42 protein-coding genes, 1 tRNA gene and 1 pseudogene are annotated in these 47296 nt (G+C 57.2%); 28 read left to right on the top strand and 16 right to left on the bottom strand.

The features are described 5' to 3' along the window. From Q0650_RS03360 to fabZ, 5 genes are all read left to right on the top strand, one after another. On the top strand, positions 1–1079 hold a 1079-nt coding region (locus tag Q0650_RS03360; protein WP_298815916.1), incomplete at its 5' end, for a M20/M25/M40 family metallo-hydrolase. A gap of 96 nt (positions 1080–1175) precedes the next feature. Continuing rightward, positions 1176–2228, top strand: a complete 1053-nt coding sequence (locus Q0650_RS03355; RefSeq protein WP_298815914.1) for a sortase — start codon at positions 1176–1178, stop codon at positions 2226–2228. A gap of 13 nt (positions 2229–2241) precedes the next feature. Next, a complete protein-coding gene (locus tag Q0650_RS03350; RefSeq protein WP_298815912.1) occupies positions 2242–2736 on the top strand; it encodes a hypothetical protein in 495 nt (164 codons plus the stop codon). A gap of 107 nt (positions 2737–2843) precedes the next feature. Then, the gene (locus Q0650_RS03345; RefSeq protein ID WP_298815910.1) at positions 2844–3605 is read left to right on the top strand and encodes a class I SAM-dependent methyltransferase; all 762 of its coding nucleotides are present in this window, start codon (positions 2844–2846) and stop codon (positions 3603–3605) included. A gap of 30 nt (positions 3606–3635) precedes the next feature. Continuing rightward, positions 3636–4067, top strand: coding sequence for a 3-hydroxyacyl-ACP dehydratase FabZ (gene fabZ, locus Q0650_RS03340; protein WP_298815907.1), 432 nt, complete (start codon positions 3636–3638; stop codon positions 4065–4067). A gap of 505 nt (positions 4068–4572) precedes the next feature. Here fabZ and rnhA read toward each other — a convergent pair. Beyond that, the gene (gene rnhA, locus Q0650_RS03335) at positions 4573–5304 is read right to left on the bottom strand and encodes a ribonuclease HI (RefSeq protein WP_298815905.1); all 732 of its coding nucleotides are present in this window, start codon (positions 5302–5304) and stop codon (positions 4573–4575) included. A 456-nt stretch (positions 5305–5760) separates the two neighbouring features. On the opposite strand from rnhA, the gene Q0650_RS03330 reads away from it, so the two are divergent. The 5 genes from Q0650_RS03330 to Q0650_RS03310 all read left to right on the top strand — a co-directional run bounded on the left by Q0650_RS03330 (position 5761) and on the right by Q0650_RS03310 (position 12879). After that, positions 5761–6474, top strand: coding sequence for a metal-dependent transcriptional regulator (locus Q0650_RS03330; RefSeq protein ID WP_298815903.1), 714 nt, complete (start codon positions 5761–5763; stop codon positions 6472–6474). Positions 6475–6509: 35 nt separating this feature from the next. Then, positions 6510–8066, top strand: a complete 1557-nt coding sequence (locus Q0650_RS03325) for an adenylate/guanylate cyclase domain-containing protein (RefSeq protein WP_298815902.1) — start codon at positions 6510–6512, stop codon at positions 8064–8066. 39 nt (positions 8067–8105) lie between these two features. Continuing rightward, on the top strand, positions 8106–9332 hold the full coding sequence (locus Q0650_RS03320) for a stage 0 sporulation family protein (protein ID WP_298815900.1): 1227 nt from the start codon (positions 8106–8108) through the stop codon (positions 9330–9332). Positions 9333–9433: 101 nt separating this feature from the next. Continuing rightward, positions 9434–10342: an MBL fold metallo-hydrolase gene (locus Q0650_RS03315; protein WP_298815898.1), complete on the top strand. Its 909-nt coding sequence runs from the start codon at positions 9434–9436 to the stop codon at positions 10340–10342. Between the two features lie 293 nt (positions 10343–10635). Continuing rightward, positions 10636–12879, top strand: a complete 2244-nt coding sequence (locus Q0650_RS03310; protein WP_298815896.1) for an ATP-dependent helicase — start codon at positions 10636–10638, stop codon at positions 12877–12879. Here Q0650_RS03310 and Q0650_RS03305 read toward each other — a convergent pair. Beyond that, positions 12857–13762, bottom strand: coding sequence for a LysR family transcriptional regulator (locus tag Q0650_RS03305; RefSeq protein ID WP_298815894.1), 906 nt, complete (start codon positions 13760–13762; stop codon positions 12857–12859). The two genes, Q0650_RS03310 and Q0650_RS03305, sit on opposite strands and share 23 nt — an antisense overlap. Positions 13763–13913: 151 nt before the next feature. Between Q0650_RS03305 and Q0650_RS03300 the strand changes: the two genes are divergently transcribed. From Q0650_RS03300 to Q0650_RS03285, 4 genes are all read left to right on the top strand, one after another. After that, entirely contained in the window at positions 13914–14975 is a 1062-nt protein-coding gene (locus Q0650_RS03300) for a sensor histidine kinase (protein WP_298815892.1), read from the top strand. A gap of 723 nt (positions 14976–15698) precedes the next feature. Then, positions 15699–15863, top strand: a complete 165-nt coding sequence (locus Q0650_RS03295) for a Flp family type IVb pilin (protein ID WP_298815890.1) — start codon at positions 15699–15701, stop codon at positions 15861–15863. 148 nt (positions 15864–16011) lie between these two features. Beyond that, positions 16012–17454, top strand: a complete 1443-nt coding sequence (locus tag Q0650_RS03290; RefSeq protein WP_298815888.1) for an MFS transporter — start codon at positions 16012–16014, stop codon at positions 17452–17454. Positions 17455–17565: 111 nt separating this feature from the next. Next, positions 17566–18804: a hypothetical protein gene (locus tag Q0650_RS03285; protein WP_298815886.1), complete on the top strand. Its 1239-nt coding sequence runs from the start codon at positions 17566–17568 to the stop codon at positions 18802–18804. A gap of 97 nt (positions 18805–18901) precedes the next feature. Here Q0650_RS03285 and Q0650_RS03280 read toward each other — a convergent pair whose 3' ends face one another. Then, positions 18902–19201, bottom strand: a complete 300-nt coding sequence (locus tag Q0650_RS03280) for an FHA domain-containing protein (protein ID WP_298815884.1) — start codon at positions 19199–19201, stop codon at positions 18902–18904. Positions 19202–19506: 305 nt separating this feature from the next. On the opposite strand from Q0650_RS03280, the gene Q0650_RS03275 reads away from it, so the two are divergent. Together Q0650_RS03275 and Q0650_RS03270 are read left to right on the top strand one after the other, a co-directional pair. Then, positions 19507–20739, top strand: a complete 1233-nt coding sequence (locus Q0650_RS03275; RefSeq protein ID WP_298815882.1) for a DUF190 domain-containing protein — start codon at positions 19507–19509, stop codon at positions 20737–20739. Between the two features lie 15 nt (positions 20740–20754). After that, positions 20755–21795, top strand: coding sequence for an NAD(P)-dependent oxidoreductase (locus Q0650_RS03270; protein WP_298815880.1), 1041 nt, complete (start codon positions 20755–20757; stop codon positions 21793–21795). Between the two features lie 115 nt (positions 21796–21910). Here Q0650_RS03270 and Q0650_RS03265 read toward each other — a convergent pair whose 3' ends face one another. The 4 genes from Q0650_RS03265 to rsfS form a co-directional block, all read right to left on the bottom strand. Then, on the bottom strand, positions 21911–22780 hold the full coding sequence (locus Q0650_RS03265) for a PAS domain-containing protein (RefSeq protein WP_298815878.1): 870 nt from the start codon (positions 22778–22780) through the stop codon (positions 21911–21913). 122 nt (positions 22781–22902) lie between these two features. Then, on the bottom strand, positions 22903–23604 hold the full coding sequence (locus Q0650_RS03260; RefSeq protein ID WP_298815876.1) for an SDR family NAD(P)-dependent oxidoreductase: 702 nt from the start codon (positions 23602–23604) through the stop codon (positions 22903–22905). Positions 23605–23727: 123 nt separating this feature from the next. Then, a complete protein-coding gene (locus Q0650_RS03255) occupies positions 23728–23943 on the bottom strand; it encodes a hypothetical protein (protein ID WP_298815874.1) in 216 nt (71 codons plus the stop codon). 8 nt (positions 23944–23951) lie between these two features. Next, on the bottom strand, positions 23952–24302 hold the full coding sequence (rsfS, locus tag Q0650_RS03250; protein WP_298815872.1) for a ribosome silencing factor: 351 nt from the start codon (positions 24300–24302) through the stop codon (positions 23952–23954). A gap of 138 nt (positions 24303–24440) precedes the next feature. Here rsfS and Q0650_RS03245 point away from each other — a divergent pair, with 138 nt between their 5' ends. Further along, positions 24441–24983: a macro domain-containing protein gene (locus Q0650_RS03245; RefSeq protein ID WP_298815870.1), complete on the top strand. Its 543-nt coding sequence runs from the start codon at positions 24441–24443 to the stop codon at positions 24981–24983. Between the two features lie 113 nt (positions 24984–25096). Further along, positions 25097–25621 carry a PspC domain-containing protein gene (locus Q0650_RS03240; protein WP_298815868.1) on the top strand — a complete coding sequence of 175 codons (525 nt, stop codon included), beginning with the start codon at positions 25097–25099 and terminating at the stop codon, positions 25619–25621. Positions 25622–25680: 59 nt separating this feature from the next. Here the strand turns inward: Q0650_RS03240 and Q0650_RS03235 are convergent, their stop codons facing one another. The 3 genes from Q0650_RS03235 to Q0650_RS03225 all read right to left on the bottom strand — a co-directional run bounded on the left by Q0650_RS03235 (position 25681) and on the right by Q0650_RS03225 (position 28957). Further along, a complete protein-coding gene (locus Q0650_RS03235) occupies positions 25681–26511 on the bottom strand; it encodes a DUF92 domain-containing protein (protein WP_298815866.1) in 831 nt (276 codons plus the stop codon). Positions 26512–26608: 97 nt separating this feature from the next. Beyond that, the gene (locus Q0650_RS03230; RefSeq protein ID WP_298815864.1) at positions 26609–27082 is read right to left on the bottom strand and encodes an SRPBCC family protein; all 474 of its coding nucleotides are present in this window, start codon (positions 27080–27082) and stop codon (positions 26609–26611) included. Positions 27083–27718: 636 nt separating this feature from the next. Further along, positions 27719–28957, bottom strand: coding sequence for a multidrug effflux MFS transporter (locus tag Q0650_RS03225; RefSeq protein ID WP_298815862.1), 1239 nt, complete (start codon positions 28955–28957; stop codon positions 27719–27721). A gap of 158 nt (positions 28958–29115) precedes the next feature. On the opposite strand from Q0650_RS03225, the gene Q0650_RS03220 reads away from it, so the two are divergent. After that, positions 29116–29595 carry a GNAT family N-acetyltransferase gene (locus Q0650_RS03220; protein WP_298815860.1) on the top strand — a complete coding sequence of 160 codons (480 nt, stop codon included), beginning with the start codon at positions 29116–29118 and terminating at the stop codon, positions 29593–29595. A gap of 39 nt (positions 29596–29634) precedes the next feature. Here the strand turns inward: Q0650_RS03220 and Q0650_RS03215 are convergent, their stop codons facing one another. From Q0650_RS03215 to Q0650_RS03205, 3 genes are all read right to left on the bottom strand, one after another. Continuing rightward, positions 29635–30288 carry a TIGR04282 family arsenosugar biosynthesis glycosyltransferase gene (locus Q0650_RS03215; protein ID WP_298815858.1) on the bottom strand — a complete coding sequence of 218 codons (654 nt, stop codon included), beginning with the start codon at positions 30286–30288 and terminating at the stop codon, positions 29635–29637. A gap of 20 nt (positions 30289–30308) precedes the next feature. Next, positions 30309–31331 carry an arsenosugar biosynthesis radical SAM (seleno)protein ArsS gene (arsS, locus tag Q0650_RS03210; protein ID WP_298815856.1) on the bottom strand — a complete coding sequence of 341 codons (1023 nt, stop codon included), beginning with the start codon at positions 31329–31331 and terminating at the stop codon, positions 30309–30311. Between the two features lie 190 nt (positions 31332–31521). Further along, positions 31522–33429: a VanW family protein gene (locus tag Q0650_RS03205; protein ID WP_298815854.1), complete on the bottom strand. Its 1908-nt coding sequence runs from the start codon at positions 33427–33429 to the stop codon at positions 31522–31524. Positions 33430–33658: 229 nt separating this feature from the next. On the opposite strand from Q0650_RS03205, the gene Q0650_RS03200 reads away from it, so the two are divergent. Next, positions 33659–33734: transfer RNA gene (locus Q0650_RS03200), tRNA-Lys, on the top strand. Positions 33735–33768: 34 nt separating this feature from the next. Here Q0650_RS03200 and Q0650_RS03195 read toward each other — a convergent pair. Further along, positions 33769–35322, bottom strand: coding sequence for a DUF333 domain-containing protein (locus Q0650_RS03195; protein ID WP_298815852.1), 1554 nt, complete (start codon positions 35320–35322; stop codon positions 33769–33771). 138 nt (positions 35323–35460) lie between these two features. Here Q0650_RS03195 and rlmD point away from each other — a divergent pair, with 138 nt between their 5' ends. From rlmD to dapB, 7 genes are all read left to right on the top strand, one after another. Continuing rightward, complete coding sequence (gene rlmD / locus Q0650_RS03190; RefSeq protein WP_298815850.1) at positions 35461–36711, top strand: 23S rRNA (uracil(1939)-C(5))-methyltransferase RlmD; 1251 nt, start codon at positions 35461–35463, stop codon at positions 36709–36711. Between the two features lie 259 nt (positions 36712–36970). Further along, positions 36971–37489: a Rab family GTPase gene (locus Q0650_RS03185; protein WP_298815848.1), complete on the top strand. Its 519-nt coding sequence runs from the start codon at positions 36971–36973 to the stop codon at positions 37487–37489. Then, complete coding sequence (locus tag Q0650_RS03180) at positions 37486–38190, top strand: hypothetical protein (protein WP_298815846.1); 705 nt, start codon at positions 37486–37488, stop codon at positions 38188–38190. The genes Q0650_RS03185 and Q0650_RS03180 overlap by 4 nt, the downstream gene beginning before the upstream one ends. Positions 38191–38199: 9 nt before the next feature. Next, positions 38200–39585: an SH3 domain-containing protein gene (locus Q0650_RS03175; protein WP_298815845.1), complete on the top strand. Its 1386-nt coding sequence runs from the start codon at positions 38200–38202 to the stop codon at positions 39583–39585. A 16-nt stretch (positions 39586–39601) separates the two neighbouring features. After that, complete coding sequence (locus tag Q0650_RS03170; protein ID WP_298815843.1) at positions 39602–41224, top strand: ATP-binding protein; 1623 nt, start codon at positions 39602–39604, stop codon at positions 41222–41224. Positions 41225–41330: 106 nt separating this feature from the next. Beyond that, complete coding sequence (locus Q0650_RS03165; protein ID WP_298815841.1) at positions 41331–42020, top strand: Crp/Fnr family transcriptional regulator; 690 nt, start codon at positions 41331–41333, stop codon at positions 42018–42020. A 228-nt stretch (positions 42021–42248) separates the two neighbouring features. Next, complete coding sequence (gene dapB, locus Q0650_RS03160; protein ID WP_298815839.1) at positions 42249–43052, top strand: 4-hydroxy-tetrahydrodipicolinate reductase; 804 nt, start codon at positions 42249–42251, stop codon at positions 43050–43052. 121 nt (positions 43053–43173) lie between these two features. Here dapB and kynU read toward each other — a convergent pair whose 3' ends face one another. Continuing rightward, on the bottom strand, positions 43174–44442 hold the full coding sequence (gene kynU / locus Q0650_RS03155; RefSeq protein ID WP_298815837.1) for a kynureninase: 1269 nt from the start codon (positions 44440–44442) through the stop codon (positions 43174–43176). Between the two features lie 178 nt (positions 44443–44620). Next, the gene (locus tag Q0650_RS03150; RefSeq protein WP_298815835.1) at positions 44621–45910 is read right to left on the bottom strand and encodes a polysaccharide deacetylase; all 1290 of its coding nucleotides are present in this window, start codon (positions 45908–45910) and stop codon (positions 44621–44623) included. Positions 45911–47027: 1117 nt separating this feature from the next. Here Q0650_RS03150 and Q0650_RS03145 point away from each other — a divergent pair. After that, positions 47028–47296, top strand: a pseudogene (locus Q0650_RS03145) (hypothetical protein); the annotation flags it as partial.

Raw genomic sequence — 47296 nt, 5'->3', positions numbered from 1 at the left:
CGATTGAAATTCAGCAAGTGCCGGCGCCGACCTTTGCTGAACGACCGCGTTCTTTGCTTGTCAGTCAACGAATGCGCGCGCTCGGTCTACGAAATGTTGAAATTGATGAGCTGGGCAATGTTTACGGTTATCGTCCTGGTCACAGCGATCGACCTGCGCTGCTGGTATCGGCCCATCTCGATACCGTCTTCCCCGCCGACACCGATCTCTCTGTTCGCTACGAAGGCGATCGAGTATACGGCCCCGGCATCGGTGACAATAGCGCCGGGGTAGCCGGCCTGTTACGACTGGCCGAAATCTTCCAACAGTTCAATCTCACGACTGACAGTGACATCTGGTTCGTAGCCAATGTCGGCGAAGAGGGGTTAGGCGATCTGCGCGGCATGCGAGCAGTGGTTGAACGGCTCCGTCCACGTCTTGGCGCGGTGGTGGTGATTGAAGGTTGTGATTTTGGCTCGCTCCACCATCAGGCCATCGGGGTGCAACGGTTTCGGATCGAAGCCATCGGCCCAGGCGGTCATTCATGGGGTAATTTTGGCACGCCTAGCGCGATCCACGTCCTGGTGCGACTGGCAGCCCGCCTGACCGAGCTAAACGTGCCATTCTCGCCGCGCACGACATTCAATATCGGCACGATCAGCGGCGGCACTTCGGTTAATACCATTGCCCAACACGCCAGTATGCTGCTCGATTTACGGTCGGTATCGTCAGCCGCGCTTACCGATCTGGTCAACGATGTGTACCGACTGGTCGAGGAAGTTGCGCTCGAGCAGCCTGAGGTGCGGTTACAACTGAGCAAGGTTGGTGATCGACCGTCGGGCGCCATTCCGCGCGAGCACCCACTGGTACAGGCTGCCGTGGCTGCATACCAAGCCGTCGGCGCGCCAATCTCGTTTCAACAGAGCAGCACCGACGCAAATATTCCGCTCAGCCTGGGGATACCGGCAGTATGTGTCGGCCTGACCGATGGCGGGAATGCCCATCGCACTGACGAATACATTTTGCCTGCCAACCTTAGTCGCGGGATGCAGGCACTGCTCCTGCTGACGCTGGCAGCCGGCGCGCTTGAAGACTCATAATGCATAATGCATATCGATGATAAAACACTCGCATCCACGAGTCCAGGACTGTTTGCGCCTGCCGCCTGCGACATTATGAAACAACATCACACACCTATGCATCTAATCCTGTTCCTGCTGCTAATCGTTCTGATCGCCGTTCCGTTGCCGGTTGCCGCCAATACTGCTGCCGGCAAGCCAATACTCTTTCGCGAAACCGGTCACACGCTGGCCTACGCCTTTCGCGAATTCTACGACCGTCAGGGTGGATTACCGATCTTCGGTTATCCGTTGACCGAAGTATTCATCGAAGATGGGCGTCCGGTGCAGTACTTCGAACGTGCCCGTTTCGAATGGCATGCCGAACTAGCGCTGGTGCAGGTTGGACATCTTGGGCGCTGGGCTGCCGCAGCGCATGCCGAACATGCCGCTTTCACACCACTGGCTGCTGCCCCGGCCAATGCCGATTTCTTCCCCGAAACCGGCCACAGCCTGAGCGGCGCCTTCCGTTCGTTCTGGTGGCGCAATGGCGGCCTCCCCACCTTTGGCTTTCCACTCTCCGAACCATTTGAAATGATCGATGAAAACGGCCAGCCCCGCCTGGTGCAATACTTCGAGCGTGCCCGTTTCGAGTGGCACCCACAAAACCCACCACGCTATCAGGTATTGCTTGGTCATCTCGGTCGAGACTGGCTGGCAGCGCATCCGGCCCCACAATGGGCAACACAACCGGTAACCAGCGCGGATGTAGCCTGGGCCGCGCTGCGACCAACGCGCGTGCGCGTGCCCCGCATCGGCGTTGATACTGAAGTAGTCAGCGCCGGGTTTTCATTCGGCGCCTGGGATGTGCCCCGCTACACCGCTGTCCACTACTGGCCGATCAGCGGCTATCCCGGTGTCAACGGGAATATTGTCATTGCCGGCCATGTGGGGTATCGTGGTATCATCTTTAACCAATTACCGGCAATTTCCATCGGTGATGAGGTACTGGTTACCGTCAACGGTAGCGACCGTCGCTACGTGGTACGGGAAGTTTTGACTGTGTTGCCCGATGAGACGTGGGTACTGGCGCCGACCAGTAGCGAAACCCTCACCCTGATCACCTGCGTGCCGATTGGGGTCTACTCGCACCGTCTCATCGTCCGCGCCGCGCCGGTCGCCGATTCATAAGAAAGGGGGAATTATGGAACAACGCCGCCGTGGATCGGGCTGGATCGGCTGGCTGATCTTTTTATTGTTCATCCTGGGGCCATCAATTCTACCGCCGCTGGCGCGCTGGTTAAGCCAGCAAACCGGTTTGCAAATCGGCACTACCGAACTCTTTATCACTCTGATCGTTTTGATGGTCGTCATTTCGATTGGGAGCAGCATCTTCGGCGCGCTTCGGCGCGCCGGTGAGGGGACAGGTATGCCTCGTATGCCAGAGGCGAATGATCCGTTCAGCTCATCATCGCAGCAAGGCGATGTTTTTCGCTTGCCATCATCAACGCCGGAAGAGGTCTTTCGCATTCCACCGCCACCACCGGAACCCCCGCGTCTGCCCACATCGTCAACGCAATTGCCCGGCGCGCCACGTTTTGATCCAATTATCGACCCTCGGATTTTGGCCTTTGGCCTGATTGGTTTGATGTTTATCGGTCTGGTATTTGGGGTATTGTTCTTGCTGATCAATCCGTAACGGCAGCTCATCTGAACTGCTGACCAATATAGGGATATACCGCCTGTCGCAGCGACTCTGAGTGCTTGCGCCCATTGTTTGCCCGTGGGAATGTCAGAAGTACGCCCATGAATCTCTACGATCCTTTTGCTCGTTACTACGATGCTGATTTTCGCCATTTTCACGACGATGTTCCCTTTTACCGTGAATGGGCGCGTCGTACCGGCGATCCCATTCTTGAAGTGATGTGTGGCACCGGACGGGTGTTGTTGCCGCTGGCCAGCGCCGGCTATCGAATCACCGGCGTTGATATATCACCGGCGATGCTGGCCCTGGCCCGTGAACGGCTGAATGCTGAGGGGCTGAGTGATCGGGTCACGCTGATCGAAGCCGATGTACGTGGGATGGTGTTACCCGAGAATCACTTTCCGCTGGCATTTGTGGCAGTCAATTCTTTCATGCATTTAACCACCATCGAGGATCAACTTGCGGCATTAGCGGCCATTCGCCGCACACTGACGCGCAAAGGGACATTGATCATCGACCTCTTCAACCCCGACCCGCTCACCATCAGCCGCGAAGATGGACGGATGCAACTCGAACGCAGCTATGAGCTGGATGGCCGTTACGTGCAAAAATTTGTCGTGATCGAGAGCGACGCCGCCGAGCAGATCAGTCACGTCACGTTCATCTATGACGAAACGGCTGCTGATGGGAGTTTAACCCGGCGCGCGATGCAGTTTACGATGCGCTGGCTCTACCGTTTCGAGCTTGAGCATCTGCTGGCGCGAGCCGGTTTTACCCTGCGCGCCATCTACGGCGATTACGATTTGGAACCATACACTTCGTCCAGTCCACGCCTGATTGCAGTCGCTTCGCCGCGTCGTTAAGCGGTTTCACCGGCAAAGGAGCTTTCAAACATGCTGTCAATTCAAGAGATTATGGCGCTGATCCCGCATCGCTATCCTTTCTTGCTCGTTGATCGAATCGTCGAGTTAGAACCAGGCGTCCGCGCAGTCGGCGAGAAGCTGGTATCGGCGAATGAACCTTACTTTCAAGGTCATTTTCCGGGTAACCCGATCATGCCCGGTGTCTTGATACTCGAAGCGTTAGCCCAAACCGGCGCCGTCGCCGCGCTGAGTCAACCGGAACATGCCGGCAAACTGGCGCTCTTTGCCGGAGTCGATAGCGCGCGCTTCAAGCGAGTCGTGCGTCCCGGTGATACACTTCGACTTGAAGTTCAGCTTGAACGAATGCGACGCGGGATCGGAAAGGGGATGGCGCGCGCCACGGTTGCCGATCAGGTAGCGTGTGAAGCTGAACTGTTGTTTGCGCTGACCGATCCAAAGTAAACGTTGGGGAACCTGCGGCACATTGCTGCCCTGGAGAGGAAGCGGGCAGGCGGGTTTCGCATTGACGTTCGCCAGCATATTGAACATTGACGGTAGGCTGCGCGGATCGTACCAACACTGTCATCAACACCTCCATAGCGCAGTGATGCACTTTCAGCGCGGCGAACAGCGGGGGGTTACCGCATTCTGCATCTCTCGTCTGGACGCTCGCGCAGCGCAAGGCGGCGCTAGACGCTGCTATCGGGGTAAACTGACAGACTGATTGCGCAGCAGTGCGCCGGGAGCGCGAGCTGAAGAGGCGCATCGTTCAAGACGAGATAGTGGCGAATCGCCGGACTGATTGCGCGTGTGGTCTCTCGCTCGACCGAGACCACACCACCGCGATCACCATCTCGAACCGATTTGGACAGATCCGTTGAGAGTCAGGCTCGCAGGTAGGCGGATCTGTCCGAGAAACTGCGCGGCGTTAGCCGCTGCGGAGTGCCACAACTAACACCATCAAAAATCACTGCGAAGGATCGATAAACCCTTCATCAGGCGGCAGATCAGGTTGTTGCGCAGCCGCAACGGCCAGTTCGTGACACCGTTCGTTGTCAGGAATACCGCTATGGCCGGGCACCTTCACAAACTCAACCTGATGGAGGTCGCACAACTGCAACAACTCAGCCCACAGATCGGCGTTCCTGGCGGACTCTGTTGCGGTGCGCATCCAATTTCTGGCCTGCCAGCGCTGCGCCCATCCTTCACGCATTCCGTTGACGACATACGCCGAATCGCTGTGGACGATCACCTTTGACGGATGCTTCAGCGCGCGCAGACCGACAATGCAAGCCATCAGCTCCATCCGATTGTTGGTAGTGAGACAAAACCCGCCGGAAAGCTCTTTGTAGTGGTTCTTGTAGCGCAACACGACACCGTACCCTCCTGGCCCTGGATTACCAAGCGCGCTACCATCGACATACATCACGACCGTCGGAGCCGACGAATCTGCCTGATCATTCTGATCATTCGCCGGCTCGGTTGCCTCCGGCGGCAGCAACGTCACGGCCTGCGCGCGATCAGCCGGCGGCAGCGTTTCCGCCCAGGCACGCGCAGCTTCGACTGACGGAAAAGCTTTGTAAAGCGCATTGGGAAACCCTTTCACCTGCGCTTCAGCGCCATCTTGACCGTACCATTGTCGGTACCATCCCGGCTGACGACCCCGCACAACGAGGTAATACTTCTGTTTTCGGTTCATACCCGGTCTTAATCTAAACAGTGACAGATCGCGCGGCATACTATACCACCTTTAGGAAACGGCAGGGCAAGAAAAGAGCAAGATCTGACCGTAAAACCCTTGACTTTGCCGACAACCTTAGGTATAGTACCAATGTCGATATTAACAACATAGCTTGCCGATCAGGCACGAAGGAGGTGATGCCCATGAGTAGTAAGCGTATGGGTGTCACCGCTGGTAAAGTAGCTTAAGCTTTACCGAACCGGTGACCCCTTCTCCGAAACGTATTCCCCGCCTTCCCGGCGGGGAATATTATTTTGTCGGCGATAACGCTCCTAATGACGCCGGGCATTCGCGTCTGTTATAATGAATAACAACGTAACAATACATCACTCATCAGGTGAGTGAAGCCCCACCAAACGGCACACTCGCGCCTCAACGCATGGTAGTTACCATGCCAGCGCAGAGGAGACAGCCATGAGCCACTCGCAACCGGTCACAGCCCTACGACGCCGGCAGATCAGCGCCGCTGGCGAGCCAACCGCGAAAGAACGCGAATATCTTGAAGTCATCTACTATCTGGCAGCGCGCAACGAGCCGGTCATTGCGGCCCGGCTGGCTCGCTGGATGAAAGTACAACCGCCAACCGTGACCCATGTCGTTTCGCGCCTGCTTGAGAAGGGATTCATCGAGCGTAACGCCCATGGCGAAATCACATTGACACAAACCGGCCTCCAACTGGCCGAGGCAATGGTACGTCGGCACCGAATTCTCGAACGATTTCTCGTTGATGTTATGGGATTGCCGTGGCATCTGATTCACGAAGAGGCAGTGCGCCTGGAACACGCCCTCTCTCCGGTTATGGAAGAGCGGATTATGGCGCTGGTCGGGCAGGCCACAACATGCCCCCACGGTAATCCAATCCCTGGTCAAAATGAGGTCTACGCCGGCAATACCCGGCTCGATACAGCGCAACCCGGTCAGGTCTTCACGATCCGTCGCATTGCCGAAGAGGCCGAAGAAGAGACACCAATTGTCGCATTTTTAGAAGCTAACGGACTGGTGCCAGACGCCGAATTTACGATTACCGATAACATCGCGTCCATTGGCGTCACCTTGCAGCGTCCCGGGTTGTCAATTACCGTGCCGACCCATATTGCCGAATTGATCTGGGGCGACATTGCCAGCTAATCCGGCAGCAGTGTCAATCCTCCCGGAGCACACCTATGGCGCGAATTACAGTCACTATTCACGGCGAACAGCGGACTTTCCCGATCACCGAGCGCGGGATCACCATTGGTCGCCAGCTCGACAACGAGATCGTGTTAAATCATGCCATCGTTTCGCGCAAGCATGCGCGGGTAGAGCTACGCGATCGCCGGGCCTGGGTGATTGACCTCAACAGCCGCAACGGGGTGACGGTCAATCGCCTGCGGGTGAAAGAAGAACAGCTCAATGATGGCGATGTGATCGGGATCGGCCCCTTCGAGCTAATCTACGAAGATCGCGCCGCCCAAAGCGTTGTGCTCGACGATAACCGCTACTTCCCGGTCGCCTCAGAGGCACAGGCAGTCGCCGCGCACGAATTGCAGTTACAGCCGGCAGATTTGCAGGCCTTTTATCAGATTAGCATGCGGGTAAACCAGGCGCTTGATTACCGCGAACTGCTCGATCTGGTGATGGAAGAAGTTATCCGGCTAGTGCCGGCGCAGCGTGGCTTCCTGCTCTTGCGCAAAGGTGATGAACTGGTGCCGCGCGTGATCTTCCCTCCCGGCACCGGCGACGTGGCCATTGCCGGTAGTATTGTCCGCAAAGCAATTGAGCGCGGCGAAGCGATACTGACCCATGATGCCCGCATGGAATTTGCCGGTTCCAAAAGCATTATCGCCGCTAACATTCGCTCGGCCATCTGCGTGCCACTACTGACTCAGGGCGGCGCGATTGGCGTGATTCTGCTCGACTCACCCGGTCGCGAACAGTTTAGTCAGCGTGATCGCGACATCGTGGTCGCAATTGCCAATCTGGCCGCCGTGGCAATTGAACGCGCGCGCCTGACCGAAGAGTTGCGGGTGCAAGGGCAGGTTCGACAAAATCTCGAACGTTTTCTCTCGCCCAATGTGGCGCACGCGCTGGCGCGTTACGTGGCGCAACACGGCAAACTGTGGGAAGCGCAAGAGCAGATCGTCACCGTGCTGTTCGCCGATGTCAAGGGGTTCACCGCCCTTTCGGAACGGCTATCGCCGCGAGAAGTGCAGGATCTCCTCAACGAGTACCTGCACGAAATGACCGAAGTCATTTTCCGTTACAATGGTACAGTTGATAAATATATCGGCGATGGCATCATGGCAGTCTTTGGCGCGCCGCGCCTGCCCGAGGATCCACTCGATGAGCAACACGCTCTGCGCGCCGTGGCAACCGCAGTTGAAATGCAACAAGCCCAGCAGCGGCTGGTCAGCCGACTCGATCCCGATAAAGCGTTTACCATCCGTATCGGCGTCAATACTGGCCCGGCGTATACCGGTTTCTTCGGTACCCGTCATCGGCTGGAATACACCGCTATCGGCGATACGGTCAATACTGCTTCCCGGTTGGAATCGGCTGCCGAACCTGGCACGGTCTTCATCGGTGAAGATACCGCTCGCCTGGTAAGCGAAGATTTTGAACTGCAAGAGATGGGTGAGTTGCAGCTCAAGGGGAAACAGCAACGGGTACGCGCTTATAAGGTGCTCGGCCCACGCATCAAACCCGGTGGCGCGGCAACGATTGTCTACACCGAACCGTGATTGCCCATCGCTCATCACTGAACGGCAGAAAGAAACGCTATGCCTACCGTCGTTGGCATTCGCTTTAAAGATAGTGGCAAAATCTACTACTTCGATCCAGGTGATCTTGAACTTCATACCGGCGATCCGGTCATTGTCGAAACAGTGCGCGGGCTGGAACTGGCCAGGGTAGCCTTTGAACGCCGCGAGGTCAGCGATGATGCTATCGTCGGTGAATTAAAGCCGGTAGTGCGGCGAGCAGAAGCAGACGATCTCGCTCGCATGGCCGAATTGCAACAGTACCACGCCGAGGCGCTTGCTCGATGCGCCGAGAAGGTGCAAGAACACGGCCTGCCGATGAAGCTGGTCAAGGCCGAATATTCCTTTGATGGTTCGCGACTCACCTTCTTTTTCACCGCCGATCAGCGGGTTGATTTTCGTCAACTTGTGCGCGATCTCGCCCGCATGTTCAAAACTCGCATTGAGTTGCGCCAGATCGGGCCGCGCGACGAAGCGAAGATGCTGGGCGGAATTGGGCCATGCGGTCGTATCCTTTGCTGCGCTTCTTTCCTGCCCGATTACGCGCGCGTCTCGATCAAGATGGCGAAAGACCAGGATTTGCCGCTTAACCCGAGCAAAATCAGCGGTGTCTGCGGACGCCTGTTGTGCTGCCTCGCTTACGAACACGAACAGTATCTCGAGATGCGCAGCCTGCTTCCCAAGCGCGGCACCTGGGTGATGACACCGGATGGGCCAGGGGAAGTAGTCGGCCAGCACGTGCTCAAGCAACAAGTGCTGGTGCAACTGGCTAGCAGCGGCATGATCGAAACGTATGATCTGCCCCAAATTACCCTGGCAACCGAGCAGGTAGCCGCAATCGCCCGCGCCCGCGCCGCAGAAGGTATTACGCCGATGCGAGCGAATAAGTCTGACCGCGGTGAACGTCGCATGTTGCGCGATGAGATAGAGGCTTTTGAGTGGAGCGACGATCTGAGTTTGCTGGAAGATGAAGATCAGCCCCCTCCACCACCACCGATGCCGATGTTACCGCCGCCGGTAGAATCAAACCGGGATGCAGAGCAGAGCAGATCGCGCTCGCGCCATCGGGGCGGAAATACCAACAAGAGTCAGCCGGCGCCGGCTACATCGCCACCAAAGCAACAGCGCAAGGCTTCAGCCACTGCTAAACCAGCATCACCGCCGAAACCAGCATCGCCAACAGCAACCAACACCACTGGCGGTAGTAGCGGAAAGCAGCGTCGAAGACGGAAGAACACCGGCAAATAGGCCTGCGCACTTGGTCTGCCTGCGTCGCCACATACCCCACAGCCGCTTTGCAACGGGCGGGCGGCTTTTTGCACATTCAATCCACAACAACGAGGGAAGGGATGGAGATCTTTCAGGTTGACGATCACATCTGGGCAATCGATCACGAGCTACTTGGCTTGCCCGGCGTCGGGGTGACGTATGTCGCGCGGGGTGAAGAGGTTGCATTGATTGAAACTGGCACGGCGCTAACTGCTCCACAGACACTGGCCGGTCTGGAGGCGCTGAACATTCCCCGCGACGCTGTGCGGCACATCCTCTGCACGCATATCCACATGGATCACTGCGGCGGCGCCGGCCATCTTGCGGCGGCACTACCCAGCGCTACGGTGTACATCAACAGCAGCGTCGCCGAACATCTGGCTAACCCAACCAAATTGATGGCCAGCGTGCGCCGGGCAGTGGGCGAAGAGGCCTGGCCGCTGCACGGTGAATTACTGCCCATCCCCGCTGAGCGGATTCGGCCTGCCGAGACTCTGCAGCTCGATCTCGGGCGCGATGTTGTGTTGACGGCCATTGCCACGCCAGGCCACTCGCCTGATCATCTCTCCTACCGCGATCACAAGAGTGGCGGTCTGTTTATCGGCGATGCCGCCGGTCTGGTGATGGAACGGTGGGGATTGATCTTTCCGGTCACGCCGGTGCCAACTTACAATCTGGTCGCGCATCAACAGACCATTGCTATGCTACGTGAGCTAAACCTGCCCCGGATCTTCGTCACTCACTATGGCCCGCATGATGATGTGGATCATCAGCTTGGCTTTGCCGCCGAACGACTGGACGAACTCGTTGACCTGGTTCATCGAGCGCTGGCCGATGGCGATCCCGATGTCGATGCGCTGGCGGCGCGCTGGGTGCCATACCCCGACGATGGCCCAGCAGGAGTCGTGGCGCGGAGCTGGTCGCGGATGAGCGTGGCGGGGATGATCCGGTATGAACTCAAGCGGCGGCAGGCCGCCGAAAATGGCTAAGAATGCGATCAAACGCCTTCTACCATCACGCTACCGGCAGTGTCACATAGAGCCAGCCATCTTCTACACCGCTACCGACTCAGCGGTCAGGCGCCACGACCTTCAGAACTGAAAGCGTCCGGGGGCGAGCCGACAACTCGCCCCCACATTGTTCCCGTCATCACCGGCGCCTGTTTCAACCGAGTAATACCTGCCCACTCGTTCCGATGCCCGATTGGCAGCTCATCATCGGCGCTGAACGATCGCGATGTGCTATACTACCACCAATGCCAATCAGCGCATCGGGATCTGCTATGACCACCGATCTCCTCGCCAATCTCAACCCACAACAGCAGCGCGCCGTAACCACCGTGACCGGGCCGGTACTGGTGCTGGCCGGGCCGGGTAGCGGGAAAACGCGCGTGCTCACGCACCGGATCGCCTATCTCGTCACGAACGCCAACGTCGATCCGCTTCAGATCCTGGCCGTTACCTTCACCAACAAAGCGGCGCGCGAAATGCGCGAACGACTGGTTGGACTCTTGGGCGAATCGGTTGTAGCCGATCTGACCGTTGGCACCTTCCATTCCATCTGTGCCCGCTGGCTACGACGCGAGATCGTGCATCTCGGTCGCGAACGTGATTTCGTCATCTACGATCCCGATGACCAGGAGCGCTTGATGAAGCGGATCCTGCGCGAACTTAACCTCAACGAGAAGCAACATCCACCGCGCGCAATCTTGAGCGCCATCTCGAGCGCGAAAAACGAACTGATCACTCCTCAAGAGTATGCGCAATCTACCCGCAGTTACTTTGATGAAATTGTAGCGCGCTGCTATGCGCGGTATCAGGCCCTTTTGCGCGAGAGCAATGCTCTCGACTTTGACGATCTACTCGGCGAGACGGCGCGACTGTTCCGTGAACACCCTGCTGTCCTTGCCCGTTATCACGAACGTTACCGCTTTCTGCTCATCGATGAGTACCAGGACACCAATCGCGTTCAGTATCTGCTGGTGCGCGCGTTGGCCGAGCGCGAGCGCAATCTATTCGTTGTCGGCGACGAAGCGCAGAGCATTTATGGGTGGCGCGGCGCTGATATTCGCAATATTTTGCAATTCGAGCAGGATTATCCTGATGCCACTGTGATCATGCTCGAACAGAATTACCGCAGCACGCAGGCCATTCTTGACGTAGCCCAGGCGCTGATCAACGCCAGTCTCCAGCGCAAATATGCCAAACGGCTGTGGACAACCAACGGCAAGGGCGAGCAGGTGGTGCTGTACGAAGCAACCAGCGATGAGGAAGAGGCGCAATTTGTCGTTGGCGAGATTGTGCGCCTGATCGCCGAAGGGGTTGCCCGTCCCGGTGACTGCGCCATTATGTATCGCACCAATGCGCAATCGCGTCTGATCGAAGAGGCGCTGGTACAGGCCCACCTTCCCTATCACGTGGTCGGCGGTGTGCGTTTCTACGAACGCAAAGAGATCAAAGACACGCTGGCCTACCTGCGGCTGGCCGCCAACCCGTATGATAGCGTGAGCTTGCAGCGCGTTATCAACTGGCCGGGTCGCGGCATCGGCGAGCGCACCGTCGGCGAGCTGATTGCGTGGGCGCAACAGATGGGCGTGCCCCTCTACCAGGCGTTGAGTGAACTGGCCAGCGCTAGCGTCGATCATCCATTCACAGGCCGCGCCCGCGCTGCGCTGCTCGAGTTTTATGAGTTAATTGCCGATCTGAACCGCTTCCACGAAATAATGGCGCTTGGCGATCTGATCGACTATCTGCTGAACCGGGTTGAGGTACAGGCGACACTCAAACGCGAATATGAAGCCGAAGAGGCTGAGGATCGCTGGCGCAACGTGCAAGAGTTACGCAACGCAGCCCTGGCCTACGCCAATTTACCGGTCGAGAACCAATTGGCCGCGTTTCTGGAAGATATTGCGTTGATCGCCGATGTTGACTCGCTCGACCGCAACCACGATGTAGTAACCTGCATCACACTACATCAGGCGAAAGGGCTGGAATTCCCGCATGTCTTTGTCATCGGTATCGAAGAGGGTCTACTCCCACATAGTCGATCAACCGATAACCGCGATGCGATTGAAGAAGAGCGTCGCCTCCTTTATGTTGGCATGACGCGCGCCCAACGGCGGTTATACCTCTGCCACGCCGCGCAGCGCGCCATGTTTGGTCGGATCGCAACCAGCGCCCGCTCGCGTTTCCTGGCCGACATTCCCCCCACCCTGTTCAAATCACTGCGTCGGCGCGGCTACCGAATCGTATCGGCGCCACAAGCAACCATGTTCAATAATCGCTCCCTCCGACAGTCGGAACTGCGCGTTACCGGCGGACGCCCCGCGCCGCTACCAACCCCGACCAGAGCAAACTTCTTTCCCGGGCAGCGAGTGCGCCACGCCACATTCGGCGAAGGGATTGTCGTGAGCAGCCGCCTGATTGAAGGGGATGAAGAAGTAACGGTGCGCTTTACCGATCGTGAACGACGGTTACTGGCCAGCTTTGCCCGGCTTGAGCCACTCACGGACGGATCAGCTCAGTGATCGGGCGTTGTTGCAATTCGCTCACCAGAAAATCACGCAAGGCGCGCGCCGCCGGGGAAGCAGTGCGATCGCTCCGCCACACCAGACCGAGCGAGCGCGTCAGGCTCTGATCGCGAATGGTCAAAGACGCCACACCGGGAAAATTAGCCACGGCCAGCGCCGGCGCCAGCGCAATCCCCAAACCCGCCGCCACAAAACGCACCAGCGTTTCGGTCTCGCCGCCCTCCAGCGCCGTCTGCGGAGTAAAACCGGCTTCTCGACAGGCTTTGAGCGTGGCTTCGCGCAGCTCATAACTGGCTGGCGACAAAATCCACCGTTCGTTGCGCAGCTCGGTCATCGCCACTTCGCCGCGCCCCGCCAGCGGGTGTGATGGACTGACAATCAACACCAGTGGCTCATTCAACAGTGGCGTTACAGCCAGCGACTCATCGTTCACCGGCAACGCCACCACTGCCAGATCGGTTAATCCAGACTCAAGCAGATCGAGCAGCGAATGGAGACCGGCCTCATGTAAACGGAGGGTAATTCCGGGGTAGCGTTGATGAAAAGCGGCCAACAGTGGCGGCAACAGATGAGCGCCAACCGTCGGCGGCGCGCCAATCGCCACCCGTCCGGCCTTCAACCCGATCCGTTCGGCCATTGCCGAGCGTGCCTCTTCGACCTGGGCCAGAATTGCCCGCGCATACGGCAGCAAGGCCTCACCGGCTTCGGTCAGCCGCAAACTGCGACCGACCCGATCAAACAGCGTAATGCCCAACTCGCGCTCAAGCTGACTGATCTGCTTACTGAGTGCCGGTTGTGCGATGTGCAATTCCGCCGCTGCCCGCGTCACATGGGAATGACGGGCAACCGCCTCAAAGTAACGCAAATGGCGAAGTTCCATAATCTATGCCCTTCTGCTCAGCGCCGAACTCTGCATGGTATGATACCAGACACCAGTATCAAGAGCACACGTTGCATCACGCTGCCGAAGGGTCTATAATCTTAGGCAGCATATGCGCGCGCGACGCGCCAGACACCCAGGAGAATCGATTGTGGCAGGCGAAGAACTTCGACAACGTATCAGCGCAGCTATCCAGGCCTACCGGGAAGAGATCCAGCGCATCCAACGCGAGCTTGGCGAGATTGAGTCGATGTTGCGGCAGAATATGGCCGAAGTTGATCGACTCTCGATGCGTGAAACCGCAATTGCCAACCGCGCCCGCGATCTCGATGTCAATCTTGAGCGATACGAAAAGGCAGATATTCGAACCCTCTACACCACCATGATCGAAGTGCAGATGCGCCTGCAAACGATGCGAGAGCAGGTCAAGCAACTGCAAATGCGGCGGGATGCGTTGCGCGAGCGCCAGACTCTACTAAGCGAATTTGTCGAATTACTCGAGCCGGCAACCCACGAACTCGAGCGCAGCAGTAAAGTGGCCGATCTGCCCTTCGACCCGCAAACAATGATTGCCAACATCATTCAATCGCAAGAGAGCGAGCGGCTGCGCATTTCATTGCAGATGCACGATGGCCCGGCGCAAGCGATGAGCAACCTGGTACTGCGGGCTGAAATTTGCCAGCGCTTGATCGATCGCGATCTTGATCAGGCGCGCGCCGAACTGGTCGCGCTGAAAAATGCGGTCAACAACACGTTGCAAGAGACCCGCAAATTTATCTTCGACCTGCGCCCCATGACCCTCGACGATCTCGGCCTGGTGCCGACACTGCGTCGCTACGTGGCTCAGGTATCTGAGAAACACAAGATAGATGTGAGCCTGATGGTGCAAAACCTTGATCAGCGGCTGCCCAATCACTATGAGGTCACCATCTTCCGCTTCATTCAAGAGGCAATCAACAACGTCGTTCGCCACTCGGGAGCTACGCAAGCCCGCGTAATGCTCGACAACAGCGATAACGCGCTCCAGATTTTGATCGAAGACAACGGCAGTGGCTTCGCCGTGCAAGAGGCTATTGCGAGCGCCGGCGCGCGCAAAAATATGGGAATAGCCAACATGCGCCAGCAGATCGAGGTCTTGCTCCAGGGCGAATTTGGCATTGAGAGCGCAATTGGGCGTGGCACTCGCGTGGCAGCCACCATACCCTTGCCGTAGACTCTCTTTTCATCACAACAGCTATTCCGAAACGAGCAGGGATGGCGGGTAAAACAGCAACTCTTTACCCGCATGGAAACCTTGCTCGTTAACTACTGTCGTTGCAGCGCAGAACGGCCTGCTCGCCGACGCCAATCTACGTAACCCCCTGGAACTCGTTAGATGGCAGCAAGTACAGCGCTCGGCTCAAACACAGAACGTTACGCGATCCCAAAAGCCGATCTGTGCGGTTACGCAAGCTGAAGCGGAGCTGATCGGATGTTGTTCGCCAAACTACGATTTACCGCCAAAACCTGGCAATCATGCCAGCATAGGAAAAAAATCACGGATAACGCGCAGCGCCACTATTCGGGTTGAAACGCTCATTCATCCCTGATCAGAAAAGGAGACAAAAAGGGCGCATGCGACAATATTTCACCGCTGTTTCTGTCATAGAAGCTCTCTGTTTTGCTCATTTGTCTTTGAGTCGAAGTTGTGGTATCATAAAGAGCATTAATACTACTTAATATAGTAGATTTAATAATTGTAACCTTTAATCTGACAATTCATTCATCATTGCGTAGGAAAGTAGTCCCGTTGAAGCGTAGTACTAAACCCGCTCAGTACTGCCACAAAATGGTACTCTCTAGCTATTGGAAATTCATCGATCCAGGTTTATACTGAGAACCGTGGAGAGTTGCTCCACGATATAGTTAAACCGCACTAGTCTTCAGGAGGAACACAATGCTTCGCAGCTTCTTTGCCAAGGAAGAGGGCCAGGGTCTGGTCGAGTACGCGCTCATTCTCGTTTTGATCGCTGTCGTCGTTATCGGCGCTTTGACCCTGCTCGGTGGAAACATCAGAAATCTGTTCAATAACCTCGCCAACACGATCACGATTAGGCCGTAATACTGATCAAGACCGGTTGAGCTAAGTTAATCATCTCATCGCGCCCGGCCAATTGGTCGGGCGCGGTGTTTTTGTGTTTGCTGCGGCTGAGCTGCCGGAGTGCGGTAGAATGCTTTAGTGTGTAGCGCATTGACCGGCGAGGTGCACGGTGGACGAACGACGCAAATGGTGGGCGCTGGCAGCGGTTGGCAGTGGCGTCCTGGTGTCAACTATCGATGGCTCGATTGTGAATATTGCGCTCAATACGCTGACTCAGGCCTTTCAAAGCAACTTGAACGTGGTCGAGTGGGTCGTATTGGGGTATTTGTTGACGCTGGCCTGTACGTTGTTGATCATGGGACGGCTGGGGGATATGTACGGCAAACGCCGCATCTACCTGGCCGGCTTTGCGCTCTTCACCCTTGCGTCCCTGCTCTGCGCTATGGCGCCCTCTATCGCGGCATTGATCGGCTTTCGGGTATTGCAGGGGGTGGGCGCCGCGATGATTCAGGCGGTTGGGCCGGCGCTGCTGGTAACGGCATTTCCCGCTCGCGAACGGGGGATGGCATTAGGCGCGATCGGTTCGTTTGTCGCCGCCGGTATCTTGATCGGGCCGGCGCTCGGCGGAATCTTGTTGCGCTATGTGGGCTGGGAAGCGATCTTTCTGGTTAATCTGCCTATCGGCGCGCTGGGCTGGTGGCTGACTATCCGCTCGCTGGCGCCGGATCACACGCTTCGCCCCGGTCAACGCTTCGATCTGGTCGGAGCCTTGTTGATGGCGACGGCGCTGTTCTGTCTTTTGCTGGGACTGACCGAAGGGCCGTTGTGGGGATGGAATGATCCACGAATACTGGGTCTCTTCGCCGCGGCACTGATCGGTGGCGGCCTGTTTCTGGCCTGGGAGTGGCATACACCGCAGCCGATGCTCAATCTGCGCATGTTTCGGCGCCTGGCCTTCTCACTCAACTTGCTGGCAGCGCTCGTGCTTTTCCTCGGCATCTCGTTTAATCTTCTGCTTACGCCCCTTTTCTTTCAACTGGTCTACCAGTTCGATCTGCAACGCACCGGCTTTATGTTGATGGCCCTGCCGGTGGCACTCTCGCTGACATCACCGGTGAGCGGGCGACTTTCTGACCGTTTCGGCCCGAGGGTTTTGACAATCAGCGGCTTGATAATCACTGCGGGAGCATTGTTTGGGCTGAGTGTCACTACGCCGCTGACACCACCACTACAAATGTTGGGATTTCTTGTATCATTGGGAGTTGGCGTTGGTCTCTTCCAAAGCCCAAACAACAGTACCATCCTGGGCAATGCTCCACCGGAAGCCCTGGGAGTGGCGAGCGGATTGCTGGCAGTTGTGCGTACCATTGGTCAGACCGGCGGCATTGCCCTGGCCGGCGCGATCTGGGCCTCACAGATTTTCGCCCTGAACGGTGGCCCGATTGCGCCGATTACTGCCGCGTCGCCACCCATCCTGGCCGGTGGCTATGAAGTGGCAATGCGGGTGGCGGCGCTCCTGGCAGTGGTTGCCATCTTGCCCTCGCTGGCAGGTGGGCGAGCGTTGCGCCGCCAGCCTGTCGCTGCCGGTCAGGCGGCGCCAGATCAGGCGTAACGCTCTAAAACCGGGCATCGTTGAAGCAACGAATCAGATTGCGCGCGTTAGATCGCCTGCTGGCGCGCTGCGTTTGGAGCAACAAGACAGCATGATACGTGGAGGTTTTCGATGAAACTTCTTGCGTGGCGCTATGCGCGCCCGCTGACGTTGATGATAGCAATTGGCGTCCTGTGGCTCAGTGTGCTCGGCCTGCACGGATGCGCAGCCGCGCCGCTGCTGGGCGCAGTGACGGCCAGCGCCGAACGGTACGATCCGGGCAGTGGCACGCCCCTGGCAATCAGTTACGAGATCGGGCGACCGGCGCTGGTCGATATCTACATTCTCGATGCCGGCGGTCAGCGCTACGACCTGCGTCTGGCGCAACCGCGGGCAGCCGCTTCCGATCCGTATATATTGCGTTTCGACGGTAGCGTGCCAACTGATGATCCGGAAGTTTTGCGTCGATTACTCCCGCCCGGTCAGTATACGCTGGTGGTCGCCGCGCGGGCTATCGAAGGCAACGAGAGCGCTGAACGGCGTCTGCCGCTAACCATTGGCGGGGCCGTAATTGAACCACCGCAAATCGAGAATCTGATAGTCTGGCCGCCGGTCATTTCACCCAATGCCGATGCCATTGACGATGTAGCCGAATTCACCTACCGCCTGCCGGTCAGCGCAACGGTGAATATTGACGTGATTGCGCCAAATGGCGAGGTCATTCCGGTTGTCACCCGCGAAGAAGAAGGCCCCTATGAGCAGCGCCACGTCTGGAACGGGAAGCGACCGAACGGTTCGCTGCTCGATGCCGGAGTGTACACCTATACGGTGCGCGCCGAAGACACGTTCGGCAATGTTGTGCAGCGTCAGGGTCAGATCACGCTGGTCGATACCGGCCAGCCCGAAGCGCGGATCGTCTACTCGATGATCGCGCCACAGCGGGTCATGCTGGGTGAAGTGATTACGGTGACGATTCGGGTGCGCAATACCGGCACTGTGCCGATTCGCACCTATGGCCCGCCGAGCGGGTATGAATACACTACTGATGAAGTCTTTTCATCGGTAGAAAATGGTATCTACGCCGCGCAGGCTGGCGGTTTCTGGCGGGTTGGGATGGATTGGGATGCCAACAGCGGCGGCGGGCCGAAACGTTACCCCTATCGCTGGGCCATTTCACCCCGACCACCGGAAGAGTGGGCGCAACCCTTCGTTGAGGATTTTCTCTATCCTGGTGAAGAGGCCGAAATTATCGGGCGTTTGCGCATTTTGCAGCGCGAAACGCGCATGGGATTCTATGTGGGATTGATCCAGGACGGTGTGGGGTTCTTCCAGGATCGCACCGGACGAACGATCATCGATGTCGGGTTTTGAGGTAGGCGATACAGGCGTGGAACGTATCATCAGCAGGGCAACAAACAACCTCCCCCTTGATGGGGGAGGTTGCAGGGGAACTGAAGCGGATGAAGTTTTACTCTGCCGCCACCTTAAACGCTGCGCTGCCGATTGAGAGCAGATCGCCGCGCTGCAAACGCTGGCGTCCGCTGATGCGCTGTCCATTCAACGCCACCAGAGCGCCGGTATCAAGCGGCGTCACAAACCAGCGTTCAAGTGCCTGGGCAATTTCGGCGTGACGCTCAAGCACTTGCCGATCGTGCAATACGATGTCGCAGTGACGAGCGCTACCGATCACCGCATTGCGCCGATTGACAACGATCTGTTGCCCGGTTCGTGAACCGGACACACCGATCAGCGTTAATTCTCGGCCCATAGGCGCCTCCAATGAACATAACTAGTGCGATGATAATAATGATGATTTTATGATTCTCATCAACATCTCATTTTGTCAAGAGTGACTTTTGGGCTATTGCATTCCGATCGGTATGCAGAGTACGCTGCTTTCGTTAAAGTTATCATGGCAGCGTAGACGTTGTCTGACTCACCAGATGCAGGATTGTGCCGGGTTTCATCGTTGACTCACAGGCGACCTGCCGCCGGCAAAATTCAACAACAGCCTGTTGTCTGGATACCAGAGCATAGTTCTGTGCAAGGTCATGGCGGCGAGGAGCATTAACAATGGCAGAACCGGTAATACAACGAGTGCGCATCTATCTCAATGGCGAGGATTGGGCCGGTAACCAGCCGCTCTACAAGGCAATTCTGGCCGAACTCCGCCAGAGTGGCGCGACTGGCGCAACTGCTCTGCCGGCATTAGCCGGATTTGGCCCACGCCGACAGATGCTGCCCAACGCCGAACGACAGCCTGTGGTGATCGAGTGGATCGATCACGTTGCGCGCATCAAACGGCTCTTACCGATCATCAGCGCAATGGCCGACAGCGCGCTGATCACGGTCGAAGCAGTTGAAGTGGCGCAGGGATTGTTGCGTCCCGGTGGGCCATTTGGCGCTGAGCAACTGGTCTCAGACATTATGCAATCTGAGGCGCCGGCGATCGCTGCCGATGCGCCGCTAGCCGATGCGCTGACGCACCTTGTTGCGCCAAACGTTGACCTGCTGCCGGTGCTGGTTGATGAGACTGTGATCGGGATCATTTCGGCTCGTGAGCTGGCCTGGCGCGCAGGATTGCGCCTGCCGCCAGAGGTGATCGGCGTGCTGACACCTGCAGAACTGGCGGCGGTGAGCAATTTGCTGCGGGGACGGAGCGCAGGTGACATTGCCAACCGCGAGGTGCGCGGCGTAGCGCCGACGACCCCGATCCCACAGGCGCTGACGATGATGATTGAGTGGGGCTATGGGAGCGTGCCGGTGATTGATGGACAGGGACGATTAACCGGCATTCTCGGCCAGCAAGAAGTTCTGCAAGCCGTAGCTCGCCAACCAGAACCGGACAATATAACCGATACCGGCGTGCAGGTGCGAATGATCATGCAGGCAGCCGTCTCACGGATTGCGCTTGATCAGTCACTGGCATCGGCACTGGCGCTTTTGATTACTGCGCCCGGCCATCTACTCTTTGTGGTTGATGGCGAAGAGAAGCTGGTTGGAATGCTGCGGCTGGCAACCATCGTATCGCAACTGCAGGGCAATGAACGTAACGTCCTCCTGGCGGCGCTCCAACGCGCGCAGCCAACACCAGCCACAGCGTTGCCCGGAGCGCGCCGCTCGATCGATACGCTCCTTGAGCCGCCACCGCCACCCGTTTCACTTGACGCATCGCTCATTATGGCAACACGCCAATTGCTGAACCTCAATGCCGAACGACTGCCAGTGGTTGACTCGGATGGCCGATTGTCAGGTATAATCGCGCGTAGCGCCCTCATCCGGGCACTACTACAACAAAGCTCATAACAGGATTGGTGGATTATGGCTGATCGTGTCTTGATAACTGGCGGCGCTGGATTTCTCGGCATCAATCTGGCGCGTTATCTGTTAGCGCGCGGCTACATCGTGCGCTCGCTTGATATTGCCCCCTTCGATTATCCCGAACGGAGTCAGATCGAAGAGCATACCGGTGATATTCGTGATCGAGCGGCGGTTGATCAGGCCATGAAAGACGTGAAATTCGTGGTGCATACCGCCGCAGCACTCCCCCTCTATTCGCCGGCTGACATCTTCTCGACCGACATTGACGGAACGCGCAACGTTCTCGAATCGGCGCGCGATCATGGCGTCGAGCGAGTGGTGCATATCTCTTCGACGGCGGTGTATGGCATTCCCGATCATCACCCTTTGCTCGAAACCGACCCGCTGAGCGGTGTCGGCCCCTACGGCGAAGCGAAGGTCAAAGCAGAAGAGATTTGCCTCGAATTCCGCAAGGCCGGCATGTGTGTGCCGATCTTGCGGCCTAAGTCGTTTGTCGGCCCTGAACGACTGGGTATCTTTGCCATGCTGTATGACTGGGCAATGGAGGGGCACAACTTCCCGCTGCCTGGCAACGGCAAAAACCGCTACCAGTTGCTTGATGTCGAAGACCTTTGCGAGGCAATTGTCCGCTGTCTGACCCTCGACCGCGATCGAGTTAACGACACCTTTAACATCGGCGCCAAAGAGTTCACAACCATCAAAGAAGACTTTCAGGCGGTGCTTGACGCAGCCGGGCACGGCAAGAAGATCATTACCTTCCCGGCAGCGCCGATGGTGTGGGCACTGGCTATCCTGGAAAAGCTGAAGTTATCGCCGGTCTACAAGTGGGCATACGGCACGGTCACAGAAGACTCATTTGTATCGGTAGAAAAGGCGGAGCGCGTATTGGGCTTCACGCCAAAATACTCCAACAAGGCAGCGCTGGTGCGCAACTATCAGTGGTATGTTGCCAACGCCAAAAAGTTTGGCGAGCAGACCGGCGTTTCGCATCGAGTGCCGTGGAGTCAGGGTATCTTGCGACTGGCGAAGCTGTTCTTTTAAGCGAGAGTGTTGCTCTCGTCAATGCATCAGACAGACGCTACAGGTTCTGTTCAAGCGTATCATCAGGCGGGCAGGTCATAAACCTGCCCGCCCGTGTTATCTGGCCAGGTCGCCATCAATATCTGGTCGGTAGCGTCTTCCCCTGCTGGTGATTGGTCACGCCACTGCCATTCATAGCCAGCGCAATACCGTCTTGCAAGGTAGCGCGGGTTTCAAAGATGCTCAAATTGGCGCCAAGCGCCACCAGCGTTTGCGCCACTTCCGGGCTAATGCCGGTCAATACAACCCGGGCGCCGAGCAGGCGCACTGCTCGCGCCGCGCGGATCAACGCATCGGCGACAAAGGTATCGACTGTCGCCACACCGGTGATGTCGATAATCACCATCTCAGCGCCACGACCGGCAACCCCTTCGAGCAAGGTTTCAATAATCAAACCGGCTCGTCGCTGATCGATGGTGCCAATCAGGGGCAACGCAACAGCCTGATCGGTGATCGGCACCAGCGGCGTGCTCAACTCGCGCAAAGCACGCTCTTGGGCAGCAATGATCTCTTCTTGCATCTGCAACCGATCAAATTCGAGCGCCTTGATCTCGCTGACATTCTGCATCATGCCGATCATGCGCGCCGCTTTCCCATCAGGGCCGACCAGAAAATAGCCTCGATCAAGAATCCAGATATACGAGCCGTTCTTATGCAAGAAGCGGTATTCGATGTCATACTCGCTCAGTTGCGCTTCGGCCTGACCGAGCGCGGCTAACGCTCGCTCGCGATCATCGGGATGGATCAACGACTCCCACTGCGCAATCCCGCCCTCAAGCTCGCGCAGCGCGCGACCACACACCGATTCGGTTTCGCCGCTCCACGTGATCGCGCCAGTCGCGACATCATAGTCATAGATCATCAAGCGTAAAGCGCGCACGAGCATCGCGTAACGCTGGCGCAGATCGTTGAGTTCCTGGAGCAGTTCTTTAGGATTAGAAGACATGTATGCCTCACTGGTGCTTCAGCCCATCTGACGGCATGGTCACGAAAGCGACATGGCACATATTATTGTAGTAAGGCCAGGGCAGCTCGTCAAACCTTCCAGCCGTTCCCTTAACGATGAAACTACGCTTTCCCATACACCGGGATCGCAGCGCCGCTGATGATCCGCGCATGCGGGCCAACAAGAAAGTGGATCACAGCAGCGATTTCACCCGGCTTAACCCAGCGCTCATAGTCGGCGTTCGGCATTGCCGCCCGATTCGCCGGCGTATCGATCACGCTGGGCAGCACTGCGTTGACGGTAATATCACGCGGACGCAATTCGGCTGCCAGCGCCTCGGTAAGCTGGAGCACAGCGCGCTTGGCCACAGCGTAGGCAGCCAGGTTTGCGCCGGATTGGGTAGCAGTGCGACTGCTGACATTGACAATCGCGCCGCCACCGCGGGCAATCATATGGGGAATGGCGGCAGCGCACGAGATAACTGCCGTTTTGAGATTAATGTCGAGTTGATCCTGCCAGAGTGGCCACGATGTTTGATGTACCGGTTCGCCGCCGGCAAACCCCCCAGCCGCGTTGATCAGAATATCGATACCACCCTGATCGGTGGCAATAGAGTCATAAGCTGTTCTGGTCGCCGTCTCATCGGTCAAATCAACGCGTACACCGACAACATTGGGGTAGCTGGCGCGCAGAGCATCAAATGCCGCTGCCGAGATATATGGCGTCACGACGGTAGCGCCGGCGGCGAGCAACCGTTCAACAACAGCGGCCCCTAACCCACCGGTACCGCCGGTAATGATGGCAACTTTGCCGACCAGATCCATGCAACCTCCTCGCGCTGATACAAACGACTCTGGCGCGCGGTGACGCCAGAGTCGCCTTTATGCTCAGACAAACGGAGAGATTCCCCTTGCAGGCAACCCCATCGTTACCCGATTCGGTGCAACCTACTGCATAAGCAGGTCAAAGTGCGGTCGCCCATCATCGCCGCCAAGCCGGCGGATACCGCGCTGAATGGCGCGCACCGCGCCCTCACCGAGCCAAAAGGTCAGCACTGAGCCGACGATCAGGCCCAACGCGCTACCCAATGCCGCGCCACTGGCGAACAGGACAAACCGCTTGCGCCGCGACGCCGCTTTGCGTCGCGAAATCTCCTTGCCCATAATACTCCTCACTGTACGACTACCACCGGCATTGCCTTGCTCCAGAGACGTTCAAGCCGGTAATATTCACGCTGGCTCTGGCTGAAGATATGGACGACAATATCGCGATAGTCGAGCACAACCCAGCCGGTGTCGGCGCTGCCTTCGATCCGTGGGTTTAATCCGTGTTCAGTTGTCATCTTCTCGTCGATATGATCGATGATCGCGCGCATTTGCCGATCATTGTCAGCGGTGCAGATGATAAAGTAGTCGGCAATAGTGGTCTGCGGGCGAATATCAAGCAGGATAATATCATGAGCCTGCTTGTCTTCGACCAGCTCGACGATGCGACGGGCAATCATTCCGGTCTCGATAGCCATCTCCTCCTGTCTGATAGTATGATCTTTACTACTTTGATCCTATCATATTTGACGCACATTGTAAAACATCATGAGCGTCTTTGATCGAGAAATTTTAGTCAGGTGAGGCAAGAGCGTGACAAACAGAGGAGGAATGGCATGGAGTCGGTTCTCGAGATTGGCCAGGTCCGGATCGAATTGATCGAAGGCGATATTGTTACGCAAGCGGTAGACGCAATTGTCAATGCGGCTAACGAGGAATTGCGGCAGGGTGGCGGCGTTTGCGGCGCTATCTTCCGCGCCGCCGGCGCTGCCGAGTTACAACGCGCGTGTGATGCGGTCGCGCCGTGCCCTACCGGCGAGGCGCGGATTACCCCGGGGTTTGCGCTGCCAGCCCGGTATGTGATCCATGCGGTTGGGCCGATCTTCGATCGCTATCCACCAGAAGAGGCCGACCGACTTCTGGCGAGCGCATACCGTTCCAGCCTGAACCTGGCCCGGCAATTCGGTCTGCAAAGCATCGCCTTTCCTAGCATTGCTACCGGCATCTACGGGTTCCCGGTTGAGCGAGCAGCGCCATTGGTGTTGCAGACCCTGATCGACGATTTGCGCCAGCATCAGTCGCCGACATTGGCGCGCATAGTGCTGTGGCGCGACACCTTTCCGGTCTATCAAAGGGCGCTTGAGCGTATGCGCGCATAACTGTCGGTTCCTTATGCAAGCTCCAGATTGACTGCAACAATCCAGGGTGGCTTTCGTCATATCGCCAGAGCATGCAGGCGCGGCTGACGCGCCCCGGATGGAAGGAGCTTACGATGCAGACTCGATTAACACGCAGCAGCACCGACAAGATGATCGGCGGCGTCTGCGGTGGATTGGCACGATACTTTGCCGTTGATCCGGTGATCGTTCGCCTGATCTTTGTGCTGATCTTTTTCATCAATGGCATCAGCCTGCCGATCTATCTGGTTCTCTGGCTGATTATGCCGAAAGACACCCCGACAACACCATTCACTTCTGCGGCACCCGGCGCAACGCCGGTGAACCAGGAAGTCTTCGTTGGCCAACAGCAGAGCAGCGGACAGGCCCGGGTAGGTTATGCGCCCGATCCATCATTCCGTTTCGATCCCCTGACCGGACAGCCGATCGGCGGGCCAGCCGTTGGCGAGACAGTTCAACTTACTCCTGCGCCACGCCGTCGCAATTGGAGTCTTCTGGGACTGATCCTGATCGGGGTCGGAGGTCTCATTCTCCTTGAGCAGTTGGGGGTCAACCTCTCTTTGCTCTTCCCGATTGTGATGATTGTAGTGGGATTGCTGCTCTTGCGACGCGCGCGGTAGCGAACGGGTCAGAAGCGACGTTGCGTGACAACGTCGCTTCTCAACTTTGCGCGCAACTGTCACATTCCACCGGCCAGTGCCGCAATCACAATCGCAATGATGGCGCCGCCGACCGAGCTGATCAGATTGACCAGATCGTTATCCATCCAGCGCCAGCCGCGTAGAAAGCGATTTGGCGTGCCATCGCGAGCCACGCGACGCTCAGTCTCGCGCCCGTCGGGGTAGACATAGATTGCCTGCACAGTTGCGCCGAGGAGACTGTCAAACAGCGCACCGCCGAGACCCCCAAGAAGGCCGGCTGGAATCATCCACCAGGGCCAGATAGTTCCTGGCGCGGCGAGCGTGGTGAACAGAAACATCGCAATCCCGATCAGCAGACCGCCAGCCGCTGCCGCTGAAGTGCCGAGCGCAGTTACACCACCAGAGGTGCCCGGCGGGACAGGCCGGCGCGTTGTGATCAGCCGTGGCTGATGCGGACTCAATACTCCCAATTCTGTTGCCCAGGTATCGGCATTTACGGTTGCCATCAAGCCGACAAAGGCCGCAAGCAGCCACCAGGGTTGGCCACTCAATGCATACGCCACCGCGCAGAGTGCGCCAAGGCCACCATTGGCGATCGTTTGAAAAAAGTCGCGCCGACCGCCTTTGGAAAACTTTTCGGCTGCGCGCCGCTCCTTAATCGACTCTTTGTAGTGAGAGAGAATGCTACTCGTAACAAAGAAGACGATAAGCGTCAATCCCCAAGGCCAACCGCCGAACCCAAAAGTGAGAGTGCCAACGACAATTGCGCCCAGCCATCCGCTTTCGCTTAGCGAGCGACGGGCAAACGCAACGCCGCCGATCACAACGCTCAGCATGAAACCCAGACCGATCTGCATGAGGTCAACCATTGTCTTCCCCCGACTCTACGCCGGAGCGGCAAAAAGAACGCAGAGCGCCGCTTGTGTGGCGCTCTGCGATTATACCAGAGACAGGGAAGGTTGTTACTCAGGCAGCAGCACGGGTTGACACCGATTGCCGAGTGTGACGAGCTACTCCGCGTAGCGCCGTCTCGAGATCGGCACCAAGCATGTCAGAAACCGTCTTCTCAGGCACAAACGAAGCCATCATTCCCAACAACGGCGCCAGGTCGATCCCCATGACAACTTGCAGGTCGGTACCGTTGACGGCCTGATTGAGCACCCAGCGCGTCTCGACCGGGAGTGGCGTGCGCACTGTAAAGACAATTTCCCGGTTATCTTGCCAGGTCAGATCACCCTCACAGCGAATAGTGCCGAACAACCCGCCCATCGACATGTAGGTAACAAGGCGAGCATGACGAGCGACATCATCGCGGTCGAGCAACTCAGTCTTTTGCACGCGCGGCAGAATCTGGCTAATCAACCCGGGGTTTGACAGCGTGGTAAACACTTGTTCGGGGGTAACACCCTCAATATGGCAGCGCCGTCCAACTTTGATCATGAACTTCTCCTATCTCTGGTTCTGTCAATACTTTGCACAGACATCATAGCATTGATGCACAGACATGTCAATAGGAAGATACATTAAAGTGTGAGGAATCCGGGCAAGCGTCATCTGATAGGCTATTGAGGCCGATGATGAACGCGCGATCGGGCCGACACCTGAACAACCACAAGAGAACACATCTTTGCAACCGGTTGGCAATCCTGTTATGGGCAACGATGAGAGGGCTGGCGCCAGTCAAGACCATTCGCGCGGAGATACCGTTATGCTACCCGAACAGACCTTCAGGAGCGGCGATGATGCATGCGTTCACCGGAATGTCGGCATACCAGGCGTCATATTCGGTGTCAGGGCACACGAGGCTTTATCCAGCGGGGAATTTTACCGAACCCACGTTCGCGCACACCTGGTATATAGGGATGACAAGATTATCGCTGGCAGAGTCTCTCCGCGATACGGTGGCATTCTTTTACTGCTTCATCATGCTCATCGGCCAGGCATCAGGGGAGTTCGGATACGGGTTGGGAATGAAGTGCCCATACTGCGCAAGACTGTTGCAGCGCAGCATGGGCGTGGATAAGGGTTCAACGGCAACGTTTCCAGGCCGCCGGTTGCGCGCGACAGCGACATCCGCTAAACAACTGGCTCAGAATCGGGTTTGATAGCGTGTTGTCCGCTCTCAATCCAGCGCAACAAGCCTAGCGCAGTTAACGCCGACACTGCAAAGCCAACAGCTAATGGCGTGATAGTTCCGTTGTAGGCCTGGCCGATCATTGCCCCGATCGGGATGGCAACAAGGGTTGAGAGTGAACCAACGACAGCAGCGCCAACGCCGGCGATATGACCGAGCGGCTCCATTGCCAGCGCGTTCATGTTGCCGAAGAGGATACCGAGGCAGAAGAAGCATGGCATCAAGAAGATCATCAATACCCATAACGGCGGTTGACCGCCGGTGATCAAAGCAACAACCACAAAGGTCAATGTCAATCCACCCAGAAGCGGGAGAGCAGTTTTGACTAACCGTCGCATGCCATAACGCATGACAAGGCGGCCATTGGTAAACGAAGCAACGCCAATGGCGAGGGCATTGGCCGCGAAGAATAGCGGAAAATGTGCGCCGAGATCATACTGGCTCTGAAAGATCTGTGGCGCCAGACTCAGGTAGCTTTGCAAGATTGCCGAGACTACGCCAGCCATCAGGGTATATCCGAATGCGATTCGATGACTCAGCACTTCACGCAACGCATGCCCGATCCGATTGATCGCTAGAGGCGCGCGGCGCTCGACCGGCAGCGTCTCGGGTTGGCGCGCGCCAAACCAGATCAGCGCGATCAGACCAAGCGACAACAGAGCGACAAACAAGGCTCGCCAGGGCGTTACCAGCAACATGACCTGCCCCAATGCCGGCGCGATAATTGGCACGATGATAAAGACGACCATAATGAATGACATGACCCGCGCCATCGCGCGACCGGCAAACCGGTCACGGATGAGCGCCATTGAGACGGCGCGCGGCCCGGCAACACCGAAGCCTTGCAAGAGACGACCGATCAGCATCATCGGGAAGTTGAAGGCGAAGATGGTCAGGAGCGATCCGATGAAGAAGACCCCAAAGCCGGCATAGATAGCCGACTTGCGCCCGATACTGTCTGAGAGTGGCCCGTAGAGCAGTTGACCGATCGCCAAACCGAGAAAGACCATCGTTACTACCAGTTGGGTCGCATTCTCGTTCGGCGCTCCTAGCTCGACACCGATGTCGCCAAGCGCGGGCAACATCAGATCGATTGACATGGCTACCAGCGAAGTCATCAAGGCCATCATGGCCACAAATTCACCCATTCGCGGGCCGGGTTGCGTCTGTTCGGTTACCATAGACACCTGCGGGAGAATAATCCGACATGACATAAGGTTATTGATGCGAGGCTGTTTCCTATCCCTCAGTAACCCTGTCGGAATGCGATCTGCCACCGGTCATTATCGCTGTTTTGAAGATTTCTGACAAGTCAACCATTACCACAAGGAAAAAGGCGATGCTATCAATCATTATCACGCGAGCGCAAACCGACGAGGCGACTACCCTGAAACAGATCGCCATTGCCGCCAAACGCTACTGGAACTATCCCGATCATCTGATTGCGCAGTGGGCAGCGACACCGATCATCGATCCGGCAGCTATTGGGCGCGATCTGGTCTTTGTGGCGCGCATCGATGACAGACCGGTTGGCTGGTATCGACTGATGGTTGATCGACTGCCGGCTATTCTCGAAGATCTGTGGGTAACGCCGGAATGGATCGGGCAGGGCCTCGGTCGAGCGTTGTTGAACCATGCCACAATTGAGTGCCGCAAGCGCGGGATTGATCAGATCGAGCTGGAAGCCGATCCGAACGCGCTCGGCTTTTATCTTCGCATGGGTGGCACAGTGATCGGCGAGCGGATGTCAGAATGGAACCGCCCCGTACCGCTGGTGCGGATAACGCTGATGCAACCGCTGGAATCCTCGCTCCAATAGCGCTCAGGCGGAACAATTGCGCATCAGTGGCAATAACGCTTACAGGTTCATCTCATTGAGCAATGGCCGGGTATGCTTGAGCGGGGCCGGATCGGTGCGCAGCCGGATCAGATCCGCAACCGTATCGATGTCGTACCAGGGCGCGATCAGACGCGCGCGCAGGCCGAGTTGCCGGGCAACGGCCAGCGTATCATGCAAAACCGCAGGCGTGCTCATCGTAACCTGAGTGAAGAGAGAGGGCGCAGGCTGACGCAATCCGACCAGATAGTAGCCACCGTCATCGGCTGGCCCTAACACCAGATCGGCACCCCGGTGAAGTTCAACCAGCGCCTGCTCGATGTACTCCGGCGGCAGACTGGGGCTATCACTACCGATAACAATGACTGCCGGCGACCCTTCCCGCAAGAGATCAGAGGTCACCGCAGCCAACCGCTCGCCCAAATCGACACCGATTTGAGGGCGATGGGCAATATCGGGGGCGAGGATGGCAAAATAATCACCGGCATCTACGGGCGAATAGGCAATCACCGGTTGCACGCCCGGCACAGTCCGGATCAACTCGATCACATCACGCAAAAATGCTGCGTACAGGGTTGCGGCCTGCGCCGGCGTTAAGGGTGGGCACAAACGGGTCTTAACTCGCCCGGCTTCAGGCCGGCGAGCCATCATCGCGAGGGCAGGAAGCGCGCTCACGGCGCGCCGATCGCCCCTGTTCAGGTAGAACCGGCAGCGGCGGTGCATGCGTAACAATGAGCAGCAGTGCGAACATCACGTTCAGCCAGGTCGGGCAAGGTCACATTGGTAATCGTCTGCGGTAACGCCAGATCGAGCATTTGATTGAAATCGCAATCGTACAACCGACCATCCCACCCAACCGAGAGCGTCGAACGGCACATCAAACCAGCAACGGTTGTTGGATTGAATGACTGCACCAGGAGATGCATATAGTTATCGAGCTGGCCACTCTCGTGTAAGAAAGCCAGATAGCGGCTGATCGGCATGTTGGTCAGGGTGTAGAGACGATTAAACACAATGCCGTAGCGTTCGGCCAGTTCGCGGCGCCAGCGCAGTTCAAGCGTCTCTTGCGGCTCCGGCAGATGCGGCCCGGTTGGATTGGCAATCAAGTTGAGAAGCAGACCACTGCCGGGCTGGCCATAGCCAAGCGCATTTAATTCGCGCAAGGTTGCAATCGATTGACTGAAGACACCATCTCCGCGCTGCCCATCGGTTCCGACCGGATCGGGGGCCGGCAGTGAAGCGATAATCTCAACCTGCTGTTCGGCGAAGAAACGTGGCAGATAGCGGTAATTGGGCAGTTGGGCAATGGTTAGATTGCAACGGTCGATGACATGACAGCCCAATGCGCGGGCATGCCGGACGATCTCATCGAAGGCGGGATGCAATTCGGGCGCGCCACCGGTAATATCAAGCACCGGAATCTGCCACCGTTCGAGGAGATCGAGACAGGCGGCAACGATTTCCGGTGGCATGACTTCCGTTCGATCGGGGCCGGCATCGACGTGACAATGACGACAGGTCTGGTTGCAACGCCGACCGACATTGATCTGCAACACCTCGACGCGCGGCCCGGCGCGCAACGGCCCCAGACCATAGGCAGCCAGCGTCGCGGCAAAAGGTGGCACCGGCAAGCCAGCCAGCAATTGCTGCTGCGCAAGCGGATCGGCTAGCGGATGGCCTTGCCGGCGGAGCGTTGGGATCAAGCGAATAGCGGCCATAGGATGCCTCCTGCGTACCGCCAGTATAGCACAGAGAGCGAGAGAGCGCGATTGGAGACAAACCTGCCAACCAGCAACCTGCGAACGAAAGTGATGAGCTGCAAAGCAGGGCAGTGAAACGAAGCAGTTTTGCGGAAAAGAATATTTTGGTCACGCTTCAACAGCTCATGACCGACCACCGGACACATGGTCACCCTGTTCCACGTAAAAAGATATTTGGCCAGGGACGGAAGCGGGTGAAGAAGAGTTCACGCCGCTGCTGGCCATTGCTATCGGTGATGATGCGATAAATCGAGATGTCACGCCCATTGCGGGCAACATCGGTCTGGCGCAACGTGCCACGAGGCAATGATGGATCATCGATATAAACTGGCTCAGTGGGCGCGCGCACCTCATTCGCGATCAGTGGCCCCTCAATCTGCACATCGCGATTAGGTCGCGTACCGTACAACTGCACGACTAACACTTGTTCCTGCTCATCGATACTGGTTTGCATCAGCAGCCAGTGTCCGGTGTCATTGACAAATTTCAGATCTTGCACACCGGTGAAGATAGCCGCATCCAAACCTTGCCCATTGCCATTCGGGCCAAGGCCAAACCGGTCGTACCAGCTAATGTAGAATGAGTGGGCATGGCGTTCTGTGATCGGCAGACCGGCCCAGAAAGCAGCGCGAAAGACTGTAGTGCTGACCTGACAGACCCCGCCACCCCACTCGAGCTGGGTGCGATTGCCGATGATAGCATAGCCTTCAACGAAGCCATGTTCGGCATTCACTTCGCCCAACTGACGATTGAAAGAAAACTCCTCGCCAGGCGCAATCAGCACGCCATTCATACGCGCAGCGCCGGCGCGAATGTTGGTGATCCGATACGGAGCCGAACCGGCAAAACTGCTGCGACCTTCCGCCACCAGTTCAACAATACCGAGACTATCGAGCGTTTCGGCAGTGATCTGGGGTTCAACCCGATCAACCGGCAATACCAGCGCGCGCGTGATCGGTGAAGCCTGCATAAGCGCATTGGCAATAGCAGTTATTGCTTCGGTCTGCCGCAAACGCCGACCGGGCCGACCATCAGCCACGATCCGTACCCGTCCATCGCTGAAGCGTAGTCGCGGCTCGGCAGTGCCGGTATCAATGATTTGAGCCAGCCCTTCCACTGCGCGCGACAGCCGATCGGTATCGACCTGCACGGTCAACTGACCGTCAACCGGCACAACCTGGAAAAATTCGGCCAGTCGTTCAGGCGGCCAGATTATGGTCTCTTCTCCCACAACCAATTCCAGCGGACTACGCAGCAAGTGCGCGGCAACCTGCTGAGCCACTACCAGATCGGTATCGTCAATCAGTGGGGCGAGCTGGCGCGTGCGCACCGGCACCGTCTGCGGCTGAAGCTGCTGAAGCGCCAGCAGCACATCATTGGCAGTAGCGTCAATCAGCAGTTGCGTGCCGGGTTGACTGGGCTGACCGATCACCCGGGCATCGGCCAGACTGAGCGCAGCATCGGTGGGCATCTGCTCGATTTGGGGCGCCAGCCCAAGCAGATAGCGCTGAGTCTGACTAAGGTCAACGGTCAGGCGGGGAGTGAGATCAACCCCTGTCTGCCAGAGTAACCAGAGATCATGGGCGCGGGTCAACAGATCACCGCTCCGGCCTAGCGCGAAAGCGCTATTGGCCAGTTGCTCGATATTAAACGACGCTCCCAATTCGGAGAGGGTCGGTTGCCAGACACGGTTGCGAAAGGTCAGGGTAACCGGTTGTTGCTCAAAAGACTGGTAGCGTTCACGCAGCTTGATAATCAGGTCAGCGCGGCTCTGCCCACCGATCGGCTCGCCGTTGAGTGAGACGCCGGGCAAGATGGTATTGGGATACACGAAGTCAACGGCATAGATCGCGCCCACAGGCAGAGCCAGAAGCAGAAAAACGACAACAACCAGCCCCACCCAGATCGGCGCGCGCCGCCGATGACGCAACGGGCGGCGCGGTCGTGGCCGACGCCGCTCAGCCGGGGGCGGTTCACCAGCGGGCAACCTTTCACCTTGCGCAGCCCGCCGGCGATAGATCGGGCCGTATTCTGGATAGTATCGATCGTTCGGCATAGGGAAGTTGCGCAACCAAAGAGTGCTCCGCTTGCATTGTACAAAACCTCGCTCATTACGACAAGCCGGATCACGGTTGACGCAACCGTTCGCACACGCCATCGAGACGGTGACAAAGGAATGAACATGTTGCTGCGCATCATTCCAATGCCACAATCCCTTGCTACCTGCCCTACCCACTTCTACCGGTGGAATTGACAATTTGAGCCGCTTGTTGTATATTTTCAGCGGGCCTCTAGCTCAATTGGCAGAGCAGTTGACTCTTAATCAATCGGTTGTGGGTTCGAGTCCCACGGGGCCCACCACTGCAAACAGCACCGGCTCACGCCGGTGCTCACTTTATTTATCACGACGTTCCCACCAGGAAGCAAGAGCGATCAACAGGGTATCGTCCGGCTGCAATTGAGCTGCGCGACTCAAATCGACGCCAATTCCAGGATCAGCAGGATCGAGCAAAAACCGGCCCCAGGCCCGAATAACGTAGATTGCGGCGCGATCAGGCGCAACGGCCAGCGCTCGATCAGCACTCCCGGTCAGATAAGAGCTGAATTCGGGCAGCCAGCCTTGAGCTACAGTGCCAGCGATCAGTGGCGATTCGGCATTGAAGATTGCTTCCGGTGGATAGGCACGCATCCGATCAACCGCGCGCTCATATGCGCCGAAGAAGACCTCATTCAACAAGGGGTAGGCGCTCTGTTCAATCGCGGCGAGATGAGCATCGTGGGTAAGCTGGATCAGGCGCTGATTCCAGCGCAGTGAACCGGCTGTCGCAGGTGGATCGGCTGAACCGGCCTGGGCCACGGCAGCATCAATTGCCGTCAGCGCCTCTGGCCAGAGATCGGCCTGGGCGAATGCAATAGCCTGGCGGTTGAGTTCGGCAAAAGATACCGTTTGATCGGCTATCGTTAGATCGCCAAGCTCAAGTCTGATCAGCGCCTGGTCTTGCCAGGTATACACCTCGTAAGCAGGATAATAGACCCCGCATGCATAGCAAAAGACGTAGCGTTCGGAACGGTCAAGCACTACCTCATTGAGGCCATCGCCATTCAAGTCTTCGATACGGCCCACGCCGGGGCTAGACGAGAACGCCACTACTTCAAGCCGAAGCGCGCGGCCATCGAAGCTGAACAGATGATATGTGCCGCTATGGGCGCCCATCCCGCCCTCAACTTGAATCCAGATTCGACCGGGCGCAATCTGCACCTGCTGCACAGAATCAATGAAATCTGGTTCCAGATCTACAACATCAAAGTTTTGCCGCAACTCTTGCCGATCAAGTTCCTGGCATTCATCGTCGGCACAAGCGTAAACAGCGATAAAATGAGAAGGCGGTGGATCAAGGTCGAATGGACGCATCCCGGCGCTGTAGAACACCCAAAGCTGGCGACCATCATCTGTTGCCAGCGGTTGAGCGGCGAGTCTGGCAAAAGCGTTGGCCGGCAGCGAAGCCTGCAATGCGCCCAACGCATTACTAAGCGGCGTTGCAGCGATTTCTGTAATAGGATCGGTCAATGACAATTCATACTGTTCGCCGGGCCGGCACTCATTGCGGAAAAAGGCCCATTCATCACAGAGCGAACCATCGGCAAACAGGCACACTCCAACCTGTCCTTCATTGGCAACCGCTTGAATCTCAAGCCGACCTCCCTGTTCAACACAATAGGTTGAAGCAGGATTTGCCAGACCACCGATCACCGTTGCCGTTGGCAGTGGAGCAGGTGAAGCGGCGGGCGTCGGCGAAGCGGCAAGCGTCGGCGAAGCGGCGGGCATTTGCGAAGCGGCGGGCGTCGGCGAAGCGACGGGGATTAAACTACAACCAGCGATAAAGGGAAGGACATTCAAGGCTATCAGCAGGCGAAAGAGGCCGACGCGGAGAAAAGAATGAGCCTTCATTGTGCAACCCGAAGAATGGTGGTCGCCGAACATGTTAGCGTCATTGTAACACACAGCGATACAAACGGTCGTATGAGCATTGCCGGCGCAGGCTATAATACGCCTGTGGTTGCGCTCGCACTCCTGACAGAAACTGCCATGACTGACATCATCGAGATCGATATTGAAAGCATCGCCCAGGGCGGCGATGGAGTGGGCCGGCTCGGCGAGCTGGTGGTTTTCGTGAGCGGCGCGATACCGGGTGAGCGGGTGCGCGCGATTGTGCGCGAGCGCCATAACCGTTTCTTGCGCGCTGGTGTCATCGATGTCATTCGCGCCTCCCCTGATCGGGTAGAGCTGACAGTCAACCACGGCGACCACGTGCCGTGGCAACATATCGCCTATCCAGCCCAGGTGCGTTTCAAGGGCGAGATTGTGGCCGATCAGATCCGAAAGTTTCTGCCCGGCGTTGAGACACCTATCGAGCCGGTGATTGCTGCGCCACAGCCGTGGGGCTATCGCAACAGCGCGCGCCTTCACGTCGCCGGCGCCGCAATCGGGTACCATGCCAGCGGCGCCAAAACAGTGATCGATCTGGTTGATGATCCCCTGTTGTTGCCATCCCTCCGGGCGGCACTGGCCGGATTGCGCCGCCTGTCGTTTGCCGATCAAATCGGTGAGGTGTTATTGCGCGCCAGCGCAGTTTACGGCTACGCTGCTGCGCAACTGTCACCAACTCCTCAAGCCAGTAAAGATGCGCTGGCCCGGCTGGCCGCGAACTGGATGGCGACAACGCCCACCCTGGCCGGCGTTACGCTCGATGGCCAGCCGCTGGCCGGTATGCATGTCATTTACGATGAGCTGGGCGAAGTGGTGTTTCGCCTTAGCCTGAGCAGTTTCTTCCAGGTTAATCATGCTCAGGCTGAACGCATGCTGGCAATTGTGCGCGCAGCATTAGACCCTCATGGGGGGCGACTGCTCGACGCTTACAGTGGGGTAGGCAGTTTTGCCCTGCCGCTTGCCGCCGATTACGATGAAGTAGTAGCTGTGGAATCCTACCCTCCGGCGGTAGATGATGCGATTCAAAGCGCCGCCGACAACCGGATTACCAATGTGCAGTGCATTGTCGGGGCGGCGGAACGGGTTGTGAGCAGTTTGCCCGGCCCCTTTCACGCGGCCATCCTTGACCCGCCGCGCCGCGGCTGTCATCCGGCCTTGATGAAGGCGATCATCAATCATGCGCCAAACCGAATTATTTACATTTCCTGTCATCCTGGACTGATTGGCCGCGATCTCGCGCCATTGCTGGCTGCCGGTTATCACATCACTCTGGTGCAGCCAATTGATCTCTTCCCGCAAACCCCACATATCGAAACAATTATTGTTTTAGATAAGGATCGCTCTACTTAAAAAATAAGAAACGGTCAAAAACAATTTTCTTAAATAAAATCTTTAATTTCAATCAAAAACAACTTAAAAATACCCATTTTTACCCCTAATCGCCACTTTACCACTATGTTTAACGCACAAAATCATACAACCATAATCACAACTAAAATGAAACACCGTTCCTGCTACGACTTACCAATCGGGCGAATGACCGTTAGAAGAGTCGTGCTATACTATTAGTTGTAACGAAACCGGATGGGTCGCTCCAGGAACTATTGACGTGAACCGACTTACTGCCAAAATCTGCCTGCTGGGCGAATTCTCGGTTGGCAAAACCAGCCTGATCCGTCGCTTTGTCGAAGGCATCTTTGACGAGCGGTATCTGAGCACGCTGGGAGTGCAGATCAGTCGCCATTCGATGCGTGTCGCGCAGTTAGAAATACAACTCTTAATTTGGGACACCACCGGCGGCGAACGATTTGACCAGATCGTGCAGAACTACTATCGGGGCGCCGCTGGCGCGCTGCTCGTCTGCGATGTGACCCGTCCTGATACATTGTCAGTATTGAGTGAGTACGCATCAGCATTTCACCGCGCCAGTCCCGCGACACCACTGGTTATCGCGGCAAATAAAGTTGATCTGACCACACAACGCCAAATCGCCGATGATGAGATTGCAGCGACGGCGGCAGCCTTGTCAGCCGACTGGCTCTGCACGAGCGCGCGCACGGGCGAAGGAGTGCAAGAGGCATTTCAGAGGTTGGGGCGCCAGATTGGGCAGCAGAAGGGGCTGATATGATCAATGATGCAGACCGGGTCAACTCGCCAGACGAAGCCGAAGAACTGGAACGAGTGCGACAGATCATTCTGGGTACCGGCTCGCGCCAGCCGCGCCAGGCCGAAGTGGATCGACTACGCGACATCATCTTTGGGCCGCAGATGGAAGAGTATGCGCGTTCGTTTAGCGATGTGCGCCGCATGATCGAACATCTGAACGAAGATGTGCGCCAGTTACAGGATCGATTAGGCGAGGTTGAGAAAGCAATGTTGCGCCGCTTCGACGCGCTTGAGGTCGAGACTCGTCGGCTAAACGATGAACTACGGCGCGAGATCGAGCGCGCGCGGGCGCGCGAGTCACTATTGCAGCAGGTGTCAGCGCAGGTACGCCAGCACGAGGCAGCTCTCAACGGCCTGGGTGACGGGGTGAGCGAGTTGCGGCGCGCGCAGGGCCACCACGACCTTGAGATTCGCTCTGGACGAGCCGGTCTGGCCGAGGTGCGCGATCTGCTCGAACAACGGGCGCAGGCGCTCCGCCGCGAGATCCGTAGCGCTGAGGACGCACTCCGCACTGAGTTGCGCCGAATTGCCGACCGGCTGGAAAATCAAAAAACCGACCGCAAGGCTCTGGCCAGCATGCTGATGGAAATCGCCACCCGGTTGGAAACTGGCAGCACCGTGGCCGGTCTGCTCGAAGGTCTCTCTTCTGCGACTGATGATTGATAGACACGTATGGCTACCGACCCGCAGACGAGCCGGGAAATTGAGGAACTACGGCGCGTGCTGTTGAAGCCGGAAGCGCTGGTTGACAAAATCAGCCCGGTTATAGCCGATATTCTGGCCGAGCAGATTCACACCTCAAAAGATGAGATCGCGCGCGCGCTGGCGCCGGCCATCGGTGAAGCAATTCGTCAGCAGGTCTATAAGGCGCGCGAAGACATCATTGACGCCCTCTACCCAGTGATCGGAGCCATGATCGCGCGCGCCGCTACCGAAGCGATCCGCGATCTGGCCGCCCAAATCGATACCCGCATCCGCTCTGGCCCGCTCTTGATGCTGGATCCAGGTTACTGGCAGGCGCGAGCGCAAGGCATTTCAGCCGGAGAATATGCTCTGCGTAGCCAGTTGCCCTTTTCCGTGCAAGAGGTGTTTCTCATTCAGCGCGAATCGGGGTTGTTGATCACTCATATCGCCGCTCCCGGCGTTCCTGCCGCCGACCGCGATCTGGTTAGTGGCATGTTGACAGCAATTCGCGACTTTGCTCGCGATGCGCTTGGTGAAGGTGATGAACTCGGCGCAATCAGCTACGAGTCGCGCCAGATCGTGATTGCCAGTGGGAGCGCAGCTTACCTTGCCGCTGTGATTACCGGCGTTGAACCGCGCGGCTTTCGCGAGCAGTTGCGCCAGACTCTGGTTGCCATTCACGAGGATCGTTATGATCGCCTGCGCGCGTTTGCCGGCGATGATGACGAGTTAGTGATGGCGGCAGAGTCGATCATTCGCGCGAAAATTCCGCTTGCCTCGGCGCAGTTGAATGCTACCCGACCGGCCAGATCGTCAAGTTCGTTGTTGCAGCGCGCAATCATGGTCTTGTTGCTCCTCATCGCTCTCTCTCCCATCTTTCTCTGTGGCTGGTGGGTGCTAAGCGTTGAGGCACGCATGGCGGCATTGCTCGCCCCGACCGCCACGCCTGCGCCGACTGCCACCCCGACCGCCACCCCAACGCCAACCACCACACCCACCGCTACCCCAACTGCCACGCCGACGCCGACTGCCACGCTGACACCCACCGCTACACCTACCGCAACCCCGACTGCTACGGCGACACCAACTGTGACGCCAACGCCAACAATCACACCCATCCCTTACGACGGTGTGATGACAGGGAATGTGTATCTCTACAGCGCACCCGATGAGGCCAGTGAGCGAAGCCTGATTGTCGCGCCTCGCAACGCGCCGGTGATTGTGCTGGCGCAGTACGGCGATTGGTATCAGGTGCGGGTTGATGTGCGGATCGAACAGCAGGCCGTGCAATTAATCGGTTGGGTACCGTCGCGCTGGGTGGGTTTAGTGCGACCCATTCCACCGTCACTCATAACGCCATTCCCGCAACCATAAGGAGGAGCACCGCGCTATGAAATCAACGGTTGAACAACAGGTGCTCATTGAAACCGGCAGCGCCTACCTGACGGTAGGGCCTGACCTGATCATTCAGAGTGCTGGCGGCTTGCTGGCGCTGGTTGGTGGCACGCCACCGATTGGCGCGCATCTGATCGACGTATTGCCGGAGCTGTTTGGCAACGAGTCGGCATTGACAGACATTCTGCGCGGCGATCTCGATCGCCTGCATCTGCCGTTGATCAACCGGGCACTGCCCGATGGATCGGTGCTGTACCTCGATCTGCTGACAGTGCCGCTCGCTGACAAAGACGGTCAGATTACCGGACTCATCCAGATCATCACCGATACGACGCATCGTAGCGTTTCGGAACAACTTATTGCCCAGCGCCGCAACGAACTGCAACTACTCAAAGACCGCATTCAGCGCCAGAATGTTGAGCTGGCCCGGATCAATGCCGGCTTGCTCCGCGTGACCAAGCTGAAAGACGAGTTTCTGGCCAGCATGAGTCACGAAATCCGCACGCCTTTGACCGCCATTCTCGGACTGGTTGATGTGTTGCGCGCGCAACTGGTCGGCCCGCTGAGCGAAGAACAACTCAACGCAATCAACGGGATTAAGCAGGGTGGTCAGCATTTGCTGTCGCTGATCAACGACTATCTTGACATTGCCAAAATTGAGGCTGGCCGACTCGAACTGGATCTGGGGCCGGTTTCGGTGCAAGACCTGTGCATGTCGCTCCGCCCAATGATTGCCGATATGTCCAAACGAGCCGGTCTCCAGTTGATTTACGATCTCGATCCAACTGCGCAGGTCATTCTGGCCGATGCGCGGCGGTTGCGCCAAATTCTGATCAACCTGCTCTCAAACGCGATCAAATTTACCCCCTCTGGAGGCAAAGTGGGCCTTGAGGTGCGCGGCCAGCCAGAACAGGGATCGATACGCTTCACCGTCTGGGACACCGGGATCGGCATTGCTCCTACCGATGCTGAGCGGCTATTTGAGCCATTTCGCCAGATCGAGAATGAGCGTCAGCAGGAGGTAACCGGTAGCGGATTGGGGCTGGCGCTTGTCTCAAAACTGACGCGCCTGCACGGCGGTAGCGTTAGCCTTGAAAGTGAAGTAGGTGCTGGTAGTCGCTTCCACGTAACGCTGCCATGGGAACCTGACGAACAGAAACGTTTGCTGGAATGGTTTGCCAATGAGCGGCAAAAAGAGATCGAACTACCGGTCGATCTGCCGCCAGCATCGCCGCTGGCCGGTGATCGCCCCTTGTTGATGGTGGAAGACGATGTGTCGAGCGCATCCCTCTTTGCCCAGTATCTGAACCGCTGTGGCTACCGGGTTGTCCACGTGGAGTCGGGCGAAGAGGCGCTGGCCTATGTGCAGGGTGAAATGCCGTGTCTGGTGTTGCTCGATGTGCGGATGCGCACGATGGACGGGATTGAGGTGATGCGTCATCTGCGTAACAACGTGGCAACACGAGACTTGCCGATCCTGGTGCTGACGGCACTGGCAATGCCGGGCGATCGCGAACGCTGCATGGCCGCTGGCGCCGATGATTACCTGGCGAAACCGGTGCGGTTGCGCCAGCTCGCCGAGCGAATCGCAGCGTTGCTGGAACAGAAGGCAAGGTGATACCAAGATTGATAGCGAGCCGACAGAGTTGGCAAACCAGCGGTACAATGTAAGCAGGTTTTCCATCGAAGGGCATGAGCGTTATCAATCCCTGGGTTAACTGATTATGATCAATGCGCGCGAATTTCACCTCGCCAGCGAGCTATTACCGTTTTTGCAAGACCCGGCTGCGCCAATTGCGCGCGATTTCACCTCACAGGCCACCATGCTGAGCATCCCGTCAGGCGCCACCATCTTCGCCGAAGGGGATGAGTGTAGCTATTTCGCCGTTCTGGCTACCGGGCAGGTGCGCGTCTTCAAGATTGGTGAAACTGGCCGCGAGATCACGCTCTATCGATTTGGTCGCGGCGAGAGTTGCATTCTCACAACCAGTTGTGTCTTGAGCGAACGACGCTTCCCGGCAATTGCGACCGTTGAACAAGATGCCACAGCATTTGTGATCGGGCAAGAGAGTTTCCGTGACTGGATCGACCGCTATCAGGCCTGGCGCGATTATGTTTTTCAATTGCTGGCCCGCCGACTGGCAACGGTGATGGCCATCGTTGATGAAATTGCCTTCCGCCGGCTCGATGTGCGGCTGGCCGAGTTTCTGGTGCGGCACGCTCGCGGCCATCCGCCGACGATCAATGCAACGCACCAACAGATCGCTGCCGAACTCGGCACATCGCGCGAAGTGGTGAGTCGAATCCTCGCCGACTTCAGCGACGATGGTCTGATCAACAGCGGTCGTGGTTACATCGTAGTGCAGGATATGAATCGGCTCCGTCAACGCGGTGAGGCGCCGCCACTGCCGTGAACGGGTGCTGCCTGATCATTGCCCGGAAAGGCAATCACAGGAACCAGGATTACGCCATATTGTGATCATCACGGTGAGGCAGCGCTGACGTACCACGAGCGATTCGCTTGCCACCATCTGGAGAGAAGTGCCGGTATCTCTGGTGATTTGGATCGGTTGTATCCGCCGGTCAATCGGAATGATTGTACAGACAGCCACAATGACTTTGCATACTGAGAGGAGTCTGGCATGACGATCCGCGTCTGTCTGGCCGGCGCAACCGGTTGGGCCGGTTCGGCGTTGGCTCGCGCGATTGCAAACAGCGACGATCTGACCCTTACTGCCGCTGTAGCTCGCCGCGCTGCCGGGCAGCAGCTCGGCGCTGCGCTCGGCGTCGAGCGCCTCAATTGCCCGGTCTATGCCACTGTTGCCGAAGCGCTTGCTCAGCCGTGCGATGTCTTCTTCGACTATACCAAACCTGATGCGGCAAAAGCGCATGTCCTCACAGCGCTCAGGCATGGGTGTCATGTGGTTATCGGTACGTCGGGGCTAAGCGACGACGACTACACCGACATCGCCGCAGCAGCAAATGCCGCTCAGCGCGGGGTGCTGGCGGTAGGGAATTTTGCTCTTACTGCGGTGTTGTTGCAAAAGTTTGCTGAGATTGCTGCCCGCTACTGCGAGCAATGGGAAATCATTGACTATGCCCGCGATAGCAAACCCGATGCCCCTAGCGGCACTGCCCGCGAACTGACTGCCCGGCTGGGACAGATTCGCGCAACGACCTTAAGCGTGCCAATCGAACAAACCCAGGGTCTTCCTGCGACACGCGGCGCGCGTTTGAACGGGATGCAGGTGCATTCGGTGCGCTTACCAGGCTACACCATCGCGCTGGAAGTTATCTTCGGCCTGCCCGACCAGCGATTGACCATCCGTCACGATGCCGGCGCGAGCGCCGAGCCCTACGTAGCCGGGGCACTGCTGGCGATTCGGCAAGTAGGCCGACTCATCGGCTTGCATCGCGGGCTAGATAGCGTGATCGAGATCGGATGAAGCAACTGCTTGCCGCTGTCTGCATTCCAGATCCAGGCCATCTGTGATAAACCGTAAACAAGCACGCGATGAACGCGCGCTTGTTTGTTACCATTCGCGGCAATATTCACGACGCCGCTCGTCACGTCACCGTTGGACGGTTGTCACGATACTTCAGGTACCGCTGCCCGGTCACTGCCTGCGCCATCCGCTCAACCGCCAGGTAGATGTCGCGAAAACTGGTATAAAGCGGAGCAATCCCCAGTCGGATATTGTCGGGAGCGCGAAAATCAGGCAAAACACCCAGTTCATTGATCAGGGCCAGATCGATACCCAACCCCTCTGGATGACCCAGCGAGACATGCGATCCACGGCGAGCCGGGTCGCGCGGAGAGTTCAGCGTATACCCCAGGGGCGCCAGCCGCTGTTGCCACAGTTCGATCAGATACTCAGTCTGAGCAATCGATTTTGCCCGCAATCGGTCAATCCCGACAGCCAGCACCAGATCAACCCCCGGCTCGATCAACGCCAGCGAAACTACTGGCGGCGTACCGGTGAGAAATCGACGCAGACCCGGCGCCGGTTCATAGTCGAGATCGAAATTGAACAGGTTACGCTGCCCCATCCAGCCTGCAATTGGATTGACCAGTTGCTCTTGCAAATCACGCCGGATGTAGAGAAAAGCTGGCGCGCCTGGCCCGCCGTTGAGATATTTGTAACAGCAACCTACGGCCAGATCGACCCCGCTCTCATTGAGATTGATTGGCACTGCGCCAACCGAATGACTCAGATCCCACAGGGTCAACGCACCCACCGCATGGGCTGCCGCCGTCAGAGCGGCCATATCGTAAAGAAAACCGCTCTTGAAGGTCACGTGCGAGAGAGTCAGCAGCGCTGTATGGTGATCGAGCAACCCCAGGATTGCCTCAACCGGGCCATGAATACCATCGCTCGAACAGGCAATGGTTAGCTCGTGCCCTCTGCCGAGCAGATCAACGACTCCTTGCAAGATGTAGAGATCCGAGGGAAAGTTAAGGTCATCGCTGACAATCCGCTCTCGACCAGGGCGAGCGCGCAGCGCGGCGATCACAAGTTTGAACAGATTCACCGAAGTGCTATCTGCGACAATAACTTCGTCGGGTTCGGCGCCGATCAGCCGCGCAATCTTGGCGCCGACGCGCTCAGGGAGATCAAACCACCCCTCGTTCCAACCACGAATCAGGCGCTTTCCCCACTGGCGTTGCACCAAATCGCCAACGACATCGATAGCAGCGCGCGGCAACCTCCCCAGAGAATTGCCATCGAGGTAGATCAGATCGGGTTCGTCGTTGACAAACGCCGATCGCAAGCCGGCCAAATCGTCACTGGCATCGAGCTGATCGGCATAGGCAGCATCAAGCGGAACGGCCATCGATTATTCCTTTCTACCGGCGCGAAGCTAAGGCATAGCGCCTTTTCGCGCGTAAACATCACCTCCTGATTTTTGCCGACTTTTTTGTCACCGCGAACTCGATGCCCTATGGCACCACAAGCCTGCTCATGGAACCTGCCATCGTCACCGATCACTCATGAAGCTGGTAGATGAACCACTATGGCGCTGGGGTCGGGAAGAGTGTCGGCACTGGAATGCGCACCGGGTCGAGTAACAGCGGCGGTGTTGGAGTGGCGATCGGCGTGGTTACAGGATCGGCGCCTGGTAGATTAAGCACCTGGCTCACCAGCACGATCAGTGCCAGACTGGCGATGATCAGAGCAATAAGCTGCGGCTGGACGCGAACTCGCTGCGTTAGCTCGCGCAGACGACGGATCGGCGCGCCGACACTAGTGTCAGTCGGAACAAACCGCGGCGGTCGACTCGGCGGTGTCGATTGGCGCAGAGAGCGAACCGCCTCGGGTGGCGCAGGCGCAATTGGCGGTTCACCGGGACGAAAGAGCTGTTCACCTCCGGGAGCGAGGTAAAGCTGAGGCGCGCCCCATGGCTCGTGGGCTGCAGCCAGTTGCGCTCGACCTGCGGTCATCGCACTATCGACCGGCTCGCCATCGGCCAAAGCGCGATAGCAGGTTGCGCTCCAGTGCGCCTGCGCTGCTGCGTTGAGATCGGGCAAGGCGACCACAGCCCGTCCATCGAGATCGTGGAGGGTTGCAGCCAGTGTAACGCAGGCGTCAAATGGTTTGCCTGCCACTGTCAACAACCGTAGTTCATTAATGCTCAGCAGCATTTCGGCCAGCTCGCCAGCGTTTACAGCGCGACCCAATCGGATGCGCGGCGCCTGGCGCGGCGGCTGTTCGATGTCGCCGATCAGATGCAGGACGTGACGCGGTTCGGCAGCCAGCTCGGCCACAATTTCATCGACCGTCGCTTCGCGCAGACGATCGACGATCAGTTGACCGGCGCGTACCGGCTCGATCAGCGCTTCACCCAGCTTGTCGGCGACGGCTTCGTGACCGTAGGCAACCGCAATCAGGACGCGCAGCGGCCCTTTCACCCGACAAGGCGGCGGCGGACGCAACGAACGAGCGCTGACTCGCACTAACGGATAATCATTCCGAATCGCCGGTTGCCATTGCTGCTCACCACTGGTCAGCGTTAGCCATTCCCACGGCAGCGCAGCCAATTCGGGCGCGGCTACCTCTAACCGCAACTGCATCCGCGCTCCGCGCGCGCTCGCTTCCCGCGCCAGATCGATTAACAGGCGACGAATGGGCACCGGCAAGAGCCATTGACCGAGTTCGTTCCCTGCCGCTGCTACAGGCTGCGTCAGCACTAATGGCAGCGCGACCGCTTCAGCGCTCCGTCCGCCACCCGTTGCGCGCAAGGGATACCCTTGCGATGTGCGCGCTCCGATCACAATGTGAAAAGGAATGATGATCTCTTGCATGCCAGCCGATTGAGTAAAAGCGATAGTTTGCTTCTGAATATAACACGCCTGATCGCGACTGTCTACCGCGTACAATGGGTGAATGACAGTAGTGGGAGATGAAAGTGCTGTAAACGATTGTGGTCAACCGCGTATGGTCGCTGGCAGCGCCGACCAGGGCAAAGTGCGCTGCGCCCCAACGTCATTGTGCAGTAGATACTTTCCATTTTCTATGCGATTTAAGACAAATACAACTCAAATAGCACAAAAAGAATAACGCATCACAAACAATGAACAAACTAAAACTGTCAAATATTAATACTTCCATCAAAACAACTACGCATATGCCGCAGAAACATGTTTACAAAAACAGTTCAGTGTTCAATGCAACAATCTCTAATTAAAAAACTATTGCGGCCTGGTTAACGATCTTCATGCGACTATTACATAGAAAAATACAGGTATTGAAGCCAGTTCAATCACGGAAAATCCTCACAAATAATTATTTTTTTCCAGACACGGGTCATTGTCAATAACCAACGTGATACCGGTTTTCGATAGAACATAATTATCAATGAACAAAAACCCTGTCGGCGACGCGCCACACATTTTTAAATCTTGACTGAACGCTGCGTTTGACAATATGGTATAATGATAGAAATACTCCCACAAAGCATTTTTAAAGGTGCCATCCCGCGCGCATTGCGGGTAATAAAGCGTTATAACACATCGACATAAATTTGTGATCCGCGCGAGTTGTCGGCACTGGTATATCGACATGCTCATTGTGGATTCATTCGCTTCGTTGCAATTACATATTTTCAGAAATCGTCAATCAGTTCTTATAATTATAATTTTGCAAAGCGTAAGACGCTCTTTCACAGAGACACTACAAGCTATCTAACTTTCCCGGCAATGCCGAGAAGGATACAGCCTGATTTGAAAACTATGAAAAGGAGGTGGTTGATCAAACAAAAAACTATTCTTGACCTGATTTTACTGGCGATAGATCATTTATTCAGTGAATCGCTTGTAGATCAGAGCACTATATCATCAACAACGAATACAAGAATAGGTGAACGCAACGTGTTCGGTTCAATCCATCAGACAATCTTGAAACAATGAGGATACGCCACCTATGAATCCAGAACAAACCACTGACAACGCTCCTATCGAAGAGACTCGCCAGGCTATAGATGCGACTACCACCGATGAAACTGCAGACGCTGCTGCGATAACCGCCGAGACCACCGAATCTGCCGCGCCTGTTGAACCCGCTGCCGAGGAGTCGGCTGAACCTGCTGCCGAGACGGTCGAGGTTACAGCGGAAGCGGAACCCGCACCCGAACCTGCTGCTGAGGAGTCTGCCGAACCTGCTGCTGAGGAGTCTGCCGAACCTGCTGCTGA

It is taken from the genome of uncultured Chloroflexus sp. (assembly GCF_937129525.1).
In the GTDB taxonomy this organism is placed as follows: Bacteria; Chloroflexota; Chloroflexia; order Chloroflexales; family Chloroflexaceae; genus Chloroflexus.
Note: the sequence above shows the minus strand (reverse complement) of the source record. Positions and strands in the feature narration are given on the sequence as shown.

Bases quoted from the DNA above. Each gene is read 5' to 3' on its own strand.
- Q0650_RS03355 (WP_298815914.1), top strand. From the start codon at position 1,176: ATGCATCTAATCCTGTTCCTGCTGCTAATCGTTCTGATCGCCGTTCCG.
- Q0650_RS03350 (WP_298815912.1), top strand. From the start codon at position 2,242: ATGGAACAACGCCGCCGTGGATCGGGCTGGATCGGCTGGCTGATCTTT.
- Q0650_RS03345 (WP_298815910.1), top strand. From the start codon at position 2,844: ATGAATCTCTACGATCCTTTTGCTCGTTACTACGATGCTGATTTTCGC.
- fabZ (WP_298815907.1), top strand. From the start codon at position 3,636: ATGCTGTCAATTCAAGAGATTATGGCGCTGATCCCGCATCGCTATCCT.
- rnhA (WP_298815905.1), bottom strand. From the start codon at position 5,304: ATGAACCGAAAACAGAAGTATTACCTCGTTGTGCGGGGTCGTCAGCCG.
- Q0650_RS03330 (WP_298815903.1), top strand. From the start codon at position 5,761: ATGAGCCACTCGCAACCGGTCACAGCCCTACGACGCCGGCAGATCAGC.
- Q0650_RS03325 (WP_298815902.1), top strand. From the start codon at position 6,510: ATGGCGCGAATTACAGTCACTATTCACGGCGAACAGCGGACTTTCCCG.
- Q0650_RS03320 (WP_298815900.1), top strand. From the start codon at position 8,106: ATGCCTACCGTCGTTGGCATTCGCTTTAAAGATAGTGGCAAAATCTAC.
- Q0650_RS03315 (WP_298815898.1), top strand. From the start codon at position 9,434: ATGGAGATCTTTCAGGTTGACGATCACATCTGGGCAATCGATCACGAG.
- Q0650_RS03310 (WP_298815896.1), top strand. From the start codon at position 10,636: ATGACCACCGATCTCCTCGCCAATCTCAACCCACAACAGCAGCGCGCC.
- Q0650_RS03305 (WP_298815894.1), bottom strand. From the start codon at position 13,762: ATGGAACTTCGCCATTTGCGTTACTTTGAGGCGGTTGCCCGTCATTCC.
- Q0650_RS03295 (WP_298815890.1), top strand. From the start codon at position 15,699: ATGCTTCGCAGCTTCTTTGCCAAGGAAGAGGGCCAGGGTCTGGTCGAG.
- Q0650_RS03285 (WP_298815886.1), top strand. From the start codon at position 17,566: ATGAAACTTCTTGCGTGGCGCTATGCGCGCCCGCTGACGTTGATGATA.
- Q0650_RS03280 (WP_298815884.1), bottom strand. From the start codon at position 19,201: ATGGGCCGAGAATTAACGCTGATCGGTGTGTCCGGTTCACGAACCGGG.
- Q0650_RS03275 (WP_298815882.1), top strand. From the start codon at position 19,507: ATGGCAGAACCGGTAATACAACGAGTGCGCATCTATCTCAATGGCGAG.
- Q0650_RS03270 (WP_298815880.1), top strand. From the start codon at position 20,755: ATGGCTGATCGTGTCTTGATAACTGGCGGCGCTGGATTTCTCGGCATC.
- Q0650_RS03265 (WP_298815878.1), bottom strand. From the start codon at position 22,780: ATGTCTTCTAATCCTAAAGAACTGCTCCAGGAACTCAACGATCTGCGC.
- Q0650_RS03260 (WP_298815876.1), bottom strand. From the start codon at position 23,604: ATGGATCTGGTCGGCAAAGTTGCCATCATTACCGGCGGTACCGGTGGG.
- Q0650_RS03255 (WP_298815874.1), bottom strand. From the start codon at position 23,943: ATGGGCAAGGAGATTTCGCGACGCAAAGCGGCGTCGCGGCGCAAGCGG.
- rsfS (WP_298815872.1), bottom strand. From the start codon at position 24,302: ATGGCTATCGAGACCGGAATGATTGCCCGTCGCATCGTCGAGCTGGTC.
- Q0650_RS03245 (WP_298815870.1), top strand. From the start codon at position 24,441: ATGGAGTCGGTTCTCGAGATTGGCCAGGTCCGGATCGAATTGATCGAA.
- Q0650_RS03240 (WP_298815868.1), top strand. From the start codon at position 25,097: ATGCAGACTCGATTAACACGCAGCAGCACCGACAAGATGATCGGCGGC.
- Q0650_RS03235 (WP_298815866.1), bottom strand. From the start codon at position 26,511: ATGGTTGACCTCATGCAGATCGGTCTGGGTTTCATGCTGAGCGTTGTG.
- Q0650_RS03230 (WP_298815864.1), bottom strand. From the start codon at position 27,082: ATGATCAAAGTTGGACGGCGCTGCCATATTGAGGGTGTTACCCCCGAA.
- Q0650_RS03225 (WP_298815862.1), bottom strand. From the start codon at position 28,957: ATGGTAACCGAACAGACGCAACCCGGCCCGCGAATGGGTGAATTTGTG.
- Q0650_RS03220 (WP_298815860.1), top strand. From the start codon at position 29,116: ATGCTATCAATCATTATCACGCGAGCGCAAACCGACGAGGCGACTACC.
- arsS (WP_298815856.1), bottom strand. From the start codon at position 31,331: ATGGCCGCTATTCGCTTGATCCCAACGCTCCGCCGGCAAGGCCATCCG.
- Q0650_RS03205 (WP_298815854.1), bottom strand. From the start codon at position 33,429: ATGCCGAACGATCGATACTATCCAGAATACGGCCCGATCTATCGCCGG.
- Q0650_RS03195 (WP_298815852.1), bottom strand. From the start codon at position 35,322: ATGAAGGCTCATTCTTTTCTCCGCGTCGGCCTCTTTCGCCTGCTGATA.
- rlmD (WP_298815850.1), top strand. From the start codon at position 35,461: ATGACTGACATCATCGAGATCGATATTGAAAGCATCGCCCAGGGCGGC.
- Q0650_RS03180 (WP_298815846.1), top strand. From the start codon at position 37,486: ATGATCAATGATGCAGACCGGGTCAACTCGCCAGACGAAGCCGAAGAA.
- Q0650_RS03175 (WP_298815845.1), top strand. From the start codon at position 38,200: ATGGCTACCGACCCGCAGACGAGCCGGGAAATTGAGGAACTACGGCGC.
- Q0650_RS03170 (WP_298815843.1), top strand. From the start codon at position 39,602: ATGAAATCAACGGTTGAACAACAGGTGCTCATTGAAACCGGCAGCGCC.
- Q0650_RS03165 (WP_298815841.1), top strand. From the start codon at position 41,331: ATGATCAATGCGCGCGAATTTCACCTCGCCAGCGAGCTATTACCGTTT.
- dapB (WP_298815839.1), top strand. From the start codon at position 42,249: ATGACGATCCGCGTCTGTCTGGCCGGCGCAACCGGTTGGGCCGGTTCG.
- kynU (WP_298815837.1), bottom strand. From the start codon at position 44,442: ATGGCCGTTCCGCTTGATGCTGCCTATGCCGATCAGCTCGATGCCAGT.
- Q0650_RS03150 (WP_298815835.1), bottom strand. From the start codon at position 45,910: ATGCAAGAGATCATCATTCCTTTTCACATTGTGATCGGAGCGCGCACA.